The sequence below is a fragment of the Streptomyces sp. NPDC101225 genome (assembly GCF_044767585.1).
In the GTDB taxonomy this organism is placed as follows: domain Bacteria; phylum Actinomycetota; class Actinomycetes; order Streptomycetales; family Streptomycetaceae; genus Streptomyces.
Genome location: NZ_JBIWOE010000062.1, coordinates 1 through 40469 on the forward strand (window position 1 = coordinate 1; position 40469 = coordinate 40469).

The window sequence follows — 40469 nt, forward strand, 5'->3', positions numbered from 1 at the left end:
CCCCAATGATCACGAAGCCCGTGCCTGCTCTGGTATGCACCCCAACCGGTCACGGCCCGACCAACCGCCCGACCCCGGAACTCGCCCAAGCCCTGGGTGTTGTCGGTGTCGGCAATGCGCGAAAGTGCCTCGCCGGGTTTACGAATCATCCACCGGTTGCCAATGCGCGTGCCGATCTCCATGGCTTGCGCATAGTGTTCGCGTGCCTGTGCGGGATCGCCGGAGTGCTCTGCGCATTTGGCGAGGTGATACAGGCTCCAGCCCGTGAGGCTGTCGTCGTCGGAGGCACGGCCGATCCGTAGAGCAGCTGTGTAGTGCTCCCGCTCCTGGGCACTGTCTTCTTGGTCATGTGCCAGCTCGGCCAGCAGATGGTGGGTCCAGCCTGCTGGTGAGTGGTACTGGTGCCGGTCTGCCACCGAAAGGGCCTGCTGCAGGAATTCTTTGGCTGGTGCCGCAGCTTTGCGGTGTACGTAATGGTATGCGCCAAAGTTGTACAGGGTCCAGGCTTTCAGGCGGGCGTCCGCTGTCTCGTCCGCGACGCGATCGGCCCGAGTGAAAAACTTGAATGCCATCTCGCGGTCTTCGCTTCGCCAGCGACAGGAGCCCAGGCCGTCCCAGGCCCAGCCTTCCTTGTGCCTGACGCGATGCTGTATGGCGAGGTCCAGAGCGGACCAGAAATGCTCCTCGGCTCGGTCGAGCAAGCCCTGTTCACGCTCGTCACGCGCCCGTTTCAGCAAGCTGTCGATCTCTGCCGGCGCTGAGTCAGCCGGAGGAGGGCCTTCAGTACCTTCCACTTCGGAGGCTGCTGCGGCGGACACGCTGCGACTGTCGTCTGCGGTGAGCAGCCGGAGCTGTTCAGCCGCGCGGGCCCGAACCGTCTCGTTCCCGACACGGTAGAGGCGGGCGAGTTGCTGCACGCCGCCGAGTCGGTCCGTGGCGATCGGGCTGCGTAGGGCGTGCTGCAGATACGGGGGAAGGGACCAGTTGGCGTTGCGGGCGATGACGATGCGGCCCTCTACGTTCTCCTGCTTCTTGGGCCGCTGCTGCGGCATCTCGGTGACGACCTTGTCGTGGACATAGGAGTACAGCTCATCGAGGGTGATATCGCCGTCGCCGTCGAGATCGGCGCTCCCGTCGCGCAGCCCCTGCACCAAATGCCCGGTAAAGACCGACCGTGCGGCACTGCCATGCAGCCGGTCGCCCTCGAAGGAGTACTGGGTGGCGTCGGAGGCGGTCAGCACAGTACGGCCGCGGCCCTTGAGCTGCTCCAGCGTGTGTACGTCGGTGCCGCCCTTGGCGATCTGGCCGGCTGGGAAGGCGCCGCTGTAGCAGCAGTCGAGGATCAGTACCTGCCGCCGCGACACGCAGGTGCTCATGGCCTGATCGATCCGGTCCGCGGCAAGGGAGGTGAACGTGAGGTTGGCCCGGAGGGTGTCGGTTGTGGCCAGGTGCAGCCGGCCCTCGTCGTCCTTGAGGCCATGCCCGGTGAAATACAGCAGGGCGAGGTCGTCATGGCCGCAGTCGTGGAAGAACTCACCGAGAGCCGCCCCGACCCGGTGGTGCGGTTCGTTCACGAGGATCCTCACCTTGAATCCGGCAATGTCCGGGGCGCTCAAGACTTCCGCCAGTGCCTCGGCGTCGTGACCTGGCGCGGTCAGCTGCCGCAGTCCCTCGTCCTGGTATGCGTAGGTGGCGATCAGCAAAGCCAGCCGGCGTCCCACGGCTACTCCTGGGCGCCTGCGCCATGGCGGCGCACGAACGCGGTGATCAGCTGTTGGCGTTCCTCGGCAGTCGCCCGCTCCAGCTCGAGCGTGTCCCCGTCGATGGTGACCGATATGCGATACCGGGCGGACTGCCGCCCGAGCCAGTCCTGCAACAGTCCAACCAGCGAGGGGAGTACTCCGCCCGAGGCGCTCGCGGCCAGGACGACGGCGCCCATGGTGACCGCGTCGCCCGTGCCCGCCTTTGCCCGTTCCGGTACTGCGCCCTCGGCAAGCATCCGCAACGAGTCGAGGTCGAGCCCGCGCATCTCGGCACGCAGTCGCCTCGCCAGCCGCTCACTGACCTCTGCGTCCGCGACGCCGTCCGGCGTCAGCCCCACCACCACGTCCACAGTTGCCGCCCCCGTCCTGCCATGCATCCACTGGTTCCACAGCACTGCTGCCAGTGTGGTGAGTTGAACCGCCGCGTGGGGATGTTTTCCGGAAGCCGGAAAGGCGGCCCGGACGGCAAAGGCTCCTGCACCTACCTCGAACTCGACCGCCGCGGCGCGGAGGTGCTCTTCCAGGTTCTGCCGGAGCGGGAGGAGAAGAACAGCGTCGCGATCGCCTCCAACGAGGCGTTCACCAAAGCGTACTTGTTCCGGTCGTGCGAGGTGCTGCCGAAATTTCGCGGTTCAACCGGCGGGCGCCGCTGTCACGGTTACGGCGTCGGGGATCAACGCGATCAGCTGTTGAGACCAGCAGTCCGACTGCTGGGTGGCGACCTCGGCTCCACACGCAGAACAGACAAGGTTGGGGCCATCCAGGCCATCAAGGCCGCAGCATCCGTTGAGGAGTCTGCGGTCAGGGTGCCTGACCACCCCTGAGAGGTCGTCGGGATTGAGGATGAACACGCCGGTGTGAGGGCTGATCGCGTACGACCCGTGCGGCATGAGGGATCGCAGAAACCTGTGGCCCGGGGAGTCCTCAGTGACAGGCGGCGGCATCGGCACTTCCCGGAGGCCGGGGCTGATTTGCTGCTGGCAGGTAACGCAGGATACGACCGTCATGGCCGCAATTCTGCGTGAGCCGCTGCTGGCTCCCATCGTTTCCGGCTCGGCTCCGCAACCGGGAGGCCCTCTCGTCGATGCGGTCGGCGAGGTAATTCAAGGTGGCTTGTGGGTCCATGCCGAAGGCTGCGGCGATGAGCTTGGCGTCCATGGTGTTCACGAGGTCGAGGCGGCGGGTGCTGCGGATCATCCGGGGCGGGTATCCGCAGTCGTCAAGGACGGGGGAGAGGAAGGCAGTTGAGGCCGGGCTTCGTTTCTTTGGCGACTTTCACGTGCGAGTCGGCCGTCGGCCATGCCTCGCGGTGAGCGAGGCAGCGTTGCAGCACCGTCCAGGGAGACGGGATGGGGTCGCTTGCCGAGCCGGGCCGCCGCGTCGACGTCGGTGATCTGCAACATACGGGCCTCGGTGCTGGAGGCACCGTGCAGCAGAGCGAGCATGCCGAGTAGGGCCTCGTGCGGGTGGACATGCTCGGCTGGTGGTCCAGCGGCGCAAGAACTCGCGCTGCTGGTCGAGGGCGAGAGTCCGGTCACGGAAGCCGTTGCGTTCCTTCACGACCAGAGTGCGGGTCGGGTCAATCAGCACGATGCGCTGAGAGCGGGCAAAGCGGATGAACTGTGCGTGCGCTTGGATGTTGGTGGCAGTCCCCTTCCTGGAATCCGGAGACGGTCTTGAGTTGTGGAGCGTCGCGGTCAGGCGCCTTGCGGGTGGAGGTCGAGTGCGATGTGCGGGGCGAGTGCGTGCAGGAAGTCCGGTGCGTCGAAGATCTCGCCGGCGGAGGCGACGCCGACGGTCTTGGTGCGGCCGGTCAGGACGCGTTCAAGGGCTTCGGCGACCAGGGGCGCGGTGACGGCGTAGATGTCCTGGCCGCTCGCCGTGGCCCGGCGTTCGGCTCCGCCGCGGCGTACGACGGCGTCGACGAGGAAGGTCTGGTTGGAGCGCCCGCTGTGGTCGGCGGCGGCCGGGGCCGGTGTGTCGGGGGCGGCGACGTCATGGACCGCCTCGGCGGTCATGTAGGTGGTCACGTCGGGGATGGACAGGTGCTGGGCAACGGTGACGACGTCCGCCATCGTGAACTCCCCGATCACCTCCCGCACTCCCACCGGATCCGGGAAGGTCCACCGAAGGGTGGGCGTCTCGTCGGTGCGTCGCTCCCACCGCCCGCCGCGGTAGCGCAGGCGGACGTCGCCGCGGCGCTCGCGGGAGACGGCACCGGACAGGCGGGTGCCGGCGGTGGGGTGCCAGCTGCTGAGCGCGTAGGCGATGTGGGCCTCGTCGGCTGCGGTCCAGTCGCCCACCGCTGCGGTGGCCAGCAGATCGCCGAGGCCGCCGAAGAAGGCCATGGCCGGGACGATCACCGCGCCCGCTTCCCGGGCCCGCTCGCGGTAGTGGGCGAAGGTGTCGAGGTTGGCTTCGAGCTCGGCGGCCACGTCCAGGTACGGGATCTTCGCACGGAGCGCGGCCTCGATCACGGGAGCGGTGGTCGTCGCGAACGGGCCCGCGCAGTTGATGACCGCCACCGTGCCCGCCAGAGCCCGGTCCAGCGACGCCGCATCCTCGGCCGTCGCCACCCGGGCCTCAAGGCCGTGCTCGGCGGCCAGTTTCTGCAGCGCCTGCGCGTTGCGCCCGGAGGCCACCGGGACGTATCCGCGCGCGGCCAGTTCCGCGACCACGAACCGCCCGGTGTGACCGTACGCGCCGAACACCGTCACCAGCTGACCCGACCCCATGAAACAGCTCCCGTGCCTGTGGACACCCGCCGCGGTGTCGATCCGCCGCAGCCTGACACCCACATCCTGTCCTCGCGGCAGCACCCTCCACGAGCGTCGGAAACGACATGGTACGTACAGTTTCGGACATGCCCTCTGTCGCGCTGGCCGTCGCCGACGGCATGCTCCACTACGAACTGTCCATGCCCGTAGAGATCTTCGGCTCCGACCTGACCCACATCGTGGACCCCTGGTACGACTTCTCCGTCTGCGGACCCGCCCCGGTGCGCTTCGACCGCTTCCTCCTGGAGCCCGACCACGGACTCGACCACCTCACGCACGCCGACACGGTGATCGTCCCCGGCTGGGCCGACACCGACCGCGAACCGCCCGCCGACCTCGTCGAGGCGGTACGTTCCGCCCACGAGGCCGGCGCCCGCGTGGCCTCCCTGTGCACGGGCGCCTTCATCCTGGGCGCGGCAGGACTCCTCGACGGCAGGCGCGCCACCACCCACTGGGCCCACACCCGGGAACTGGCCCGGCGCCACCCGGCGGCCACCGTCGACCCGGACGTCCTCTACGTCGACAACGGCGACGTCCTCACCTCCGCGGGCAAGGCCGCCGCCATGGACCTGTGCCTGCACCTGGTCCGCCTCGACCACGGCGCGGCCAACGCCAACAAGATCGCCCGCCGCCTGGTCGTCCCGCCCCACCGCGACGGCGGTCAGGCCCAGTTCATCGCCACCCCCGTCCCCGACCCGGGCAACCACCCCCTCCGCGAACTCTTTCCCTGGGCCCTGGAGCGACTGGACCAACCACTCACCGTGGAGGACCTGGCCCGCCAGGCCCGCATGAGCTCACGCCACCTCGCCCGACACTTCAAACACCTCACCGGCACCACACCGCTGCAGTGGCTCCACGCCCAGCGCATCCGCCACGCCCAGGAGCTCCTGGAAACCACCAACGCCACCGTCGACACCATCGCCACGATCACCGGCATGGGAACCGCCACCACCCTGCGCCGGCACTTCCACCGCAGCGTCGGCGTCCCGCCCGACACCTACCGCCGCACCTTCCGCCCTCAAGAACCAGTCCCCAGCCCGCGTCAGGGAAGCTGACACCCCACGGCCAGTAGCCATCGGCGGCCAGTTGGCTCCCCACCTGCCGGCCGCCGACGCACGATCTTGTCGGGGTGCGGCGGTCGGGCGTGGACAGCGGACCGATTCCGCCGTGCGTGGGATGTGGGGGACCGGCCGCGATCGTGGCTGAGGAACTGTGCGCACTGATCGAGCCATTGCCGCCACCTTGGCCGCAGAAAGCTCCCAGCCCCAAGCCGGTGGACGACCGGTTGTTCCTGCAGGGCATCCTGCACGTGCTCTACAGCGAGCCGGCCGCTGCTTCCGCTGCAACTGGGTTTCGGCTCCGGGCAGTTCTGCTGGCGTCGGCCGGGCCGGTGGCACGAGGCCGGCGTCTTCGAGGAGTTGCACCGTCTCCTGCTCGTCGAGTTGGACGCGGCCGACGCACGCGACTGGGCCCGGGCCTGTGTGGATGCCCCCTCGCCACATCCGCGCGAAGGGGGGGGCGAGGCCACCGGACCGTCGCCGGTCGAGCGCGGGAAGACGGGTGATCAGCACCGGCTGATCTGCGACGGCCATGGCACCTCGTTCAAGGTGATCACCGTCGCGGTCAACGTCAACGACGTCACCCAGCCTCTGGCTCTGGTCGACGGCGTCCTGCCGGTCGCCGGGAGACCCGGTCGACCCCGCCGCCGGCCCCGACGTCTTGCCCGGCGACAAGGGATAGGACGGCAGCCCCAACCGGCGCGAGCGGCGCAGGCGCCGGATCCTGGCAGTGATCTCCCGCAAGGGTGCCCCGAACATCGAGGGCCTGGGCAAGGTTCGCTACGTGGTCGAGCAGGCCTTCTCACTCCTGCACCACTTCGAACGCCTGGCCGTGCGCTCGCAACGACGCCTTGGCCTGGATGATCAAGCAGCGCCGGCAGGCCTCAACCCCGCTGCCGGTGCCGCCTGGTGGGCATGATGGACCGAGTGGCAATCGGCAGGTCTGTGGGAAGGTCTCGTCATGATCCACTGTCTGCGGTTCTTCTTCGAGGCCGGCGTGGACACCCCGCTGTGGCCGGAGGACATGGACAGCCCGTACGGCTACCCCTGTGATCTGGCGCGCCTGCCGATCAGTCCGGAGACACGGGCCGAACTGGCCAGGCTGAGCGAGTGGTATCAGTCGTCGATCGACTGGGACTATCCGCCGGATCCGTCACCGTGGTCCGATGAGGAACTCCACCAGTTCAAGCAGCGGGCGCATGCCGCATTGCAGGTCCTGCGCCGCGAGTTGGGCGCGGGGTGGATCGTCCGGGACGAGAGCCTGCTGTGAGAGGCGGTACGGTCCCGTGGACCTTGTGGGGGTATAGCCGAGGTGAGCCCGGAAGGGGACATGGGGTGATCCCGAAGTCGAACGGTCAGCGGTCGGGCTCGGTGAGCGGGGATCTGGCCGAAGTCCCGCGTTCGGGCGTAGGCGTCAGCGGTGCTGGCCAGCATGATTGTCGTCTGCCTGCCGTACGGCGGGGGGACTGCTGGTGCCCGAGCTGGGAACGGGAGTTCGCCGGTGATCCGGGAAGGGGCCGTTCGTGAGGAGCGGGTCCGTGAAGCGGCCTGAACGTGTTGCTGTCGTCGGAGTGGGGGTCATCGGGGCGAGTGTGGGCTGGAACCTGTCCCGGCACGGCGCCGAGGTGGTCTTCATCGACGCAGGCCGGCCGGGCGAAGGCGTCACCAGTTGGTCTTTCTCGTGGGTCAACGCGAGCAACAAGACCGCGCGCAAGTCCTACTTCGACCTGAACGTCGCGGGCATGGCAGCTCATCGTGAGCTTGCCGGGACCATCGGGCCGGACTCGTGGTGGTATCCCAGCGGCCACCTGCGGTGGGCAGACGATCCCGCAGCGGAGGCGAAGTTCCTGGAGACAGCCGAACTGCTGACCAGCTGGGACTACCGGGTCGAGACGTACACGGGGGCCGAGGTCCGCAGCCGCTTCGAACCTGCTCTCACGATGCCCGACGATGTACCGGTCCTGTTCTACCCCGACGAAGCCTGGGTGCACGGACGCCATCTTGTCGGTCGCCTGGTCGGCCAGGCCGCCGCATCCGCTGCCGAGCTCCGGTCGGGCAGCACGGTATGCGACATCGGCACCGGTGCCGATGGAAGCATCCGGTCGGTTGCTCTGTCCGATGGGAGCCGTCTCGACGTCGACATCGTCGTGAACGCGGCGGGCCCCGGCGCATCCCACGTCGCCGGGCTCGTCGCACGGCGCCTGCCGATGCGCCGGGAACCGGGCGTCGTCACCAGGATCGACTGTGCCCAGGTCCCCGTTCACCGGGCCATGCACGCGCCTCACATCGAGATCCGTCCTGCCGGAGACACCTCGGTCGTCCTCCACAGCCGCGAGATCGACGCACTCATCGACGCAGGCGAAGAACCAGGCCAACTCGCACGGCTGCTCCACGAATCGGCGCGCCACGTCGTCCCCGAGCTCGGCAACTCCCGCATCGCAGAGACACGAATCGTCGACCGGCCCGTCCCTGCCGACGGATGGCCCTCGGTGGGAGCGGTGCCGTCCGTGCCGGGCTACTACGAGGCCGTTTCCCACAGTGGGATCACGCTTGGACCGGTGATCGGCCGACTGCTGGCTTGGGAGATCCTCAGCGGGAAGAGAGACGAGCTGCTCGCGGACTTCCGCCCCGAGCGGTTCTCCTCGTGACAGCCCGGGCCGGCGCCACACGGCCGCAACCGGGCGGGTGCGGCCCGCGCGGTCCCGGGCACCGTCGGCGTGACGACGATGAGATGGAGAGTGGTCGGGCAGCCGCCGCCATCACGGTCGCGGTGGTCGATGCCCGTGTCGGCCGGCGTGTCGGCTTTCGGGTGAGACGGCGCGTGAAGCTTCCCCTTGAGTGTGGACGCCTCGACGCCGTGCTGGACGCTGGGAAGTTCCCGGCCGGCTCCGCGGTCGCTGCCCCGGAGACGGTCGAGGCCCAGTCTGCGGCGCTCCTGCTGCACGGGCCCGTGCCCCGGCTCTGCCGCCCCGGCCCAGCAGGCACTGGCTGAGGACTCCTCCCTGTTGCCCGCCGAGGCCGGCCGCGACCGCGGTGCCCGGTCCCGGGTCAGGGCCGGACCGTGTCCACGCCCAGGCCGTCAAGGAGTGCCAGGGCCGCTCGGTGGGCCTGCTCGTCGCGGGAGGCCGACGAGGTGCGGGCGGGCCGGCCCCGCGTGTCGAGGTAGAGCCCGGTCCGGCCCTCCAACTCGGCCGACGCCGCCGCCGTGAGCGTGGAGAGGGCTGCCGTGTCCGCGCTGCGCCGGGCCGGACCGAGCCGGTAGTACAGCGCCCAGCCGGCACGCATCGCGGGCGGCAGGAAGGTACGGTCCATCGAACGGGTCATGCTCGTGTCCGCGGGCCCCGGGTCGACGGCGGTCACCGTCACCGGGCTGTTTCTCAGCTCCCGGGCGAGTGCGAAGCCCGCCATCAGGGCGATCAGCTTGCTGCGGGCGTACGCGGTCATCGCGACGTACGGCGCCGCCTCCGCCTGGGGGTCACCGAGCGCGTCGGCGGCCCGCCGGATCATCTTGTGGGCGGAGGAGCTGACCAGTACGACCCGGGAGGAACGGCCCGCCTCCGCGCTCTCGGCCAGGCGGCCGTGGAGCAGCCGGGTCAGCAGGACCGGCGCGACCGCGTTGACGGCGAGGTTCTCCTCCAGACCGTCCGGGGTCGTCCGCCGTGTGCCGTTGTTGACACCGGCGTTGTTGACCAGCATGTGCAGTCGGGGGGCGTCGGCAAGGACCTCGTCGGCGAGGCGCCGGACGTCGTCGAGTACACCGAGGTCGGCGATCCGCAGCCGGACGGTGCCGGGCGCGACGCCGGCAGCCTCGGCGATCCTCCGTACCGCCTCCCGTCCGCGCTCCGGGTCCCGGCCCGTGACGGTGACCTCGGCCCCGCGACGGGCCATGCCGACGGCGGTGCTCATGCCGATGCCGCCGGTACCGCCGGTGATCAGGGCGACCCGTCCGGCCAGTGAACGGTCGGGAACTCTCGTGTCCACGGCCGCCCCCTTTCCGTGTGTTGGTTGGGATGCATCAGGTACAGGAAGCACATTCGATGCACTGACTGCATTCGATGCATCGAGTGCACTGCGTGGATGCTAGGCCCCAACCCGCACGGAGTGCAATGTCTGTATGATCTGCATCAACCGCATCCAGTGCAGTCGATGCATCAAAGGGGCTAGGGTGGGGGCATGGACCAGCGACCCACGCTCCGCGAACGCGAGCGACAGCGACGGCACCTGCTCATCGCCGACACCGCACTCCAGCTGTTCGCCGAACGCGGCTACGAGAACACGACCGTGCACGACATCGCCGCCGCCGTCGGCATGGCGCCCCGGACGTTCTTCCTGCACTTCCCCGGCAAGGACGACGTGCTGTTCGACCTGGACGTCCGGCGCTGCGCCGATCTCGCCGCCCGGCTGGCCGGCCGCCCCGCGGGAACCGGTGCGCTCGACACCGCGGAACAGGTCGTCCACGGCTGGATCACCGAACGCGGGCCGGAGACCGAGCAGTTGCTCGCCCGGATCATCAGCGGCTCACCCTCGCTCGCCGCCCGGGCCTGCCTCCAGAAGTCTCGCTACCAGGAACTGCTGACCGCCGCCCTCCACACCGACCTCGGCTCCGGCCCGGAGGACCCGCGCCCCGCCATGGCCTCCGCAGCCGCCTTCGCAGGCTGGGAACACGCAGGCCGCCTCCACGCCCGCGGCGAGGCGGTGGCAGCCGACCTGCCCGGACTGCTCACCCGCGCAACTGCCACGGCTTCTGCCGTGCTCGCCCGCACGGCCTGACCGGCGCACCGTCACCCTGCGGGCGCCGACAACCACCTCGCGGACGACCGGACCTCGGCCACGGCCGCCACCGATCTCTCTCCGGGCAGGCACCGCACCCCCGGCGGACCCGGCAGGGTGGGGCGGGCGGGTCCGCACGGTCAACGGTCCTGTCTCACCTTCGGTGGTGACGGAGCGTCGGCTGTCCGAGGAGGACGCGGCGGCGAAGCAGGGTGAAGCCTGCTCGTCCGTGCGTCCGGCACGCGATCCGCGTCGGGCGTGCCGCGGATGCGGGGGAAGGGGCCGGTTGGCGTGTCAGCCGGCCAGTGCCTCGGCGAAGGCGCCGTTCTTCTGCTCCACACCGCTGCAGTCGGTCTGTGCGGTCGTCGTCGAGGTGCCGTCAGCGCACTGCCGATCGCGGTAGGTGGCCCACATCGACACCCAGGCCAGGCCCTTGTCCTCGGCGAAGGTACGTACGTCGGCCGCGTCGGAGAGTGTGAACGTCTCGCCCGCGACGTCATTGACACCGATCATCGACGTGAGGGCGAGGGCGTGCCAGGCGTTTGAGGGGGAGAGGGCGAACACGTCCTTGAGCTGGTCGTGGGTGGCCTTGGCCGCGGAGATCGCGTAGTCGCTCATGTCTCCGGTGTACGAGGTGCCGTAGTCCATCGCCATGATGTTGACGGTGGAGACCGTGACGGCTTTGGTGTGCGCCGAGTCGAGCACGGCGAGGCCGCCGTCACCGATTCCGTCGGGCGTGACGGCGAGCGTGAAGGACACCTTCAGATCGGTGCGCTTCTTCTGGAGGATCGCTATCGCCTGGGAGCGCAGGTCGATCGAGGCGGAGTCGGTCAGTGCGCCACCTTCTAGGTCGAAGTCGGCCTGCGTCGCGCCCGCCGCGTCCAGTGCCTTCGCGTATGCCTCGGCCAGCGTGGCGGCGCTGTGGCAGGTCTGGGCCAGTTCCGTCCCGTTCGCTCCGCCGAAGGAGACGCGGACCTCGGCGCCGGACTTCTTGAGTGAGGCGATCCTCGACCGCACGGCCGAGTTGCTGATCGGGTAGGTGCCGCTCCACTTCGGGGCGCAGCTGCTGCCGTTCGACAGCACGAATGCCAGGTTGTACGTCGACGGTGAGCCGGCCGCATCGGTGTCCGAGGCGGTGGTGGCGCTGACGTACGGCTCGAGCGGGGTCGAGGATGTGCTCGACGAAGGCAGGGAGGGGGCGGCCTTTGCCGCTTCGTCCGTGGCGGTGGTGGAGTCGTCCCCGCCGGAGGAGCAGCCCGCGCACGCCAGTGCCATCGCGCAGATGAGTCCGACAGCCGGCTTCAGGGAACGCCTCATGCTCGTGCACTCGCTCTCGTCAGGTCTGTCCCGGGGCCTGTGGGCGGCTCGGGATGACCATGAATTCATATTTGTCTGTGGCAGGAGGATAGCGATCACACAGCGCAGTCGAATGCGCAGAGGCCGGTGCGGGGCGTTGGCCGGCCATTCCAGCCGGAGTTCGTAGCCCCCGCCGGCTGTCGGTTCGGGGGTGGCGGTTCCGCCGTGCAGTTTCGCCCGCCGGCGCAGACCGACGAGGCTGTGGCGGGCTCCGGGCAGCGGGAACGCGTGCCGGTCGCCGACGTGTGCGCACAGCCGCTTGACCGCTGCGGCTGCATCGGTCGTACTCAGGTCGAGATGGACCCGGTTCTTGGCCCGCTTGTCCTCGGCCACCAGCTGAAAGAAGATGCGGGGCGACCTGCCGTCCGGGCCAACGAGCAGGACGGTGGGGTCGTCCTCCGGGTCGTTGATACCCGAGGAACGCAGCCGGGTCAGCTCCTCCTCGTCGTACGGAGCGATGTCGTAGTCGTCCAGGGCCTGCGCCCAGAAGCGGGCGGATGACGCCGGATGAGGGCTGTCGAAGACGATGTCCTTGATGGATGCCACAGGACTCCCTTCAGGAACGGATGACCTCAGCGGAGTGAATCGAGCGTCTCTGGTGAGTAACTGGCAGGAAGAGCAGATCAGTTGACCTTGCTCTGGCCGCGCTGAGCTTGAGGCGTTCGACGAGCTGGCCGCGTTCGAAACGGGCCCCGGCGCGGGCTGAGAGACGCGCGCTGAAGCAACGTCGGGGGCCGGCGGAACGGTCTCGAACGAGCGCCGGCTGATCATCTGGCTGACACGGCGTCAACTGCGTGGCAGGGTCGGCGGTGATCGATTCGGCAGGCGGAGGGGGCTTTCGTGGAGGCAGGGCTGTGGGACGCACTGGTCGGTGTGGTGAAGGAGGCGTACACCGCCGGGCTGGGCGAGGGCACGGTGCCGCGTCCGCTCATCATGCCGCTGGTGCGCGGTGAGCTGGTGGGGATGATCTGGGTCCGCCCTCTCAAGGCCGGTGAGGACGCGCTGGTCGGGATCGCGCAACTCGCGAACATCGCCGCTGCCGCCCGCGCGGACGAGGTCGTCCTCGCGTGGGAGACCCACGACGTCGCCACCGCCTGCGAGTTGCCCATTGTCGGTCCGGCCCCGTGCCTGAACATGGTTCTCGCCGCCCCGGGCGAGCACGTGCTGCACCAATTCCCCTACACCGAGCAGGTCCTGTCCCGCAGTTCTGGGGGCTGGGGGTCGGTCGCCCCCGACTGGAGGCCGGCCCCCGCGCCGCAGCCCGGCGGCGAGCTCGTGCCGCCCATTCAGGCCGCGGTGAACTACGCCTTCACTCCCCTCGAGCTGAACCACCCCGACCCGTTCGGCGTCACCGTCGTGCTGATGGAAGAGGACGGCTACCGCGTGAGCCTCACGGAAGCCTTCGACCGCTGAGGCCGGCATGTCACCGCGCGATCTTGACAGATGACGGCGTGTCACCCGCTTGTCCGTCAACCGATCGGGGCGGGTGCTGTACCGGCTGCGTCCCGCAGCGGCGTTCGGTCCGGTCAGGCCAGGCCGAGGCTGCCGAGCGCGGTGGTCCAGTCGGTGACGATGGCTCGCTGTGCTTCGGCGAGCGACACCTTGCCGGCGCAGACTGCGGTGTGCAGCTTGGTCTCCATCGGGTCCTTCTTGTTGTTCACCCCGGCGCCCTTCTTGTGACCGGGGTCGGCAGGTTCCACCCACAGGTTGCGGTAGTCGTTGGGGGTCTCCACCCAGCTGCAGGCTGATCAAGTGGTTGTACTCAGCATCCGACATGCGGCCGGTGAAGCCTTACGAGGCGGCGTTGAGCCGCTTCTCCTTGCCTGTCACGTACGTGGAGGGGCGCACACCGGAGGTGTAGCCGCCCTTGCGGCAGATCGTCGACTGCAGATTCGCCTGGGTCACCGCCGGGGAGATCGCGCCCGGTGTGCATTTCGGGTCCTCCAGAGGCTCCCCACGCTCGTAGCGGAAGTGGCAGCTGCCCGCGGCCGGCTGCTGCTGCACCGTGTAGTGCTTCTGCGGACCCGCCCCCACCGCGATCGCCCGCCCCGCACCGGCCGGCGCCGCCGTGCCCGATGCACCCGCCACCGGGCTGCGGCTCTCGGACGACGTCGACGTACCGAGCGAGACGGACCTACAGCCCGCCAGTAGCAGGCAGGCGAGCACCACGGTGGATGCGCCGCGGCGGGTGGAATGCATGATGACCCCTCACGGGCAGGCGACGGCTGAGCAGATGCTGCCCTACCGGGCCTGCTCGACACCGCGCGGGGTGCCGCGGGAAGGGGCACGCGGCTGGCCCGGCGCGGGATTGGCGTCAACGGTCTGAACTGGGGGCTGGCACAAATTCCGTGAAGCGTGCACGGTGAGTAATCGATCAGGGGTGGCAGTCCCCGACTGGCTGGGTTCCGACGCCATGAGCGGACCGGTATTGGTGATCGAGTTGGCGCCCTGCGGATGGCGTCCCTCGTCGTGGTGTACGGGATCAGCGGCCGGGAGTGCGCGGGCGTATGCCCGGGGCGCACTTCCACGGGTGACTACAGCTCCCTGAACAGGAGGCGGGCCACCGAGTAACTCTCCTTGGTGAACGCCCAGTTCAACCACGAGGAGTGCCCGATGGCCCTGTCCCAGTCCGACCTGATACGGCTCGTTGAGTCACTACGCTCGACCGACGGAATCGAGCTCATCCGCGCCATCGCCGAGCGGATGGTGCAGGAGCTGATCGAGGCCGAGGCAAGTGCCCACATCGGCGCGGAGTGGAACGAGCACACGCCGACCCGGACCAACGTCCGCAACGGACACCGCGACAAGGTGCTCACCACGCCGGCCGGCGATCTGGACCTGGAGATCCCCAAGGTCCGCACCGGCAGCTTCTTCCCGTCGCTGCTGGAACGGCGGCGCCGGATCGACCAGGCCCTCTACGCCGTCATCATGGAGGCATACGTGCACGGCGTGTCCACCCGCAGCGTCGATGACCTGGTCAAAGCCCTCGGCGGGGACAGCGGCATCTCCAAGTCCGAGGTCTCCCGGATCTGCGCGGCCCTGGACGAACCCCTGACCGCGTTCCACCGTTCGCTACACAGACCCAGGACTGGGAGGAACTGCGCGAGACGGCCGCCGCGGTCAAACGCCACACCCTCCGCCACCTCGAGCATCATCTCCTCCGCCTCGAGAAGGCCGTGACCGCCGCAGGCGGAGTCGTCCACTGGGCGGCGGACGCCGCCGAGGCCAACCGCATCGTGACCGACCTCGTGAAGGCGACCGGCGAGGACGAGGTCGTCAAGGTCAAGTCGATGGCGACCCAGGAGATCGGTCTCAACGAGGCGCTCGCGGACGCGGGCATCCGCGCCTATGAGACCGATCTCGCCGAACTCATCGTGCAGTTGGGCGGTGACCGCCCCTCGCACATCCTGGTACCGGCCATCCACCGCGGCCGCTCCGAGATCCGGGAGATCTTCCGGCGGGAGATGAGGGAGTGGGGCAGACCGGCTCCCGACGGACTCACCGACGAGCCCCGCGATCTGGCCGAGGCGGCCCGGCTGCATCTGAGGGACAAGTTCCTGCGGGCCAAGGTCGCCGTCTCCGGGGCCAACTTCGCGGCAGCCGACACCGGAACGGTCGTGGTCGTGGAGTCGGAGGGCAACGGGCGGATGTGCCTGACCCTGCCCGAGACGCTGATCACCGTCATGGGCATCGAGAAGGTGCTGCCGTCCTTCGCCGACCTGGACGTCTTCCTCCAACTGCTGCCGCGCTCGTCCACCGGAGAGCGGATGAACCCGTACACCTCGCTGTGGACGGGCGTCACGGAGGACGACGGACCCCGCGCCTTCCATCTGGTCCTCCTCGACAACGGCCGCACCGCGACCCTGGCCGACGAGGTCGGGCGCCAGGCCCTGTCGTGCATCCGCTGCTCCGCCTGCCTGAACGTCTGCCCGGTCTACGAGCGCACCGGCGGTCACGCCTACGGCTCGGTGTATCCCGGCCCGATCGGCGCCGTCCTCACCCCACAACTCGTCGGCGTCGAGAACGCGGCCTCGCTGCCCTTCGCCTCGACCCTGTGCGGCGCCTGCCCGGTGAAAATCAACATTCCCGAGGTGCTGGTCCACCTGAGGGCCCAGGCGGTGGAGACCAAACGCCGCGACCGGCTGCTGCCCACCGCCGAGGCGCTCGCCATGAAAGCTGCGGGCGCCGTCCTGTCCTCCCCCAGGCGGCTGGCGGCAGCCCAGAAGCTCGCCGCCCTCGGCGCCCGGCTGCTGGCCCGCAACGGCCGGATCGGCGCCCTGCCGGGCCCGCTCGCCCGCTGGTCCGGCAGCCGTGACACGCCCGCCCCGCCCCCGGAGTCGCTGCGCGCCTGGTGGCGCCGTACGAGAACACCCACGAGTGAAGACAGCCCTGCTGCGGCGGGACGGAAGGGACGACGGTGAACGGCCGCGAGAGCGTCCTGCGCGCGATCCGGGGAGCGCTGTCCGGTGTTCCCGGATCCGAGCGTCCCGATGACCCGCCACCTGCGCACGGCCGCCGCGCCGAGCACACGGGAGAGGACATCGTGGGGCTGTTCGCCGAACGGGCCGCCGAGTACCGCGCCACGACGGTCCGCGTTCGGACGTCCGGTGCCGCGGCGGCCGTCGCCCGCGCCCTTGCCCGTACCGGAGCACGGTCCCTGGTGGTGCCGCCCGGGCTTCCCGACGACTTGGTACCCAAGGGACCCTGGTCGCCGCTGGCGGACGTCCCGCCGCTGACCGTCGGACAGCTCGACGCGGCCGACGCCGTCATCACCACGGTCACCGCGGCCATCGCCGTCACCGGCACGGTGATCCTCGACCATGGTGCGGGCCAGGGACGGCGGGCCCTGACCCTTCTCCCTGACCAGCACATCTGCCTGGTCAGGGCCGATCAGATCACACCCGATGTGCCCGAGGCGCTTCGCCGCCTCGACCCGTCCCGGCCGCTGACACTGATCTCGGGCCCGTCGGCGACCAGCGACATTGAACTGGACCGGGTGGAGGGCGTGCACGGGCCCAGGACCCTCGACATCGTCGTAGTGGATGACAGGTAACCGCAGCGCGAGGATCCCAGGGGTGCAGCACGGTCGGACGGCTGTGCTGCACCCCTTCCCTGGTCGTGGACATCCCCGGAAGGCGAGGCCGGGGAGATGGAACGGACGGCCGGCGCACGTCGACCCAGCCCCTGGCCGAAAGGGCGCCGGACGGAACACACGGTTCCACGATGATGTGCCAGAGACGGTCGAGCCCGATGCGGATGCCGCGAGGGCCGTTGCTGCAGGCATATCCGCAGGGACTCAGCCCCATTATTCACCCGATCTATTTTCTGATCCCGCCTTATGGATAGGCGACCTGGCCTCGCGATTTGAGTGAACTTGCAGATTTGATCTGGTGCTTTCGTCGAACCCCTAGACAGATCATGGCTTGGTGCCCGTTAATACATCCGATGTCACTGAGGCGAACGCACACGGTGAGTCGGTGCCGCAGGTTCCAGCGGAGCACTGTTCAACAGCCCGACTGACATCCATGCCCCGGTACCCAGGCAGAGCTCTTGTGCCGTTGGGGACGTCGTCACCCGCAATCAGTCCACAGGAGTGAGCATGGCCCCAGGAAGAATCACTCGCCGTACGTTCCTCGGCGCGGTCGGTGCGGCGACCGCCGCGACCGCCCTCCCGCTCGTCCCCGGCTTCTCAGGTTTGCTGTCGCAGGCCGCCGCCGCGGACACGCAGACCAACCTGAGCAAGATGGTCGACATGCGGTTCGGCATGTTCAACCACTTCAGTATGGGCACGTTCACGGACCAGGAGTGGGCCGAACCCAACCAGAGCCCCACCCTCTTCGCTCCGCCGAGCGTCAACTGCGGGCAGTGGGCCGACGCGGCGGCTGCCGCGAAGATGAACTACGGCATCCTGACCACCAAGCACCACGACGGCTTCGCCCTGTGGCCGAGCGCCTTCGGCACCCAGAACGTCGCGAACAGCTCCTACAAGCAGGACGTCGTGAAGGCGTACTGCGACGCCTTCCGGGCGAAAGGGCTGAAGGTCGGGTTCTACTACTCGATCTGGGACCGCACCTTCGGCGTCGAGGCGTGGGAGAGCCGGCACAAGGTGACCGGGCTCGAAATCACCGATGCCATCCAGCCCGGCGACATGACGTTCATCCTGGGGCAGATCACCGAGCTGCTCACCAACTACGGCACCATCGATATGTTCATGACTGACGGTTACGCATGGCAGATGGGCCAGCAGGCCGTCTCCTACCAGCGGATCCGTTCGCTGGTGAAGCAGTTGCAGCCGGACTGCGTCATGATCGACATCGGCGGGATGTCGGAGCCCTTCCTGAGCGACGCGATCTTCTTCGAGGAGCCGCTCGGTGTCACGGCGCCGACGGGCAACACCTACGCCGGAATGCAGGGCCAGACCATCAGCAACGGCTGGTTCTGGCACCCCTCCACGCCGACCGAGAGCCTCATGAGCAAGGACGCGATCCTGTCGCATCTGGCCGACCTGGAACCGAAGTACACCTCGTTCATCCTGAACTGCCCGCCCAATCGCAACGGGCTGCTGGACACCAACGTCGTCAACCGGCTGGCCGAGGTCGGCGCGGTGTGGAGCCCCGACGCCTCCCGGCCGGCCCTGCCCACCCAACTGCTGCGCGCCGAGCATCCCGTCACCCCGGTCAGCGCGTACGCGACCGCCTTCCGCACCGGCGAGGGACCGCTCAACGCCATCGACGGACTGAGCGACGTCCGCTACGAGACCTGCTGGTCGACCTGGGGACTGTCCCCGGCTCTGCCCCACTCGCTCACCATCGACCTGGGCGGTGTGTGGAGCAACGTCTCCACCCTGGAGTACCTGCCCAAGCAGTGGAACCGCACCGACTCCACCGACGGCGACATCACCTCGTACACCATCCTGACCAGCACCGACGGCACGAACTTCACCCAGGTCGCCACCGGTACCTGGGCCGGCAACCGCAAGACCAAGGTGGTCGAGTGGCCCGCCAGGAACGTGGGCTTCGTACGAATCCAGGTGAACGCGGCCACCGGCGGCTACGCCAATGTCGGCGGCGTCCGGATCGGAGGCCGAACGGCCAAGCCTGCCCTTGTCTCGAGCGTCCTGCCGGGCGACGGCACCGTGTACCGGCTGGTCAACCGCAACAGCGGCGAGGTCGCTGACGTGAGCGGGAACGGAACAGCCAACGGCACCAACATCCTCCAGTGGCCCTGGCTGAACCGGAACAACCAGAAGTGGACCTTCGCCTCCACCGGCGACGGCTACTACGAGATCAAGGGCGTCAGCAGCGGCAAGCTCATGGAAGTGGCCGGGCTCTCCCGCGACGACGGCGGCAATGTGGCCATCTACGCGGACTCCGACGTCCCCCAGCAGCACTGGGCCGTCACGCCCACCGGTGACGGGTACTACTTCCTCATCAACCGCTACAGCGGACTCTGCCTCGCCGTCGACGAGGGCAGCACCGCCGACGGAGCCAACATCGAGCAGCAGCCGTACGCGTCGCTGACGCGGCAGCAGTGGCAGATCATCACCTCCTGACTCTGCCATCCGCGGGGCGGGGCGCTTGGCTCCCCGCCCCCTGACACGCGCGATGATTCGTCCCACCAGATCGTGACTTGCTGGGGGCGACGAGAACGGGGCGGGGGAAGCTGTGGGACGACGGCGTCGCCGGGGCACAGGACTTCGATCCAGTCTTCGCAACGGGAGGGGCTGATCAGGCCGGATAGTCCGTGTAGCCGGTTTCGCCGCCCACGTATATCAGGTACTTGTCGCGGACTGCGTTGAGCGGAGCTCCGGTGCGCAAGCGGTGCACGAGGCCAGGGTTGGCCAGGAAGGGGCGGCCCACTGCGACGAGGTCGGCGCCCGCGGCGAGCATCGCCTCGGCGGCGGCCCTGCCGCCGTCAGCAGGAAACTGGCCGGCGGGCAGGAACGGGTTGCCGATGAGGGTGCCGGTCCACAGCTTGCGGAGGTCCTGCCAGACAGCGGAAGCGGAGTCGGCGAAGCCGACGTGCAGGTAGGCCAGTCCGCGGTCGGCGAGGACCGAGGCGAGTTCGCGGTAGAGCACGCCGGTTTCCTCGCCCTCGTCGATGCCGTTGACGGTGTTGCCGGGCGAGATCCGCAGCCCGGTCCGCTCGGCCCCGATCTCAGCGGCGACCGCTTCGACGACCTCGACGGTGAATCGGATGCGGTTCTCGATGTCGCCGCCGTAGGCGTCGGTCCGGTGGTTGGTGTTGGGGGCGAGGAACTGGTGGAGGAGGTAGCCGTTGGCGCTGTGTACCTCGACGCCGGCGAAGCCCGCCTCGATCGCCTTGCGCGCGGCGGCGGCGAAGTCGGCGATCGTGGCCCGGATGTCGTCGCCGGTCATCTGGCGCGGGGTGACGGCCCCCTGCTTACCGGCGGCGGTGTGGATCGGCTCGGGCAGGGCGATCGGGGACGGCGCCAGGGGGGTCCGGCCGCTGGTGTCGGGGTGGCCGATCCGGCCGCCGTGCTGGATCTGCAGGAACATCGGCCCGCCGCCGGCTTCGCGCACGGCCTCGGTGATCCGGCGCCAGCTGGTCACGTGGCGCCGCGGTGGATCGCGGTGATGTTCGGGTAGGTCTGGCCTACCACGTTCGGGGTGGCGGCCTCGGCGACGATAAGGCCGGCGTCGGCACGCTGGGCGTAGATACGTCGCCATCAGCTCGGTCGGAACACCGTCGGCGGTAGCCCTGTTGCGTGTCATGGGCGCCATGACCAGGCGATTCGCCAGGTCCAGGGAGCCGAGGCGAACGGGAGCGAAGAGGCCCGGGATGTCCGTGGTGTCCATGCTGTTCGTCATGCCGCTACGCTAAAACGTGACACTATGTCAGATTCAAGCCGGGAGAGTGTGAGGCGCGTCATGCGGATCGGGGAACTGGCCCGTCGCGCCGGGGTGAGCGTGCGCTCGCTGCGCTACTACGAGCAGCAGGGCCTGCTGAGCGCGGAGCGCACCCCCGGTGGCCATCGCGAGTACGCCGAGTACGCCGTCGACCGCGTCGCCCGGATCCAGGCCCTGTACGCGGCGGGCCTGTGCAGCTCGAAGATCGCCCAGTTCCTGCCCTGTATCCGGGACACAGACGGAACCCCCGCCCCGGCGACAGACGGGAAACTGGTCGCCGACCTCCTGGCCGAGCGCGAACGCCTCGACCGCACCATCGAGGACCTGCACTGCTCCCGCACCGCCCTCGACAATGTCATTGCCGCCGCCTAGGCATCGACAGGAACGGGCCCCTCACCCCGCTAAACCGGTCGCACAGTTGGAGCGGGAGAGTCTTCCGGGAATGTCGCCGGCCCGGGCCTGGCTCAGGCGGGTGGCGGCGGCATGGACGGCCTTGGTGCCAGCCATCGCCGACCGCACACGTCAGCCCCGCCGCCCTTCGCCTCGCCATACGGAAGGCAAGAGCCCGACCGGCGAGCCTTGCGGGCTGAAGCCTTGAGTGCGTCGGTTGCCGTGACGGAGGTCAGGCTCTGGTGTCGGCGATCTTGTCCCCGTTGAGGTCGGCGCTGCGGATCCCGGGCGAGTTCGGCATTCCCTCACGGCACCCCTGACCGGGGACCGCAGGCGGGAGAGGGCTGGCTCCTGCGGGGGACAGGGCGTCCAGGACGAGTACGACATAGCGTCGCCAGCCCTGGTCTGCAGGGTCGGTGCTCCACAGCACGCTGATGAGCATCCCCATGATCCGGTGCATGTCGTCGGGGACGATGTCGGCTCGGATGAGACCGGCCTGTTGTCCCCTTCGGGTGAGCAGGATCAGTGAGTCGAGAAACGGGGCGGTGACCTCGGCGGTGAGTGCGCCGGAGTTGTCCGCGGCGGTCAGGGTGTTGTGCTCGCGGGCGGCCATGGCCAGGGTGGCCTCCAGCAGGGAGGTCAGACCGCGCCTGGGGTCGTCGTCGCTCATCGCCTGTTCGATGGCCGGGGTGAGCTGTTCGGCGACGGCCTGTTCAAGGGCGGCCCGGACCAGCTGTTCCTTGTTGGGGAAATGGCGGTAGAGCGTCGCGATGCCCACGCCTGCGGCGCGCGCGATGTCCTCCAGCATCGCGTCGGGGCCGCGTTCGGCATACACCTCCCGCGCGGCTCGCCGGATCCTTTCGGAGTTGCGCGCGGCGACGGCCTGGCTGCGTCGTGGAGCACCGGTGGTCATGAGGGAAGAGTAGCGGCGATAGTTGACTATTGCCACGGCATGGGGTTCCCTGTGACACGTCGCCGAGAGTCAGCTATCACCGACTCCGGTGTGCTGTGACGTGCTCCTCGCTGGCGACGTCACGCCTGTCCTGCCGCCGTCCGACAAGTCCCAAGGAGCCCTGCGGCCGCGCATCGCCCAGGGAGGAGAGCCCGATGCAAGTGGAAGCCGAGGAGACCACATGCGTCGCCTCGGCGTAGCCGCCCTTGATGTCTTCGACCAGCGCGACGAGGACGGCATGGTGCTGCTCGCCGCGGCGCCGGCACCGGATCTGCACGACGCCGTCCGCGAGTCGGCCGTGATCTGCCGGCCGCTGCCCGGCGATCGCACTCAACTCTCACTCGCATCCGTCGACTTGGAGACCTGACCCCGTGACGAAGACTCTCGGAATCATCGGTGCCGGCATGATCGGCGGCACGCTCGCTCGACTCGGCGTCGCCGCCGGCCTGCACGTGATCCTGAGCAACTCCCGCGGCCCCGAGAGCCTCACCGACCTAGGGCGTGTATCGAAAGCGGATCGCGGGACTTGGTGCCTCGAGACGGGTCAGGTGGTTTCGTCGTGTCGTCGGGCGCCTGCAGCCAGAAGCATGGCGATCGTTTCGGGGTAGGGCCCGGTCATCGCCCATTCGAGCGGGGACCGGCCCGTGCCGTGGTCTTCGCGGAGATTGGGGTCGGCGCCGTGGGTAAGGAGTGCACGGACCGTCTCTGTATGGCCCCAGCATGCGGCCGCGCACAGGGGCGTGCCTTCCGCGCCACGTCCGCTCTCGGTGTCGGGCAAGGCTCCGGCTGCCAGCAGACACAGGACGTTGTCGGCGGCTCCGGTGACTGATGCCGCGTAGAGAGGCGTGGTGCCCTCGGTATTGCTGGCCTCCGGGCAGGCCCCGGCTCGCAGCAGAGCGTTGATCTGGGTGCTGTCGCCGAATGTCGCCGCCTCGACGAGGCGCTTGGACAGTTTCTTCTGCCGTCGTCTGTTCACGAACGCTCAGGCTAGCCTCGAGGTGAGCGAGGGGCTCGGTCACAGCCACTCGTTGATGGCTGCAACCAGGACGGTCGCCTCGTAGCGGACCGCGAGTTTGTCGTACCGCGTGGCCACGGCGCGGTGTCTTTTGAGGCGATTGATGCCACACTCGACCGCGTGCCGGGCCTTGTAGTCCTCGGGATCGAATTTCGGCGGACGACCGCCGCGCGAGCCGCGGTTCTTGCGGTTGCGGGCCTGATCGGCCTTGTCCGGGATCGTGCAGAAGATGCCGCGCCGCCGCAGGTAGGCGCGGTTCTTGCGGGAGGCGTACGCCCTGTCGGCGCGCACCCGCCGCGGCCTGGTGCGCGGCCTACCCGGCCCCAGTCGGGGCACCCGGACCCGACGCAAAACGGCTTCGAACTGCGGGGAGTCCCCGCGCTGCCCGGCGGTGACCACGATGGACATAGGCTTTAGGCTCCGGTGACCTGGCGAGATGTATCCATCACGGCCTTTTGGATCACAGCGTCCGTGCGGATGGCGTACCTGTCTTCGAAGATGCCGGGCTTGTTCCACATGAAGGCCGAAGGCCCTTCGCCGGCACGGAGCGCCTGCACGACGTTCTGTGCGGCCTTTTCAAGGCTATTGGCCAGCAATGGCGCGGTCAGCGCGACATAGGCCCTGATGAACCAGGGGGCCTGGTCGAAGATGCCGGTGCGGACGAGCCCGGGGGTTACGCAGCCGGCGAAGATCTTCGGATGGGTCTTGGTGAGATGGTCCGCGTAGTACATGCACGCGCCGTTGACCTGAGAGACCGCCGTCCGGAAATTGAACCGTTCGAAATACGGGAACAGTTCCGGGCTGAGTTTGGGAACCTTGCTCAGATTTGCCGTGAGCATGACGACCTTGGGGTGCTCTGCCAGGAGCAGCTTCGGGACGAGCAGCTGTGTCAGGTGGTAGCGGCTGAGGTAGCTCAGGGCGAAGAAGAGCGGGAGGCCATCGACGGTCCTGGTGTCGCTCGTGTCGAACACGGCTGCCGAGTGCAGCAGCCCGTCGATGCGATCGGTCAGTTCATCTACCCGGCGCGCCGCGTCCCGGACGCCGTCGTGGGTCGAAAGGTCCACGGGGAGGAAACTCGCCCGGTCGCGAGCCGGACCGAATGATTTCAGAGCCGTCTCACCCTTCAGCTCGTCTCGCCCCAGGAGGACGACGCGATGGCCTGCGGCCAGAAGTTCACGAGCCGCTTGGAGCCCTATGCCGCTGTTTCCGCCGGCAATGACAAATGTCTTCATGATCCAGTGACCTCCGCGGCGCGCATGGGGACGGCGACACCCGAGTTGAGTTGACGTCAGAGTCTGACGCCTTAAGTGTCAGACTCTGACGTTACCCTGTGTTAGGGGCTGGCGCAAGCTGTTAGGATCCACCCATGCCTAGAAGTGGGGAAGACGCACGTCGGCGCCTTCAGGAAGCCGCAGTTGAACTGTTCCTGGCGAACGGCTTCGACCAGACGCCCGTGGAAGCGATCGCTGCACATGCTGGTGTCACCGAGCGCACCTTCTACCGCCACTTCGCCGACAAGCGCGAGATGCTCTTCGACGGAGAGAGCGAACTACGCGACCGGCTCGTTCAGGCCGTTGCGGCCGTTCCGCACGGCATGAAACCGCTGCCCACCCTGCGCGCCGCCTTTCATGAAACGGTGCCTCTGTTCGAACGCAACCGCCCACTCACCGAGCCCGGCGCCCGGCTCATCGCCCAAACCCCGGCTCTCCAGGAACGCTCTCTGGCCAAGCGGGCCCTTTTGGTCGAAGCCTTGACCGATGCCCTCAAGGCCCGAGGCATCGATGCCCGCACGGCTCCCTTGTGCGCGCAGGTCGCCATGGACACCTTCGCCGTGGCCACTCACCGGTGGATGCAGGAACCGTCCGTTCCCCTCCACGACCAACTCGACCAAGCCTTCCGAGAACTACGCCTGGCCTGCGCCGCTCTCAAATAGCCTCCCGGGCCCTGCGGTCCGTGTGGCACGGTGCGCCGTCGGCCGACGGGGCCGGGCGAGTGCGGGGCCGATATGGAACCGGGATCGTCATCGCGTGCGGCTTCGGGCACGCCGGGCCTCCGGACAGTCGTACGAACGAGGCGCCGATGATCCTGAGCGGGCCGGAATGCCGCGACCGGGCCACCGACCGCTATCCGACCGAACGCGGGGTCAGCATTCGCCCGCGGTTCACCGGCCCGCCAAGCAGCGCCGTGATCCGCGTAGGGGTATCGGTCGTCGTCCGGTGAGGAGGGGTGGTGGTGGACCTGTCCGTCGTCCGCCACCTCGTACAGATCAATCCGGTGAGTCGGTCGGGCTTGTAGAAGTGCGGTACTGGCGGGTTGTGCCGGATCTCCCGGTACTGGGCCACTGGGCGCGGGGCCGGCTGGTGGAGGTCCGGTTGATCCGGCTGCCGTGGCAGCCGTTGAGCAGCACTGCCTCTCAGGTACCCCATGTCCTGGCGTGCTCGCACAGGTAGTCGACGAGTTCGGGCGGTTGGAGTTCGAGCGCTGTCACGGCAGAGGCGTGCCGCGCGACCCGGACCGGCGAGAAGTCGCCGGTATCGGGGTCGTCCGGCTCCGGACCACCACGACGGCTCAGGTCCATGTCCAGCAGCTCGGCACGGAAGTAGTGCCGCACGACGGTGACCTGTCCGCCCGGCTCGGTCAGGGTCAGGAACTCGGTGGCAGGGCCGATCGTGGCGCCGAGCTCTTCCATGACTTCGCGGCGCAGGGCCGATTCGAGGTCGGCGTCGTAGGGTTCGACGCCTCCTCCGACTGTCGTGCAGTAGGGCAGGCAGCCCGGCCATTGTCGGCGCAGGAAGACCAGTTGATCGTCATCCAGCAGGACCGCGCGAACATTGTGACGGACCCTCATGCCCACGACGATAGTGCGCTCGGCCGGCCAGGAGGTCCGAACCGGGCCCAATGGACTCCGAACCCGTCATCGCGGCCGGTGATCGCCGGTCTGCTCGGATCGACGACGGAACTCGACGGCCGGCTGAGACCGGAGGGGGTGCGGTCGTGTCCCTCGTCGTGGTGTTGGGGATCAATTGGTGGGCGTGTTCGGGGTGTTGGGTAGTGCGGGGGCGCTTTCGGGGAGTTCGCGGTAGATCTCGCTCATGCTGCCTTCGGGGAGGTAGCGGCGGGGGAAGGCGATCCACTCGTCGTGCATCTCGAAGAGCACGGCGGTGACCAGCCGGATGAGCGCGTCGGCGTTGGGAAAGACCTGGACGACGTCGATCCGGCGCTTGATCTCCCGGTTCACCCGAACGCATGGTGCCGTGAACTGCGTGCACCCGAGCTCTTCTGTATCCTCGCCTCCCCTGCAGACGAGTTGGTCCTCAGTAGGTGTTTTTCTTCTTGGAGCTGACCAGTCCGGACTGTTGCCGGAGATCCGGATGCCGGAGTGTCATGACCGACCGCACAGGCATTCCGCTCCTGCGTCACCGCGTCGTCCTCATGGCCCACCTCCGACGCCGCTACCCGTGACGGAGCGTCACCGGCGCACGGTGGCACAGCCCCGCTTCACGAAAATCTTGCCAGGGCCCGTTCGTGTACGCCGACAGCCCCGTAGTCGGCAGGCACAAACAGGCAGGTGGCGGCCCGTTCACCCAGCCGATCGGCTAGCGTCGCCTCAGGCAGTGGGGACAGGACCGGCAGCGAGGGGACGGCACATGGCCCGCAGTGGCACGACGCGCGGAAACGACCGGACCGGGGCCCCCGGGCCCCCGAAGGCGACCGTGAGCGACGTGGCCAGGCAGGCCGGGGTCTCTCCCGCCACCGTCTCCCGGGTCCTCAGCGGCAACCACCCCGTCGCACCCGCCACGCGCACCAAGGTCATGCGGGCCATCCGCGAACTCGACTACGTGGTCAACGCGCACGCCCGCGCGCTGGCCGGAAGCCACACCAAGACGGTCGCGATCATCCTCAGCGACGTCACCGCGCCCTTCTTCAACACCATCGCGGGTGGTATCCAGCGCCAGGCCACGCTGGAGGGACGGCTGTGCCTGATCTGCGCCAGCGACGGCGACCCGGACCAGGAGCTCGCCATCGTCTCGATGCTGCGCGAGCAGAGCACCGATGCAGTGTTCCTCATCGGAGGGATCACGGACACCCCCGAATACCGGCGCCGCATGGCCCGATTGGCGCACGCGCTCAACGACGCAGGGTCGCGACTGGTGCTGTGCGGCCGGCCCTCGCCGGGCGACGACCTGCCGGTCACCGTGGTGGAGTACGACAACGAGGGCGGCGCCTTCTCGGCGGCCAGCCATCTGCTGTCGGCCGGTCACGAACGCATCGTGTTCCTGGGCGGCACGCAGGGCAACACCACCACCGAGGCGCGCACCGACGGGCTGCGCCGCGCCATGGCTTCCTACGGACTCCAACTCGACCCCGACCTGGTCGCCCCGGGACGGCTCGACCGCGGCTTCGGATACCGGGCGACCAGACAACTCCTCGCGGACGGAGCCGAGTTCACCGCGATCTTCGCCTGTGACGACCCGGTGGCCGCGGGCGCCGTGGCCGCCCTGCGGGAGGCGGGGCGCGACGTGCCCGGTGAGGTGTCCGTCATCGGCTACGACGACCTCAGCCCCGCCGAGGACGTCTTTCCCGCACTGACCACCGTGCACATCCCGCACGAAGAACTCGGCCGTACGGCGGTACGGCTCGCGCTGCACCGCGACGACCTCGACCGGCCGACCCAGCACGTGGTGCTGGGCACCCACGTCGTGGTGCGCGGCTCGGTCGCGCCGCGCCCGCGCCACTGAGAAACCACCAGACCGATCCCTTGTAATCGCTTTCCGCCAAGCCGCACGCTGACGAGCGACTTCAACATGCCCAAAAGCACTGCTCATACTGAAAGTTGGGCGGCGCGGGCGATTCAAGCACCCGCCGTGCATGAACTATTGACACACACGATGGAAATCGCTTTCCTTCTCTCGCGAGCCGGACCATGCGGCAAGGAGGCGTCCCATGAGCACGCACAGACATGAGCCCGAACCGGTCCCTCTGTGGGGGGCAGGGCTGTCCCGGCGCAAACTGCTCCAACTCGGCACGGCGGCAGCCCTCGCCGCGGCCGGGAGCCTGACGCTCCCGGCCACACCGGCCGCGGCGGCCGAAGACGACTTCGACACCTTGCGCGGCCGATGGCAACAGCTCCTCACCGGAGGGGACTTCGACGCGACCGCGGCCCCCTACGTCGACGTCCTCGCCCGCCTCGGCACCCAGGCCGGCCAGTTCGCCAGCACCATGACCCCGGGTGCCGCCGCCCTGTGGCCCGACCTGCCGCTCGGCCACGTCTCCAACAACATCACCCAGAGCTACGTCCGGCTCAAGACGATGGCGCTGGCCTACGCCCAGCCAGGCACCGGAGTTAGCTCGGATGCAGCGCTCGCCTCGCAGGTCGCCGCCGGCCTCGATCACCTGAGCGCTCACGCCTACACGGCGACCAACGCGACCTACGACAACTGGTGGGACTGGCAGATCGGCGCCCCCAAGTCCCTGCTTGACGCCTGCATCCTGGTGTACCCCACGCTCGGTGCGGAGCAGGTGGCGGCCTACTGTGCGGCGATCGACCATTTCGTGCCCGACTCGGTGGTGGCCTCCTACAGCGGCACCAGCACCGGAGCCAACCGCGCCGACCTGTGCAAGGTCATCGCCCTGCGCGGCGTGGTCGGCAAAAACGCGGCGAAGATCGCCCTGGCGTCCAGCGCACTGTCCCCGATCTTCCCCTACGTCACCACCGGCGACGGACTGTACGCCGACGGCTCGTTCATCCAGCACACCGACATCCCCTACACCGGCACCTACGGCGAGGTCATGCTGGGCGACTTCAGCTGGCTGTTCGCCCTGCTGGCCGACTCGCCCTGGGCGGTCACCGACCCCCAGGCCGCCAACATCCTGGACTCGGTCACCCGCGCCTACACACCGTTCGTCTACAACGGCATCGCCCTGGACGGCGTCTCGGGCCGGGCCATCAGCCGCGGCCTGCAGGGCAGCAACCCGGTGGCGCAAAGCGACCACACACGCGGGCACGCGCTGATCTCCGACATCCTGCGCCTGGCCGCCTCCGGCACGGCCAGCCCAGCGCAGTCGGCCGCCTGGAAAGCGACGGTGAAGGGCTGGATCACCCGCGAGGCGCCCCTGACCTCGCTTCCCTACCTGTCCGACCCCGGCGTCGCCATCCCCGAACTCGCCCGCGCCCAGGCCCTCCTGACCGACAGCACGATCCCGGCGGCCGCCGAGCCGATCGGCCACCGGCTGTTCGCCATGGACCGGGCCGTGCACCGGCGCCCCGACTGGGCCGCCGCCGTCAGCATGTGCTCGGCCCGCACCACGTACTACGAGAACGGCAACGGCGAGAACCTGCGCGGCTGGCACACCAGCAACGGCATGACCTACTGGTGGGGCACCGACCACAACAACGACCAGTACTCCGACGGCTTCTGGCCCACCGTCGACCCCTACCGGCTGCCCGGCACGACCGTGTCCACCAAGCCGCTGGCCGACGGCGAGGGCGGCGCCTGGGGCGCGCCGCGGCCCGCAGCGACCTGGGCGGGCGGCGCCACCGACGGCACCTACGCCTCGCTGGGCCAGGACGTCCGCGGCCTGTCCAGCACCCTCACGGCGAAGAAGTCGTGGTTCTGCCTGAGCGATTCGATCGTCTGCCTCGGCGCTGGCATCGAAGCCGCCGACGGGGTGCCGATCGAGACCATCGTCGACAACCGCAACCTGGGAGTGCGTGGCACCCAACCGCTTGTCGTGGACGGCCGGCACCAGCCCACCACGCCCGGCTGGAGACAGGAACTCCGCCGGGCACGGTCCGTCACGATCGGCGGCGCCGGCTCCTACCTGTTCCCCGAGGGCGCTACCATCCACGCCCTGCGCGAAGCCCGCACCGGCACCTGGCACGACATCAACACCAGCAGCAGCACCCAGGAGGTGACCCGCTCCTATCTCACCCTCTGGTTCGACCACGGCACCGACCCCGAAGGGGCCCACTACAGCTACGTCCTGCTGCCGGACACCGACCCCGACGTGGCCCAACGCCACCGGGCGCCCCGGATCCTGGCCAACACCGCGCAGGTCCAGGCAGTCGTGGACGTGCCCGAACGCGTCCTCGCCGCGAACTTCTTCAGCGCCGGAAGCGCCGGGCCCCTCCACGTGGATGCACCCTGCTCGATCCTGGTGCGCGCCCGGCACAACACACTGACCATCGCCGTCAGCGACCCCACCCAGACAGGCACCTCCGTCACCGTGACGCTCGACGCCACGGCGGTCCGCGCGCTCGACGCCGACCCGGCGATCGACCTCACCGACCGGCACCCCATCACCCTGCGGGCCGACGTGTCCGGCGCCCACGGTGCGAGCCGGGTCGTCCACCTCGCCACCCGCACCCCAGCCCTCCACGGCTGCTGGTGACCCACGGCGAACCGAACCCCTCCGTCCTCGTCTCCCCACCCCCACCCACGGGAGTCAAACCCACATGATCACCATCCACCGCAGACGCGGCCTATCCCGTCTCTTGCTCCTACTTGTCTGCCTGCTGTTACTCGTCGCCCTCGGCGCCGACCGCGACGCCTTCGGTGCGCAGCCGACGGAACGCAATGCGGCCGTCACCACCTACTACGTCGACCCGGCGACGGGCTCGTCCAGCAACCCCGGTACGGCGTCGCAGCCCTGGCGCACCCTCCAGGAGGTGTTCGCCTCCGGCAAGACCTTCGCCGCAGGCGACACGATCATCCTGCGCAGTGGGGACCACGGAAGTCCGGTGATCACCGGCAGCGCCTCCGGCGTGCGCACCATCAAAGCCGCATCCGGCCAGACGCCCCGCATGCGAAGCCTGCGCTTCGCCTCGGGCGCGACCCGCTGGACGGTCGACGGCGTCCTGGTCTCGCCGCAGGAAGCAAACGGCACCTTCACCACCGCGAACCTGGTTCAAATCGATGCCGGAGCTACGCACAACGTGCTCCAGAACTCCCAGATCCGGGCGGCGAGCGACGCCACCGCCAGCACCTGGAGCAACAACGACTGGGTCAACCGCAGCGGAACCGGCATCTCCGTCGTCGGTGCCGACAACCAGGTGCTGAACAACGAGATCCGCAACGTACGCAACGGCGTGACACTCGAGCGCACCTCCACGGCCGGCGCCGGGGCCACCGGCGGTGTCGTCCGCGGCAACAGCGTCGAACACTTCTGGGAAGACGGCTACCGCTGCAAGGTCAGCGGATGCCTCGTCGAGTACAACTCCGCGGTCAATAGCTACGCCGTGGTTCCCCCGGGGATGGAGGCCGATCCACCGCACCGGGACATGTTCCAGAGTTTCCGCGGCGACGGCAGCTTCACGCCGGTGACCGGCGTGACCCTGCGAGGCAACGTCTTTATCAGCCGCAAGGGCGCCCGCTACACGAAGATCCCTTTCCAGTACAACGGCAAGTACACGATCCAGGGACTCAGCGCCTTCGACGGCCCCTACAGCGGCTGGACCATCGAAAACAACGTTGTGCAGGTCGAGGTCGGGCTGGCCATGGGCCTGTACGGGATGAACAACAGCAAGATCGTCAACAACACGGTCGTGCCCCGCTATCCGGCGACCGACAGCGAGATACGCCTGACCAATCAGAAGGACGGCACGCCTCCCACCGGCGATGTCGTGCGCAACAATCTTGCGCACCGCTTCAACACCGCCGCGGCGACCGATGCCCAGCACAGCAACAACATCACGGTCGACACCTCGTACGCGGCCTACTTCACCGGCTACGTCTCCGCAGACCTGCACCTGAAGCCCGAGAGCCCGGCCATAGGCGCGGCCACCACCCGGGACGCCCCCACAACCGACGCCGACCAGAAGCAACGCTCGTCCCCCTACGACGCAGGCGCCTACGAATACTGACCCGGCCTGCCGTCCGGGCACATCACCGCACGACAGCCAGCAGCCGGGTTGGCGCGGGGGAGACGTCGCTGCCGACCTTGTTTCTGCGTGGCCTCCCTCGCTGCCCGCGGCCCCGGCTCTATCCCTTGAGCACAACAGCAACAAGCTGACCCCCCTCCGTGCAAGGTTCGCCGGGACCGCCTGAAGGGCTGCTCAAGTACACGGTCCGCCTCGTCGAGCGCAGCCCCTACCGGCTCGGCCTCCTCGCGCGACCCGCGATCTCTTCCCGGACCTTCGTCTCCCGGGCCTGCAGCAGACCAAGCACTGACGGCACCAGCCACCTCCACGGGCCAGACAGGCAGACGAACCATGCCCGTCTCGCCCGCCGCCCACCGAAGTTCATTCCCACCCACCTCGAACCAAACGATCACGTTCGGAAAGCGGATGGTCCAAGGGGTTGTTCAGCCCAGACCGTCTTCCCTCGCCGGCCGTAACGGCTGCCCCAGCGACTGCTGAGTTGGGCGACCAGGAACAGGCCCCGGCCGCCCTCGTCCGTGGTGCGTGCCCGCCTCAGACGCGGCTGCGTGTTGCTTGGGTCGGTGACTTCACAGATGAGCGACGCGTCACGAATCAGACGCAGCCCGACAGGTCCGCCGGCGTAGCGGATGGCATTAGTGACTAGTTCACTGACGATCAGTTCGGTGGCGAACGCCGCCTCCTCAAGGCCCCACAAAGACAGTTGACGGGTGACGGTCGTGCGGGTGCGTGCCACGACGGCGGGATCCGCCGGGAACTCCCACGAGACCGTGGCGTCCTCAGGCAGCGCGCGGGTACGGGCGAGCAACAAAGTGACGTCGTCGCCCGGCGGAGCGGACTCGGCATCGCCGAGCAGGGCGCGGCCCACGGTGTTGAGCGAGCGGTGCCGACCCGACAGCGCAACGAGGCGTTCGGCCAGGTGGTCGATCCCCGCATCCGGGTCATGATGGCGGCGGTGGATGAGGCCGTCGGTATAGAGGGCCAGAACACTGCCGGGCTGCAGGTCGAGCGTCACCGGCTCGAACGGCATGCCCCCCACCCCCAGAGGCGGCCCGGGAGAAAGATCGACACGGTTCACATCACCGCCCAGACCGAGGACGAGAGGCGGCGGATGACCGGCGCTGGCCAGCGTGCACCGCAAGGTCACTGGGTCGTAGACCGCATAGAGGCAAGTGGCGCCCACCGGATCTGGATGCGCCGGGTCGGCTTCCGCAGCCAGCCGTAGGACGAGGTCATCCACGTGGGTGAGGAGTTCGTCGGGCTCCAGCTCCAGATCGGCCAGCGTCTGCACGGCGGTGCGCAGCCGTCCCATGGTGGCGGTGGCGGCCAGGCCGTGACCGATGACATCGCCGACCACGAACGCGACGCGCAGCGACGGCAGCGGAATGACGTCGAACCAGTCGCCGCCGATTTCGACCCCGCCGGCGGCGGGGAGGTAGAACCCGGCGGTCTCGGCCGACGGCATGTCGTTGATGGCGCGGGGCAGCAGTCGTTGCTGCAGGGCAACGGCGGCGCGGTGCTCGCGCGTGTAGCGGCGGGCATTGTCCACGCTCAGCGCGGCTCTGGAGGCGATCTCACCGAGAAGTTCCGCATCTTCCTGGTCGAACGGCTCGGGCCTACTGGTGCGCCACAGGGCGACCGAGCCGAGCATCAGGCCGCGCGCGAACAGGGGAGCAGCAGCGATCGAATGCGCGTGGTCGGGAACGAAGAGCCGGGACATCTCCTGGCCGCCCACCTGGCCCACTTTGGCGGGGTCGGAGAGAGTGAACACCTTGCCCTGCTGCAGACTGCGCACCATGGGCAGGTCAGGCAGGGGCGGCAGCGCAGCGTCCGGCTGAAGCAGCTTGGCCGGCCAGCGCCCATCGGCACTGGCTACCGCTGCCCGACGCAGATGCAGCTCCCCGCCGCCGAGGACCTTGGGCGGCTCGTCGCCGTCGACCACGGCTTCCGCCAGCTCCACCCAGGCCATGTCTCCCAGCGCGGGAACGAGGATGTCAGCGAGGTGCTGGGCCGTGCGCTTGACGTCGAGCGAGGTGCCGATGAGGGCTGAGGCCCGGTGGCGCAGTTCGAGATTGCGACGGGCCCGCCACTGCTCCGTGTCGTCCGTGAGGAGCGCTGCAGCCCCGATGGGGCGGCCTTTCGTATCCTCGAGGGGAGCGGCAAGGACGAGCCGGTCCGAGCCCCCTTCCAGGTCCAGCACCTGCAGGATCACCTCGATCGTCCGACCGGAACTGTGACGCAACCGCGCCCGGCCGGACGTCGGCATCTTCCCCGTCCCGGCTTCTGGCCCGCAGGCGGATCCTGAGTCGCCAGCGAACAGAGTCGAGAGCTGTTGTCCGCACATTTCCGCGGCGGACCGGCCCACGAGCTCGGCAGCCGCCACGGACCAGCCGAACACCCTGCCCTGGGCGTCGAGCAGAGCTGCCGCAGTGTTTTCCAGGGCGGACTGCGATGCGGGGGAGTGCTGAACCAGGGCTGCCATCGCTGCCCTCCCGTTCAGGGAGTCATGACACGCTCATTATGGGTTATCCGGTCCTGTTCGTGCTGAATGGGAAGTCGTCTTTCGGCGCGCGGGGTGGGCACTCACCGCTCGGCGTCCCCTTCGATGAGCCGCTTCAGGGATGGCAGCTGGGCATCGAGATCCTTCCCGGCCCGGAAAGCGACGACGTAGTGCCCTCGCCGCCGCTGTCGTGGGCGGCAGGACCGGGAAGAGAACGAATCTCGCTCATCGTGCTGCCGACCTCCGTCACGGGGTCCGTGGATTCACCTCGCAGTCACCGGCGCAGCACATGGTTGTGGTTGTGGGCCCCGGCCGACGGGCGCCGCCATGAGTTCGGCCTGCAGGGAGGCCGACTCGGCGGGAGCGCCCATCCAGTTCGCGATGAACTCGCGAAACCCTTGCTCTGAACTGGCCGGATCGCTTCGGTGGTCACATGCGCGGTGGCATTCTCTACGCGGTCTCGCCGGTGGAGTACTTGTAGAAACCGACGCCGCTCTTGCGGCCGAGATAGCCCGCCTGCACCATCCGTGACAACAGCGCCGGCGGAGCCAGGTGGGGCTCGCGGAACTCTGCATAGAGGGATTCGGCCACGGCCAGGGTGGTATCGAGGCCGATGTGGTCAGCCAGCCGTAGCGGGCCCATTGGGTGGGCGCAGCCCTGGATCATGCCCTCGTCGATGTCCTCGGCGGTCGCAAAGCCCGATTCGTACATACGGATCGCTGCGACAACGTAGGGGATCAGTAGGGAGTTGACGATGAAACCAGCCCGGTCCCGAGAAACGATCACATGCCGGTCCAGGGTTTCTGCGACGAAGGCACGCAGGCGTTCCGAAGCGATGTCACTGGTCATCAGAGAGGGGACCAGTTCCACCAGATCGAGGACGGGAACGGGATTGAAGAAGTGCAGGCCCGCCACTTGGCCGGGGCGGTTGGTGGCAGCGGCGAGCTTCATGATGGGGATGGAGGACGTGTTCGATGCGAGCAGCGCGTCGGGGCGGGCCAGGGCCTTATCGAGTTCGGCGAATACACGTAGCTTGAGCTTCTCGTCTTCGGGCACTGCCTCAATCGCCAAATCGAGGTCGGCGAAATCCGCAAAGTCCGTGGTGAACGACATCCGCTGCAGCGTTGCCTGGCCGTCCTCTGCGGTCAGCTTGTCCCGTGCGACCGCGCGCGCCAGTGAGCTTTCGATCCTGCTTTTTCCAGCCGCGACGGCTTGGTCGTTGACCTCGTAGACCAGGGTGTCGACGCCTTTCCGGGCGCACAGCTCGGCAATTCCCGAACCCATGAGTCCACAACCCACTACACCTACCGTGCGTACATCAGTTACCCGTATTGCCATGATCAGACTCCTCCGACGGCGGGCAGGTTGCGCGCCATGACGATGCGCTGGACCTGGTTGGTGCCCTCGTAGATCTGGGTGATCTTGGCGTCGCGCATCATGCGCTCGACCGGGTAGTCACGGGTGTAGCCGTAGCCGCCGAGGAGCTGCACGGCGTCCGTGGTGACCTCCATCGCCACGTCCGAGGCGAAGCACTTGGCGGCCGCGCCCTGGAAGGTGAGGTCCTTGTCGCCGCGCTCGGAGGCGGCCGCGGCCTGGTAGGTCAGGGCGCGGGCCGCCGCGATCTTCATGGCCATGTCGGCGAGCATGAACTGGATGCCCTGGAAGTCGGCGATCGGCTTGCCGAACTGCTTGCGCTCCTGGACGTAGCCCTTGGCGTAGTCCAGGGCGCCCTGGGCGACGCCGAGGGCCTGGGCGGCGATGGTGATGCGGGTGTGGTCCAGCGTCTTCATCGCCGTGGCGAAGCCCGTGCCCTCCTCGCCGATCATGCGGTCGGCCGGGATGCGGACGTTGTCGAAGTAGACCTCGCGGGTCGGGGAGCCCTTGATGCCGAGCTTCTTCTCCGGGGCACCGAAGGAGACGCCCTCGTCGGACTTCTCGACGACGAAGGCCGAGATGCCCCTGGAGCGCTTGGTGGGGTCGGTGACCGCCATGACCGTGTAGTAGTCGCTGACGCCGGCGTTGGTGATCCAGCGCTTGACGCCGTTGAGGATCCAGTGGTCGCCGTCGCGTACGGCCTTGGTCTTCATGCCGGCCGCGTCCGAGCCGGCGTCCGGCTCGGAGAGGCAGTAGGAGAACATGCCCTCGCCCTTGGCGAGCGGGGTCATGTAGCGCTTCTTCAGGTCCTCGGAGCCGGAGAGGATGACCGGCAGCGAGCCCAGCTTGTTCACGGCCGGGATCAGGGACGAGGAGACGCACACGCGCGCCACCTCCTCGATCACGATCACGGTGGCGAGCGCGTCGGCGCCCGCGCCGCCGTACTCCTCGGGCACGTGCACGGCGTGCAGGTCGCTTGCGACGAGGGCGTCGAGCGCCTCCTGCGGGAAGCGGGCCTCCTCGTCCACCGCGGCCGCGAACGGCGCGATCTTCGCCTCGGCCAGTGAACGGATCGCGTCGCGGAGCATGTCGTGCTCCTCGGACGGGCGGTACAGGTCGAAGTCAGCCACCACTACTCACTCCCCAAGGTATGGCACTCAGTACCCCCATTATGCACACTGAGTGCCATGCGTAAGTCTGCATGTACGTTCATGTCATGACCGATGGGCCAGACAAACCGATGCAGGACGACCCCGCCGCCACGGAAGACCAAGGGAAGGCCTCGATCAGAGACCTGCTGGTCTCGGCCGCGTTCGAACTCTTCACGGAGCGCGGCTACGACAGCACGACCATCGACGACATCGTGCGCCGCGCCGGCGTAGGTCGAAGGTCCTTCTTCAGGTACTTCCCCACCAAGGAAGAAGTGGTATTCCCCGACCACGAACGGGCTCTGGCGGACATGGTCGACTACTTGGAGCAGGGCGCCCAGGACCTCGACCCCGTGGGCCGTGCCTGCGGAGCCGCCCGGCTGGTCATGCGCATGTACGCAGAGCGTGCAGAGTTCTCGGTCAAGAGGTATGCACTCACCCGTAAGGTCCCTGCCCTCAAGGCGCACGAAACGTCAGTGGTGTGGCGTTACGAACGCGCCCTCATCTCCTACCTCGAGCGCCGTTTCGCCACCCTGCCAGACGGTGGAGCCCGCGCCTACGCCATCGCCGCCAGCGTCGTTGCCGGGCATAACTACGGCCTTCGCGCTTGGCTGCGCTCTGGCGCCCGCGGTGACGTCGCCGTCGGTGTCGACCAGGCCCTGGGACTCGTCCACCGCACCTGGGGTGATGCGGGGGAGACGGTCGTCCTGGTCGCCAAACGCAGTACGCCGATGTGGCAGATCGTGCAACGCCTCGAAGATGTCTGACTGGAAGCACCGACCAGCTAGAATATGAGGGAACTGAGTTCCCTCATATTAGACACTCAGTACCCTCATAGATGGGATGCGCTCCTTGCTCTCCGACCTATGTCCGCCGGGTGTACGTTCTGGTGACGGGGCGGTCGGGTGCTCGGGGGCCGGTGCCGAAGGGTGGCGTTACGCGGACGGCCGGGCCGTGGCAAGAATGAGCAGCGGGTCGTGCATCGGTTGGCGCAAGCGCACAAGGCGCCGCGTGATCTGACGCTGCGGGCTCGGACGATGGAGCTGAACTGGTCCGGACGGCGAGTACCTGCCATCGCGGAGGCATTGAGATGCGGCCCCGAAACGGTTCGCCGCCGGCTGCACCGCTGTAACTGCTTGCGTCTGGACGATTTGGGCGGGCAGGGCCGCCAGCATCGGAATGTCCAAGCAGAACGCTCCCGGGCATCGGCCCGGTCAAACAGCCGCCACCGGGTCGGCTGACGATGCAGGCAGACGGCGAGTTGACCGCGGCGGACGACTCCAGGCCACCGGAATGGGCCCCGACGCGCTGCCCGAGGCACAGCGGCGGGGCATCGAGATTAGCCGCAGCCAGGTCCGCCGCATCCTGCTGGCCGAGGGGGTGCGCTGGCGCCGCACCCGGTCCTGGACCCGATCGAAGAATCCGGACTTCGAAGGACCAGGATTACCCCTAGGCCGTGACGTGTTCTTGCCGCGCATCAGACGGAGCCGGGCGTGACGTGGCCAGGTGCGAGGCCCGTTCGCTCCCTTCGGTTGATGCCTGTCACCTCCGGGTGCGGAACGTCCCGGCGGCCAGCTCGGTGTCCTCAAAACCAGCCGTGAGCCAACGGCCTGTCAGCTTCCGCAGATGGGGTCAAACGCGCAGAGCTCTGTTGCCCAGACGCACATGACGTGTCGCTGGCCTTGGCTGGCCCCCATGTCCTGCCTAATGTCACTTCACCGGCTTTGGCCCCATCGGCGTTCAGTTGGCTTCCACCTGGTTTGCCGAAGACAAGATCCTGCAGCGAGGCAAGCTACTTGAACCGCACAGCGCCCTGCACGACCGCAGGCCGCCGCTGCGCCCCTACGCCCCGTCGCGGATCCCATCCCGGACTCTGGGAGAAAAACCTTGGACACGCTCGATACCCGGTGGTCTGTTCTGGACGAGTCGAAGGCATCCGTATGCGATGTCATCAACCAGCGGTACAGTTGCCGTGCCTTCCAGCCTGACGAACTGCCGAGAGAACAGATCGAACGGATCCTGGGCGTCGCCCAGCAGACTCCGTCCTGGTGCAACTCACAGGGCTGGAAAATTCGCGTGACCAGCAGAGAAGGCATCGAACGCCTGCGGACAGCCATGCTGCGTGCGGCGGAATCTGACGAACAGTCTGCTGATTTCACTCCGCCCCGCGAGTACACAGGCCCTCGGCTCGAGCGGCGGCGCGCTGCAGGGTTCGCTCTGTACCAGGCCCTCGACATCACACGGGAGGACCGGTTGGGCCGTGATCGTCAAATGCTCGAGAACTACAGGTTCTTCGGAGCACCGCACGTCGCAGTACTCACAATCCACGAGGAATTGGGCGCCTACGCCCTGGTCGATGTCGGAGCGTATATCGCTACGTTCTGCTATGTCGCACAGGCCGCCGGGGCCGCGACGATCGTCCAGGCCGCGCCTGCCATGTACTCCGACGCGCTGCGCGAAGTGCTCCAGATCCCTGCCGAGCAGCGGATCGTCTGCACCATCTCCCTCGGATACGCCGACAAACAGCATCCGGCCAACGGATTCAGGACGGGGCGAGCCGACCTGAAGCACGTGGTCGAGTGGATTGATTCGTAACCGCCAGAAACGAGGGGCGTCGCATGACCATACGTATCGAGGATCGGTCTCGCGTCCGGACACTGATCCTTGACAGGCCCGCTCAACTCAACGCGTTCAACGAGGAGCAGTACGACGCTCTGACGGATGCACTGCTGTACGCGGCAGAAGACCCGCAGGTTGCGGTGGTGGTGCTCACTGGCAAGGGCCGGGCCTTCTCAGCTGGCCAAGACCTCGTCGAGATGGCTGAACGCGCCAACCCGAACTTCCGGCACGGCCGGCACGGCTTCCCCGGTCTCGTCGAGGCACTCGCGGATTTCCCCAAGCCACTACTGATCGCAGTCAACGGCCTGAGCGTAGGTATCGGCGTCACCCTACTAGGCTTCGCCGACCTCGTCCTCATGTCTGACAAGGCGCGGCTGCGTTGCCCTTTCACGAGCCTCGGCGTAGCCGCCGAAGCAGCATCCAGCTACCTTTTTCCGCAGCTGATCGGCCGTCAAAATGCCTCGTGGCTGCTTATGTCTTCGGATTGGATCGACGCAGCCGAAGCCAGAGAAATGGGGTTGGCATGGAGGCTTTGCTCTTCAGTAAACCTTAGATCCACGGCTCAACACTATGCCGAGGCCCTCGCGAAGCAGCCTGCACCTAGCCTAAGGGCTGTGAAAAGTACAATCATTACCTCGTTCCGCGATGAGGTTCGTGCCGCCCGCAAGCGCGAGGACGAGGTGTACGCAGCTCTCCTTGCGGGACCCGCGCATAAGGAAGCGTTGGCTGCTTTCGCTGAGAAACGCGAGGTCGACTTCACCAAACTTCCCGAAATCTACTAGCGTGCCGACAGTCTGCAACGAGGTGTCAAGGATTTCGCTGGCGGCCTTGGTCGCCAGGGCTTGATCAAGTTCCCTGAGGGTCGTGGTTGTTGGTGATGCCCAGGAGTGGGAGGGCTCGTTCGGGCTGGTCGCGGATTGCCCGGGTGGTCTTGGCGATATTGGCGGCTCCGAGGGTTTTGAGCAGTCCGATGGCGAGGTTGCGGAAGGTGGCCATGGC

At 68.2% G+C, this 40469-nt stretch carries 33 protein-coding genes and 5 pseudogenes; 21 read left to right on the forward strand and 17 right to left on the reverse strand.

All coding sequences use genetic code 11. The annotated features are described in order from the left end of the window. Positions 1–1721, reverse strand: a 1721-nt coding sequence (locus ACIRPX_RS42765) for a tetratricopeptide repeat protein (RefSeq protein WP_404205531.1), incomplete at its 3' end; no start/stop codon positions are given. Positions 1722–1723: 2 nt separating this feature from the next. Further along, positions 1724–2158, reverse strand: a complete 435-nt coding sequence (locus ACIRPX_RS42770; RefSeq protein ID WP_404205532.1) for a hypothetical protein — start codon at positions 2156–2158, stop codon at positions 1724–1726. Between the two features lie 87 nt (positions 2159–2245). Here ACIRPX_RS42770 and ACIRPX_RS42775 point away from each other — a divergent pair. After that, a pseudogene (locus ACIRPX_RS42775) lies at positions 2246–2347 on the forward strand (AAA family ATPase); the annotation flags it as partial. Between the two features lie 340 nt (positions 2348–2687). Here ACIRPX_RS42775 and ACIRPX_RS42780 read toward each other — a convergent pair. Both ACIRPX_RS42780 and ACIRPX_RS42785 read right to left on the reverse strand, forming a co-directional pair. Next, positions 2688–2960 carry a hypothetical protein gene (locus ACIRPX_RS42780; protein WP_404205533.1) on the reverse strand — a complete coding sequence of 91 codons (273 nt, stop codon included), beginning with the start codon at positions 2958–2960 and terminating at the stop codon, positions 2688–2690. A 500-nt stretch (positions 2961–3460) separates the two neighbouring features. After that, the gene (locus ACIRPX_RS42785) at positions 3461–4498 is read right to left on the reverse strand and encodes a saccharopine dehydrogenase family protein (RefSeq protein ID WP_404205534.1); all 1038 of its coding nucleotides are present in this window, start codon (positions 4496–4498) and stop codon (positions 3461–3463) included. 128 nt (positions 4499–4626) lie between these two features. Here ACIRPX_RS42785 and ACIRPX_RS42790 point away from each other — a divergent pair, with 128 nt between their 5' ends. The 4 genes from ACIRPX_RS42790 to ACIRPX_RS42805 all read left to right on the forward strand — a co-directional run bounded on the left by ACIRPX_RS42790 (position 4627) and on the right by ACIRPX_RS42805 (position 8246). Further along, positions 4627–5595, forward strand: coding sequence for a GlxA family transcriptional regulator (locus tag ACIRPX_RS42790; protein ID WP_404205535.1), 969 nt, complete (start codon positions 4627–4629; stop codon positions 5593–5595). 733 nt (positions 5596–6328) lie between these two features. Then, positions 6329–6517: a hypothetical protein gene (locus tag ACIRPX_RS42795; protein WP_404205536.1), complete on the forward strand. Its 189-nt coding sequence runs from the start codon at positions 6329–6331 to the stop codon at positions 6515–6517. 42 nt (positions 6518–6559) lie between these two features. Further along, positions 6560–6868, forward strand: a complete 309-nt coding sequence (locus ACIRPX_RS42800) for a hypothetical protein (RefSeq protein ID WP_404205537.1) — start codon at positions 6560–6562, stop codon at positions 6866–6868. Between the two features lie 268 nt (positions 6869–7136). Continuing rightward, complete coding sequence (locus ACIRPX_RS42805; RefSeq protein ID WP_404205538.1) at positions 7137–8246, forward strand: NAD(P)/FAD-dependent oxidoreductase; 1110 nt, start codon at positions 7137–7139, stop codon at positions 8244–8246. 400 nt (positions 8247–8646) lie between these two features. On the opposite strand, the gene ACIRPX_RS42810 is transcribed toward ACIRPX_RS42805, so the two are convergent. Beyond that, positions 8647–9579, reverse strand: coding sequence for an SDR family NAD(P)-dependent oxidoreductase (locus ACIRPX_RS42810; protein WP_404205539.1), 933 nt, complete (start codon positions 9577–9579; stop codon positions 8647–8649). Positions 9580–9771: 192 nt separating this feature from the next. Between ACIRPX_RS42810 and ACIRPX_RS42815 the strand changes: the two genes are divergently transcribed. After that, the gene (locus ACIRPX_RS42815; protein ID WP_404205540.1) at positions 9772–10368 is read left to right on the forward strand and encodes a TetR/AcrR family transcriptional regulator; all 597 of its coding nucleotides are present in this window, start codon (positions 9772–9774) and stop codon (positions 10366–10368) included. Positions 10369–10662: 294 nt separating this feature from the next. Here ACIRPX_RS42815 and ACIRPX_RS42820 read toward each other — a convergent pair whose 3' ends face one another. Then, positions 10663–12270, reverse strand: a complete 1608-nt coding sequence (locus ACIRPX_RS42820) for a VOC family protein (protein ID WP_404205541.1) — start codon at positions 12268–12270, stop codon at positions 10663–10665. 294 nt (positions 12271–12564) lie between these two features. Between ACIRPX_RS42820 and ACIRPX_RS42825 the strand changes: the two genes are divergently transcribed. Further along, positions 12565–13137, forward strand: coding sequence for a hypothetical protein (locus ACIRPX_RS42825; protein ID WP_404205542.1), 573 nt, complete (start codon positions 12565–12567; stop codon positions 13135–13137). 113 nt (positions 13138–13250) lie between these two features. Here ACIRPX_RS42825 and ACIRPX_RS42830 read toward each other — a convergent pair. Next, positions 13251–13923, reverse strand: a pseudogene (locus ACIRPX_RS42830) (hypothetical protein). A 414-nt stretch (positions 13924–14337) separates the two neighbouring features. On the opposite strand from ACIRPX_RS42830, the pseudogene ACIRPX_RS42835 reads away from it, so the two are divergent. The 4 genes and pseudogenes from ACIRPX_RS42835 to ACIRPX_RS42850 form a co-directional block, all read left to right on the forward strand. Further along, a pseudogene (locus tag ACIRPX_RS42835) lies at positions 14338–14787 on the forward strand (transposase); the annotation flags it as partial. 17 nt (positions 14788–14804) lie between these two features. Beyond that, a pseudogene (locus ACIRPX_RS42840) lies at positions 14805–16145 on the forward strand (lactate utilization protein B); the annotation flags it as partial. Beyond that, complete coding sequence (locus tag ACIRPX_RS42845; protein WP_404205544.1) at positions 16142–16777, forward strand: lactate utilization protein C; 636 nt, start codon at positions 16142–16144, stop codon at positions 16775–16777. The pseudogene ACIRPX_RS42840 and the gene ACIRPX_RS42845, both read left to right, overlap by 4 nt. A 546-nt stretch (positions 16778–17323) precedes the next feature. Beyond that, on the forward strand, positions 17324–19276 hold the full coding sequence (locus tag ACIRPX_RS42850; RefSeq protein WP_404205545.1) for an alpha-L-fucosidase: 1953 nt from the start codon (positions 17324–17326) through the stop codon (positions 19274–19276). 175 nt (positions 19277–19451) lie between these two features. Here ACIRPX_RS42850 and ACIRPX_RS42855 read toward each other — a convergent pair whose 3' ends face one another. Continuing rightward, on the reverse strand, positions 19452–20555 hold the full coding sequence (locus tag ACIRPX_RS42855) for an alkene reductase (RefSeq protein ID WP_404205546.1): 1104 nt from the start codon (positions 20553–20555) through the stop codon (positions 19452–19454). Between the two features lie 60 nt (positions 20556–20615). Between ACIRPX_RS42855 and ACIRPX_RS42860 the strand changes: the two genes are divergently transcribed. Further along, positions 20616–20966: a MerR family transcriptional regulator gene (locus tag ACIRPX_RS42860; protein ID WP_404205547.1), complete on the forward strand. Its 351-nt coding sequence runs from the start codon at positions 20616–20618 to the stop codon at positions 20964–20966. A 250-nt stretch (positions 20967–21216) separates the two neighbouring features. On the opposite strand, the gene ACIRPX_RS42865 is transcribed toward ACIRPX_RS42860, so the two are convergent. Further along, on the reverse strand, positions 21217–21897 hold the full coding sequence (locus ACIRPX_RS42865) for a TetR/AcrR family transcriptional regulator (protein ID WP_404205548.1): 681 nt from the start codon (positions 21895–21897) through the stop codon (positions 21217–21219). 220 nt (positions 21898–22117) lie between these two features. On the opposite strand from ACIRPX_RS42865, the gene ACIRPX_RS42870 reads away from it, so the two are divergent. After that, the gene (locus ACIRPX_RS42870; RefSeq protein WP_404205549.1) at positions 22118–22303 is read left to right on the forward strand and encodes a hypothetical protein; all 186 of its coding nucleotides are present in this window, start codon (positions 22118–22120) and stop codon (positions 22301–22303) included. Between the two features lie 4 nt (positions 22304–22307). Beyond that, entirely contained in the window at positions 22308–22544 is a 237-nt protein-coding gene (locus ACIRPX_RS42875; protein ID WP_404205550.1) for an NAD(P)-binding domain-containing protein, read from the forward strand. On the opposite strand, the gene ACIRPX_RS42880 is transcribed toward ACIRPX_RS42875, so the two are convergent. Genes ACIRPX_RS42880 through ACIRPX_RS42890 form a run of 3 tightly spaced genes read right to left on the reverse strand, consistent with a single transcriptional unit; the run spans position 22481 to position 24183 of the window. Beyond that, a complete protein-coding gene (locus tag ACIRPX_RS42880; RefSeq protein ID WP_404205551.1) occupies positions 22481–22912 on the reverse strand; it encodes an ankyrin repeat domain-containing protein in 432 nt (143 codons plus the stop codon). The genes ACIRPX_RS42875 and ACIRPX_RS42880 overlap by 64 nt on opposite strands. 39 nt (positions 22913–22951) lie before the next feature. Continuing rightward, entirely contained in the window at positions 22952–23359 is a 408-nt protein-coding gene (locus ACIRPX_RS42885) for a transposase (protein WP_404205552.1), read from the reverse strand. A 5-nt stretch (positions 23360–23364) separates the two neighbouring features. Continuing rightward, positions 23365–24183, reverse strand: a complete 819-nt coding sequence (locus tag ACIRPX_RS42890) for an SDR family NAD(P)-dependent oxidoreductase (protein WP_404205553.1) — start codon at positions 24181–24183, stop codon at positions 23365–23367. Positions 24184–24317: 134 nt separating this feature from the next. Between ACIRPX_RS42890 and ACIRPX_RS42895 the strand changes: the two genes are divergently transcribed. Further along, on the forward strand, positions 24318–24884 hold the full coding sequence (locus ACIRPX_RS42895; protein WP_404205554.1) for a TetR/AcrR family transcriptional regulator: 567 nt from the start codon (positions 24318–24320) through the stop codon (positions 24882–24884). A gap of 480 nt (positions 24885–25364) precedes the next feature. Here ACIRPX_RS42895 and ACIRPX_RS42900 read toward each other — a convergent pair whose 3' ends face one another. Further along, positions 25365–25799, reverse strand: a complete 435-nt coding sequence (locus ACIRPX_RS42900; protein WP_404205555.1) for an NUDIX domain-containing protein — start codon at positions 25797–25799, stop codon at positions 25365–25367. Between the two features lie 171 nt (positions 25800–25970). Beyond that, positions 25971–26201 (reverse strand): annotated as a pseudogene (locus ACIRPX_RS42905) (transposase); the annotation flags it as partial. 472 nt (positions 26202–26673) lie between these two features. Between ACIRPX_RS42905 and ACIRPX_RS42910 the strand changes: the two are divergent. From ACIRPX_RS42910 to ACIRPX_RS42920, 3 genes are all read left to right on the forward strand, one after another. Then, positions 26674–27690 carry a LacI family DNA-binding transcriptional regulator gene (locus ACIRPX_RS42910; protein WP_404205556.1) on the forward strand — a complete coding sequence of 339 codons (1017 nt, stop codon included), beginning with the start codon at positions 26674–26676 and terminating at the stop codon, positions 27688–27690. Between the two features lie 205 nt (positions 27691–27895). Continuing rightward, positions 27896–30343 carry a polysaccharide lyase 8 family protein gene (locus tag ACIRPX_RS42915; RefSeq protein WP_404205557.1) on the forward strand — a complete coding sequence of 816 codons (2448 nt, stop codon included), beginning with the start codon at positions 27896–27898 and terminating at the stop codon, positions 30341–30343. Positions 30344–30407: 64 nt separating this feature from the next. Then, positions 30408–31814: a choice-of-anchor Q domain-containing protein gene (locus ACIRPX_RS42920; RefSeq protein WP_404205558.1), complete on the forward strand. Its 1407-nt coding sequence runs from the start codon at positions 30408–30410 to the stop codon at positions 31812–31814. A gap of 406 nt (positions 31815–32220) precedes the next feature. On the opposite strand, the gene ACIRPX_RS42925 is transcribed toward ACIRPX_RS42920, so the two are convergent. The 3 genes from ACIRPX_RS42925 to ACIRPX_RS42935 form a co-directional block, all read right to left on the reverse strand. Beyond that, on the reverse strand, positions 32221–34311 hold the full coding sequence (locus tag ACIRPX_RS42925; protein ID WP_404205559.1) for a SpoIIE family protein phosphatase: 2091 nt from the start codon (positions 34309–34311) through the stop codon (positions 32221–32223). 468 nt (positions 34312–34779) lie between these two features. Further along, a complete protein-coding gene (locus ACIRPX_RS42930) occupies positions 34780–35667 on the reverse strand; it encodes a 3-hydroxybutyryl-CoA dehydrogenase (RefSeq protein WP_404205560.1) in 888 nt (295 codons plus the stop codon). Positions 35668–35669: 2 nt separating this feature from the next. After that, the gene (locus ACIRPX_RS42935; RefSeq protein WP_404205561.1) at positions 35670–36833 is read right to left on the reverse strand and encodes an acyl-CoA dehydrogenase; all 1164 of its coding nucleotides are present in this window, start codon (positions 36831–36833) and stop codon (positions 35670–35672) included. Between the two features lie 86 nt (positions 36834–36919). On the opposite strand from ACIRPX_RS42935, the gene ACIRPX_RS42940 reads away from it, so the two are divergent. From ACIRPX_RS42940 to ACIRPX_RS42950, 3 genes are all read left to right on the forward strand, one after another. Further along, positions 36920–37618, forward strand: coding sequence for a TetR family transcriptional regulator (locus tag ACIRPX_RS42940; RefSeq protein WP_404205562.1), 699 nt, complete (start codon positions 36920–36922; stop codon positions 37616–37618). A gap of 1120 nt (positions 37619–38738) precedes the next feature. Further along, complete coding sequence (locus ACIRPX_RS42945) at positions 38739–39446, forward strand: nitroreductase (RefSeq protein ID WP_404205563.1); 708 nt, start codon at positions 38739–38741, stop codon at positions 39444–39446. 23 nt (positions 39447–39469) lie between these two features. Further along, positions 39470–40252, forward strand: a complete 783-nt coding sequence (locus ACIRPX_RS42950; RefSeq protein ID WP_404205564.1) for an enoyl-CoA hydratase/isomerase family protein — start codon at positions 39470–39472, stop codon at positions 40250–40252. The last annotated feature ends 217 nt before the right edge of the window (positions 40253–40469 follow it).

Coding starts and splice junctions, on each gene's coding strand:
- ACIRPX_RS42785 (WP_404205534.1), bottom strand. CDS start 4,498: ATGGGGTCGGGTCAGCTGGTGACGGTGTTCGGCGCGTACGGTCACACC.
- ACIRPX_RS42930 (WP_404205560.1), bottom strand. CDS start 35,667: ATGGCAATACGGGTAACTGATGTACGCACGGTAGGTGTAGTGGGTTGT.
- ACIRPX_RS42890 (WP_404205553.1), bottom strand. CDS start 24,183: ATGAAGACATTTGTCATTGCCGGCGGAAACAGCGGCATAGGGCTCCAA.
- ACIRPX_RS42870 (WP_404205549.1), top strand. CDS start 22,118: ATGCGTCGCCTCGGCGTAGCCGCCCTTGATGTCTTCGACCAGCGCGAC.
- ACIRPX_RS42850 (WP_404205545.1), top strand. CDS start 17,324: ATGGCCCCAGGAAGAATCACTCGCCGTACGTTCCTCGGCGCGGTCGGT.
- ACIRPX_RS42900 (WP_404205555.1), bottom strand. CDS start 25,799: ATGAGGGTCCGTCACAATGTTCGCGCGGTCCTGCTGGATGACGATCAA.
- ACIRPX_RS42855 (WP_404205546.1), bottom strand. CDS start 20,555: ATGACGAACAGCATGGACACCACGGACATCCCGGGCCTCTTCGCTCCC.
- ACIRPX_RS42865 (WP_404205548.1), bottom strand. CDS start 21,897: ATGACCACCGGTGCTCCACGACGCAGCCAGGCCGTCGCCGCGCGCAAC.
- ACIRPX_RS42920 (WP_404205558.1), top strand. CDS start 30,408: ATGATCACCATCCACCGCAGACGCGGCCTATCCCGTCTCTTGCTCCTA.
- ACIRPX_RS42895 (WP_404205554.1), top strand. CDS start 24,318: ATGCCTAGAAGTGGGGAAGACGCACGTCGGCGCCTTCAGGAAGCCGCA.
- ACIRPX_RS42815 (WP_404205540.1), top strand. CDS start 9,772: ATGGACCAGCGACCCACGCTCCGCGAACGCGAGCGACAGCGACGGCAC.
- ACIRPX_RS42860 (WP_404205547.1), top strand. CDS start 20,616: ATGCGGATCGGGGAACTGGCCCGTCGCGCCGGGGTGAGCGTGCGCTCG.
- ACIRPX_RS42925 (WP_404205559.1), bottom strand. CDS start 34,311: ATGGCAGCCCTGGTTCAGCACTCCCCCGCATCGCAGTCCGCCCTGGAA.
- ACIRPX_RS42800 (WP_404205537.1), top strand. CDS start 6,560: ATGATCCACTGTCTGCGGTTCTTCTTCGAGGCCGGCGTGGACACCCCG.
- ACIRPX_RS42790 (WP_404205535.1), top strand. CDS start 4,627: ATGCCCTCTGTCGCGCTGGCCGTCGCCGACGGCATGCTCCACTACGAA.
- ACIRPX_RS42885 (WP_404205552.1), bottom strand. CDS start 23,359: ATGTCCATCGTGGTCACCGCCGGGCAGCGCGGGGACTCCCCGCAGTTC.
- ACIRPX_RS42915 (WP_404205557.1), top strand. CDS start 27,896: ATGAGCACGCACAGACATGAGCCCGAACCGGTCCCTCTGTGGGGGGCA.
- ACIRPX_RS42940 (WP_404205562.1), top strand. CDS start 36,920: ATGACCGATGGGCCAGACAAACCGATGCAGGACGACCCCGCCGCCACG.
- ACIRPX_RS42950 (WP_404205564.1), top strand. CDS start 39,470: ATGACCATACGTATCGAGGATCGGTCTCGCGTCCGGACACTGATCCTT.
- ACIRPX_RS42780 (WP_404205533.1), bottom strand. CDS start 2,960: ATGATCCGCAGCACCCGCCGCCTCGACCTCGTGAACACCATGGACGCC.